The 55,206-nt window shown below is 69.1% G+C and carries 51 protein-coding genes and 1 tRNA gene (2 of these 52 cut by a window edge); 26 read left to right on the top strand and 26 right to left on the bottom strand.

The genetic code is table 11. From position 1 onward, the window contains the following. Positions 1-646, top strand: the 3' portion of a protein-coding gene (locus tag AC2YG9_RS20900; RefSeq protein WP_487299931.1) for a DUF3089 domain-containing protein. 500 nt of this gene lie to the left of the window's left edge; the window shows 646 of its 1,146 coding nt (coding positions 501-1,146); the start codon falls outside the window, past its left edge; its stop codon occupies positions 644-646. A 5-nt stretch (positions 647-651) separates the two neighbouring features. Then, positions 652-1,800 carry a DUF3089 domain-containing protein gene (locus tag AC2YG9_RS20895; RefSeq protein WP_487299930.1) on the top strand — a complete coding sequence of 383 codons (1,149 nt, stop codon included), beginning with the start codon at positions 652-654 and terminating at the stop codon, positions 1,798-1,800. Between the two features lie 287 nt (positions 1,801-2,087). On the opposite strand, the gene AC2YG9_RS20890 is transcribed toward AC2YG9_RS20895, so the two are convergent. Beyond that, positions 2,088-2,306, bottom strand: coding sequence for a flagellar basal body rod C-terminal domain-containing protein (locus AC2YG9_RS20890; RefSeq protein ID WP_487299929.1), 219 nt, complete (start codon positions 2,304-2,306; stop codon positions 2,088-2,090). A gap of 102 nt (positions 2,307-2,408) precedes the next feature. On the opposite strand from AC2YG9_RS20890, the gene cobT reads away from it, so the two are divergent. From cobT to AC2YG9_RS20875, 3 genes are read left to right on the top strand one after another with little or no spacing between them, the layout of a single operon-like run. Then, positions 2,409-4,340 carry a cobaltochelatase subunit CobT gene (cobT, locus tag AC2YG9_RS20885; protein ID WP_487299928.1) on the top strand — a complete coding sequence of 644 codons (1,932 nt, stop codon included), beginning with the start codon at positions 2,409-2,411 and terminating at the stop codon, positions 4,338-4,340. Continuing rightward, complete coding sequence (locus AC2YG9_RS20880; RefSeq protein WP_487299927.1) at positions 4,337-5,320, top strand: esterase-like activity of phytase family protein; 984 nt, start codon at positions 4,337-4,339, stop codon at positions 5,318-5,320. The genes cobT and AC2YG9_RS20880 overlap by 4 nt, the downstream gene beginning before the upstream one ends. Further along, complete coding sequence (locus tag AC2YG9_RS20875; RefSeq protein WP_487299926.1) at positions 5,317-6,459, top strand: L-lactate dehydrogenase; 1,143 nt, start codon at positions 5,317-5,319, stop codon at positions 6,457-6,459. Before AC2YG9_RS20880 ends, AC2YG9_RS20875 begins: the two co-directional genes overlap by 4 nt. 56 nt (positions 6,460-6,515) lie before the next feature. Here AC2YG9_RS20875 and rpmB read toward each other — a convergent pair whose 3' ends face one another. Continuing rightward, entirely contained in the window at positions 6,516-6,812 is a 297-nt protein-coding gene (gene rpmB, locus AC2YG9_RS20870) for a 50S ribosomal protein L28 (protein WP_487299925.1), read from the bottom strand. Between the two features lie 231 nt (positions 6,813-7,043). Between rpmB and AC2YG9_RS20865 the strand changes: the two genes are divergently transcribed. The 5 genes from AC2YG9_RS20865 to fdxA all read left to right on the top strand — a co-directional run bounded on the left by AC2YG9_RS20865 (position 7,044) and on the right by fdxA (position 12,785). After that, the gene (locus tag AC2YG9_RS20865; protein ID WP_487299924.1) at positions 7,044-7,505 is read left to right on the top strand and encodes a DUF3617 domain-containing protein; all 462 of its coding nucleotides are present in this window, start codon (positions 7,044-7,046) and stop codon (positions 7,503-7,505) included. A gap of 211 nt (positions 7,506-7,716) precedes the next feature. Continuing rightward, entirely contained in the window at positions 7,717-9,414 is a 1,698-nt protein-coding gene (locus AC2YG9_RS20860) for an amidohydrolase (protein WP_487299923.1), read from the top strand. A 117-nt stretch (positions 9,415-9,531) separates the two neighbouring features. Further along, positions 9,532-12,048, top strand: a complete 2,517-nt coding sequence (locus AC2YG9_RS20855) for a helicase-related protein (RefSeq protein WP_487299922.1) — start codon at positions 9,532-9,534, stop codon at positions 12,046-12,048. Beyond that, positions 12,045-12,332, top strand: a complete 288-nt coding sequence (locus AC2YG9_RS20850; RefSeq protein WP_487299921.1) for an RNA-binding S4 domain-containing protein — start codon at positions 12,045-12,047, stop codon at positions 12,330-12,332. Before AC2YG9_RS20855 ends, AC2YG9_RS20850 begins: the two co-directional genes overlap by 4 nt. Positions 12,333-12,443: 111 nt before the next feature. After that, positions 12,444-12,785, top strand: coding sequence for a ferredoxin FdxA (gene fdxA, locus AC2YG9_RS20845; RefSeq protein ID WP_487299920.1), 342 nt, complete (start codon positions 12,444-12,446; stop codon positions 12,783-12,785). Here the strand turns inward: fdxA and AC2YG9_RS20840 are convergent. Then, positions 12,782-13,339, bottom strand: coding sequence for a hypothetical protein (locus AC2YG9_RS20840; protein ID WP_487299919.1), 558 nt, complete (start codon positions 13,337-13,339; stop codon positions 12,782-12,784). The genes fdxA and AC2YG9_RS20840 overlap by 4 nt on opposite strands. A gap of 80 nt (positions 13,340-13,419) precedes the next feature. Further along, positions 13,420-14,004 (bottom strand): hypothetical protein, encoded by a 585-nt coding sequence (locus AC2YG9_RS20835; protein ID WP_487299918.1) that lies wholly within the window; start codon positions 14,002-14,004, stop codon positions 13,420-13,422. 363 nt (positions 14,005-14,367) lie between these two features. On the opposite strand from AC2YG9_RS20835, the gene AC2YG9_RS20830 reads away from it, so the two are divergent. Continuing rightward, entirely contained in the window at positions 14,368-14,871 is a 504-nt protein-coding gene (locus AC2YG9_RS20830) for a CarD family transcriptional regulator (RefSeq protein ID WP_271065969.1), read from the top strand. A 104-nt stretch (positions 14,872-14,975) separates the two neighbouring features. Further along, positions 14,976-15,860, top strand: coding sequence for an RNA polymerase factor sigma-32 (locus AC2YG9_RS20825; protein WP_487299917.1), 885 nt, complete (start codon positions 14,976-14,978; stop codon positions 15,858-15,860). A gap of 2 nt (positions 15,861-15,862) precedes the next feature. Here the strand turns inward: AC2YG9_RS20825 and AC2YG9_RS20820 are convergent, their stop codons facing one another. From AC2YG9_RS20820 to AC2YG9_RS20810, 3 genes are all read right to left on the bottom strand, one after another. Then, positions 15,863-16,618 carry a thermonuclease family protein gene (locus AC2YG9_RS20820; protein ID WP_487299916.1) on the bottom strand — a complete coding sequence of 252 codons (756 nt, stop codon included), beginning with the start codon at positions 16,616-16,618 and terminating at the stop codon, positions 15,863-15,865. Beyond that, a complete protein-coding gene (locus AC2YG9_RS20815; protein WP_487299915.1) occupies positions 16,615-17,922 on the bottom strand; it encodes a dicarboxylate/amino acid:cation symporter in 1,308 nt (435 codons plus the stop codon). The genes AC2YG9_RS20820 and AC2YG9_RS20815 overlap by 4 nt, the downstream gene beginning before the upstream one ends. Before the next feature lie 350 nt (positions 17,923-18,272). Beyond that, the gene (locus AC2YG9_RS20810; RefSeq protein WP_487299914.1) at positions 18,273-18,662 is read right to left on the bottom strand and encodes a response regulator; all 390 of its coding nucleotides are present in this window, start codon (positions 18,660-18,662) and stop codon (positions 18,273-18,275) included. A 164-nt stretch (positions 18,663-18,826) separates the two neighbouring features. Here AC2YG9_RS20810 and AC2YG9_RS20805 point away from each other — a divergent pair. Both AC2YG9_RS20805 and AC2YG9_RS20800 read left to right on the top strand, forming a co-directional pair. Next, positions 18,827-18,903: transfer RNA gene (locus tag AC2YG9_RS20805), tRNA-Arg, on the top strand. A 21-nt stretch (positions 18,904-18,924) separates the two neighbouring features. Then, positions 18,925-19,299 (top strand): hypothetical protein, encoded by a 375-nt coding sequence (locus tag AC2YG9_RS20800; protein ID WP_487299913.1) that lies wholly within the window; start codon positions 18,925-18,927, stop codon positions 19,297-19,299. Here the strand turns inward: AC2YG9_RS20800 and AC2YG9_RS20795 are convergent. From AC2YG9_RS20795 to AC2YG9_RS20750, 10 genes are all read right to left on the bottom strand, one after another. Then, entirely contained in the window at positions 19,296-19,943 is a 648-nt protein-coding gene (locus AC2YG9_RS20795; RefSeq protein ID WP_487299912.1) for a TetR/AcrR family transcriptional regulator, read from the bottom strand. The two genes, AC2YG9_RS20800 and AC2YG9_RS20795, sit on opposite strands and share 4 nt — an antisense overlap. Positions 19,944-20,356: 413 nt before the next feature. Further along, on the bottom strand, positions 20,357-20,956 hold the full coding sequence (locus AC2YG9_RS20790; protein WP_487299911.1) for a pyridoxamine 5'-phosphate oxidase family protein: 600 nt from the start codon (positions 20,954-20,956) through the stop codon (positions 20,357-20,359). Positions 20,957-21,025: 69 nt separating this feature from the next. Next, positions 21,026-22,207: an outer membrane beta-barrel protein gene (locus tag AC2YG9_RS20785; RefSeq protein ID WP_487299910.1), complete on the bottom strand. Its 1,182-nt coding sequence runs from the start codon at positions 22,205-22,207 to the stop codon at positions 21,026-21,028. 27 nt (positions 22,208-22,234) lie between these two features. After that, on the bottom strand, positions 22,235-23,041 hold the full coding sequence (gene cobA / locus AC2YG9_RS20780; RefSeq protein WP_487299909.1) for a uroporphyrinogen-III C-methyltransferase: 807 nt from the start codon (positions 23,039-23,041) through the stop codon (positions 22,235-22,237). After that, positions 23,031-25,706, bottom strand: a complete 2,676-nt coding sequence (locus AC2YG9_RS20775) for a nitrate reductase (protein WP_487299908.1) — start codon at positions 25,704-25,706, stop codon at positions 23,031-23,033. The genes cobA and AC2YG9_RS20775 overlap by 11 nt, the downstream gene beginning before the upstream one ends. Continuing rightward, positions 25,699-26,058, bottom strand: coding sequence for a nitrite reductase (NAD(P)H) small subunit (locus AC2YG9_RS20770; protein WP_487299907.1), 360 nt, complete (start codon positions 26,056-26,058; stop codon positions 25,699-25,701). Before AC2YG9_RS20770 ends, AC2YG9_RS20775 begins: the two co-directional genes overlap by 8 nt. Next, entirely contained in the window at positions 26,055-28,511 is a 2,457-nt protein-coding gene (gene nirB, locus AC2YG9_RS20765; RefSeq protein WP_487299906.1) for a nitrite reductase large subunit NirB, read from the bottom strand. Before nirB ends, AC2YG9_RS20770 begins: the two co-directional genes overlap by 4 nt. Before the next feature lie 25 nt (positions 28,512-28,536). Then, entirely contained in the window at positions 28,537-29,760 is a 1,224-nt protein-coding gene (locus AC2YG9_RS20760) for a nitrate/nitrite transporter (protein WP_487299905.1), read from the bottom strand. A gap of 242 nt (positions 29,761-30,002) precedes the next feature. Next, on the bottom strand, positions 30,003-30,962 hold the full coding sequence (locus AC2YG9_RS20755; RefSeq protein WP_487299904.1) for a CmpA/NrtA family ABC transporter substrate-binding protein: 960 nt from the start codon (positions 30,960-30,962) through the stop codon (positions 30,003-30,005). Further along, positions 30,959-31,537 carry an ANTAR domain-containing response regulator gene (locus tag AC2YG9_RS20750; RefSeq protein WP_487299903.1) on the bottom strand — a complete coding sequence of 193 codons (579 nt, stop codon included), beginning with the start codon at positions 31,535-31,537 and terminating at the stop codon, positions 30,959-30,961. Before AC2YG9_RS20750 ends, AC2YG9_RS20755 begins: the two co-directional genes overlap by 4 nt. 179 nt (positions 31,538-31,716) lie before the next feature. On the opposite strand from AC2YG9_RS20750, the gene AC2YG9_RS20745 reads away from it, so the two are divergent. The 3 genes from AC2YG9_RS20745 (at position 31,717) to AC2YG9_RS20735 (ending at position 35,556) form a co-directional block, all read left to right on the top strand. Then, a complete protein-coding gene (locus AC2YG9_RS20745) occupies positions 31,717-33,813 on the top strand; it encodes a response regulator (RefSeq protein ID WP_487299902.1) in 2,097 nt (698 codons plus the stop codon). A gap of 83 nt (positions 33,814-33,896) precedes the next feature. Then, complete coding sequence (locus AC2YG9_RS20740) at positions 33,897-35,096, top strand: FecR domain-containing protein (RefSeq protein WP_487299901.1); 1,200 nt, start codon at positions 33,897-33,899, stop codon at positions 35,094-35,096. Between the two features lie 64 nt (positions 35,097-35,160). Continuing rightward, on the top strand, positions 35,161-35,556 hold the full coding sequence (locus AC2YG9_RS20735; protein WP_487299900.1) for a hypothetical protein: 396 nt from the start codon (positions 35,161-35,163) through the stop codon (positions 35,554-35,556). 10 nt (positions 35,557-35,566) lie between these two features. Here the strand turns inward: AC2YG9_RS20735 and AC2YG9_RS20730 are convergent, their stop codons facing one another. After that, the gene (locus tag AC2YG9_RS20730; protein WP_110118570.1) at positions 35,567-35,749 is read right to left on the bottom strand and encodes a DUF3606 domain-containing protein; all 183 of its coding nucleotides are present in this window, start codon (positions 35,747-35,749) and stop codon (positions 35,567-35,569) included. Between the two features lie 119 nt (positions 35,750-35,868). Here AC2YG9_RS20730 and AC2YG9_RS20725 point away from each other — a divergent pair, with 119 nt between their 5' ends. From AC2YG9_RS20725 to AC2YG9_RS20710, 4 genes are all read left to right on the top strand, one after another. Beyond that, on the top strand, positions 35,869-36,297 hold the full coding sequence (locus AC2YG9_RS20725; RefSeq protein ID WP_487299899.1) for a PaaI family thioesterase: 429 nt from the start codon (positions 35,869-35,871) through the stop codon (positions 36,295-36,297). 44 nt (positions 36,298-36,341) lie between these two features. Then, positions 36,342-38,132: an alpha/beta fold hydrolase gene (locus tag AC2YG9_RS20720; protein WP_487299898.1), complete on the top strand. Its 1,791-nt coding sequence runs from the start codon at positions 36,342-36,344 to the stop codon at positions 38,130-38,132. 72 nt (positions 38,133-38,204) lie between these two features. Then, complete coding sequence (locus AC2YG9_RS20715) at positions 38,205-39,902, top strand: class I adenylate-forming enzyme family protein (RefSeq protein WP_487299897.1); 1,698 nt, start codon at positions 38,205-38,207, stop codon at positions 39,900-39,902. A gap of 154 nt (positions 39,903-40,056) precedes the next feature. Further along, positions 40,057-40,590, top strand: a complete 534-nt coding sequence (locus tag AC2YG9_RS20710) for a hemerythrin domain-containing protein (RefSeq protein WP_487299896.1) — start codon at positions 40,057-40,059, stop codon at positions 40,588-40,590. A gap of 49 nt (positions 40,591-40,639) precedes the next feature. On the opposite strand, the gene AC2YG9_RS20705 is transcribed toward AC2YG9_RS20710, so the two are convergent. After that, positions 40,640-40,912: a hypothetical protein gene (locus AC2YG9_RS20705; protein WP_487299895.1), complete on the bottom strand. Its 273-nt coding sequence runs from the start codon at positions 40,910-40,912 to the stop codon at positions 40,640-40,642. Positions 40,913-41,109: 197 nt separating this feature from the next. Between AC2YG9_RS20705 and AC2YG9_RS20700 the strand changes: the two genes are divergently transcribed. Then, positions 41,110-41,301 (top strand): hypothetical protein, encoded by a 192-nt coding sequence (locus AC2YG9_RS20700; RefSeq protein ID WP_487299894.1) that lies wholly within the window; start codon positions 41,110-41,112, stop codon positions 41,299-41,301. Here AC2YG9_RS20700 and AC2YG9_RS20695 read toward each other — a convergent pair. Further along, positions 41,294-42,427, bottom strand: coding sequence for a pyridoxal phosphate-dependent aminotransferase (locus tag AC2YG9_RS20695; protein ID WP_487299893.1), 1,134 nt, complete (start codon positions 42,425-42,427; stop codon positions 41,294-41,296). The genes AC2YG9_RS20700 and AC2YG9_RS20695 overlap by 8 nt on opposite strands. A gap of 45 nt (positions 42,428-42,472) precedes the next feature. Between AC2YG9_RS20695 and AC2YG9_RS20690 the strand changes: the two genes are divergently transcribed. Then, positions 42,473-43,267: a hypothetical protein gene (locus AC2YG9_RS20690; RefSeq protein WP_487299892.1), complete on the top strand. Its 795-nt coding sequence runs from the start codon at positions 42,473-42,475 to the stop codon at positions 43,265-43,267. Positions 43,268-43,378: 111 nt separating this feature from the next. After that, positions 43,379-45,052 (top strand): ShlB/FhaC/HecB family protein, encoded by a 1,674-nt coding sequence (locus AC2YG9_RS20685; RefSeq protein WP_487299891.1) that lies wholly within the window; start codon positions 43,379-43,381, stop codon positions 45,050-45,052. Here AC2YG9_RS20685 and AC2YG9_RS20680 read toward each other — a convergent pair. The 6 genes from AC2YG9_RS20680 to AC2YG9_RS20655 form a co-directional block, all read right to left on the bottom strand. After that, positions 45,020-47,308, bottom strand: a complete 2,289-nt coding sequence (locus AC2YG9_RS20680; protein ID WP_487299890.1) for a glycosyl transferase family protein — start codon at positions 47,306-47,308, stop codon at positions 45,020-45,022. The two genes, AC2YG9_RS20685 and AC2YG9_RS20680, sit on opposite strands and share 33 nt — an antisense overlap. 26 nt (positions 47,309-47,334) lie before the next feature. Continuing rightward, positions 47,335-48,465, bottom strand: coding sequence for a non-hydrolyzing UDP-N-acetylglucosamine 2-epimerase (gene wecB / locus AC2YG9_RS20675; protein WP_487299889.1), 1,131 nt, complete (start codon positions 48,463-48,465; stop codon positions 47,335-47,337). Positions 48,466-48,591: 126 nt separating this feature from the next. After that, the gene (locus AC2YG9_RS20670) at positions 48,592-49,524 is read right to left on the bottom strand and encodes an isopenicillin N synthase family dioxygenase (protein WP_487299888.1); all 933 of its coding nucleotides are present in this window, start codon (positions 49,522-49,524) and stop codon (positions 48,592-48,594) included. Positions 49,525-49,553: 29 nt separating this feature from the next. Next, a complete protein-coding gene (locus AC2YG9_RS20665) occupies positions 49,554-50,408 on the bottom strand; it encodes a ribokinase (RefSeq protein ID WP_487299887.1) in 855 nt (284 codons plus the stop codon). After that, the gene (locus AC2YG9_RS20660) at positions 50,405-51,328 is read right to left on the bottom strand and encodes a nucleoside hydrolase (protein ID WP_487299886.1); all 924 of its coding nucleotides are present in this window, start codon (positions 51,326-51,328) and stop codon (positions 50,405-50,407) included. The genes AC2YG9_RS20665 and AC2YG9_RS20660 overlap by 4 nt, the downstream gene beginning before the upstream one ends. Positions 51,329-51,426: 98 nt before the next feature. After that, positions 51,427-51,912 carry an ArsR family transcriptional regulator gene (locus AC2YG9_RS20655; protein WP_487299885.1) on the bottom strand — a complete coding sequence of 162 codons (486 nt, stop codon included), beginning with the start codon at positions 51,910-51,912 and terminating at the stop codon, positions 51,427-51,429. 181 nt (positions 51,913-52,093) lie between these two features. Here AC2YG9_RS20655 and AC2YG9_RS20650 point away from each other — a divergent pair, with 181 nt between their 5' ends. Both AC2YG9_RS20650 and AC2YG9_RS20645 read left to right on the top strand, forming a co-directional pair. After that, entirely contained in the window at positions 52,094-54,544 is a 2,451-nt protein-coding gene (locus AC2YG9_RS20650; protein ID WP_487299884.1) for a S9 family peptidase, read from the top strand. Between the two features lie 60 nt (positions 54,545-54,604). Then, a protein-coding gene (locus tag AC2YG9_RS20645; protein ID WP_487299883.1) for a dicarboxylate/amino acid:cation symporter crosses the window boundary here: on the top strand, positions 54,605-55,206 show its beginning. 673 nt of this gene lie beyond the right edge of the window; only the first 602 of its 1,275 coding nucleotides appear in the window; the start codon lies at positions 54,605-54,607; its stop codon lies beyond the right edge, outside the window.

Here is a 55,206-nt window from a genome sequence, read left to right as displayed (position 1 = left end):
CGGCGTCGTGCTGATCGGCCACAGCCAGGGCTCGGGCGTCATCGCAGAACTGGTCAAGCGCGAGATCGACGGCAAGCCGATCCAGAAGCAGATTGTCGGGGTGATGCCGATCGGGACCAACGTGCCGGTCGACGACAAGGGCATGTTCGGCTCCATCCCCAGCTGTTCGGCCAAGGGCCAGACGGGCTGTCTGGTCGCCTACGTCAGCTTCCGCGACACCGTCCCGCCGCCGGCCACCAGCCGCTTCGGCAAGGTCGAGGGGGCCGGCCTGCACGCCGCCTGCGTCAACCCGGCGGCGCTCGGCGGTGGCAAGGGTGATCCCGTCTCCTACCACTGGAACCGCCCCCTGAGCGGCAGCGCCCCGCCGGCCAGCTGGGCCAAGGATCTGACGGTCGATACGCCTTACGTCACCACGCCAGGCCTGCTGACCACCGAATGCGTGCGCAGCGGCGAGTTCAGCTATCTGAAGGTGACGACCAACGCCGATCCGGCCGACGCCCGCACCGACACCATCCCCGGCGACGTGGTCGTGTTCGGCAAGGTGGACGCCAACTGGGGCCTGCACCTGATCGACATGAACGTGGCCATGGGCGACCTGGTCGACATCGTCCACCAGCAGGCTGTGGCCTGGAAGAAGGCTCACTAGGAACCATGGCCGTGAAGACCGCCTTCCTTGCGCTCGGCGCGGCCCTGTTCCTGACCACCGGCGTGGCCTGCGCGCAGGCGCAGAACCCGGCGACGTTTGCGCCCAACGACTATTCGAAGCCGGAGACCTGGCTCTGTCTGCCGGGCCGCGCCGATCCCTGCTCGACCCAGGACCTGAGGACGACGGTGATCGCTGCTGACGGGACCACGACGGTCGAGCCGTTCGAGGCGGCGAAGGATCCGGCCATAGACTGCTTCTACGTCTATCCGACCATCTCCACCGACCGCACGCCCAACAGCGACATGACCCCGGACGACGAGCCCCGGGTGGCGGCGGTGCACTTCGCCCGCTTCAGCAGTGTCTGCCGGACCTTCAGCCCGCTGTACCGGCAGGTGACCCTGGCCGCCCTGGCCCGGACGATGAGCGGCCAGGACAGCGGCGCCGACCGCGAGCAGCCCTACACCGACGTGAAGGCGGCCTTCGACTGGTACATGGCTCATGAAAACAAGGGCCGGGGGATCGTCCTGGTCGGCCATAGCCAGGGGGCCGGGATCGTCCAGCGGCTGATGAGCGACTACTTCGTCGGCAAGCCGCTGCAGAAGCAGCTGGTCGGGGCTATGCCGATTGGCTGGAGCGTGCCGGTCGACGCCAAGGGCATGTTCGGAACCATCCCCAGCTGTTGGAAGCCGGGCCAGACCGGTTGTCTCATTTCCTATGTCAGCTTCCGCGACACCCTCGGCCCTGTGCCCGCGACCCTGTTTGGACGGGTCGATGGGGCCGGGCTGCATGCGGCCTGTGTGAACCCCGCCGCGCTGGCGGGCGGCAAGGCCCAGGCGCACAGCTACCTGCGGACCAGGAGCGGGGCCGGCAAACAGCCCTGGGTGGAGGGCAAGACCATCGAGACCGGCTATGTCTCCGTGCCCGGCCTGCTGACCACCGAATGCGTCCGCGAGGGCGGGCACAGCTATCTGAAGGTGACCACCAACGCCGACCCGGCCGACCCGCGCACCGACAGCATCGGCGGCGACCAGAACAACAACGACCCGCTCTGGGGCCTGCACACGCTGGATATGAACATCGGCATGGGCGACCTGATCGCCGTGGCGAAGGCGCAGGCCGAGAGCTGGAAGACGGCGCGGGGCGACACCCGATGAGAGAAAAATCCTAACCGATTCAATCTCTTGTCGAATATGTCTAGACATATTCATCGTCTGGAATGGCCGAAACGTCCCATTGCCCCGTGCAGCGCTGGCCGCGTAGGCGCCGCCCCGTCACCGGCTGTCAACATTCCCCGCTCCGGCGCCTACGGCCTGTCAACGCCGGCGCCAACATTCACCGTGTCCGCCGCAACCACGATGTCACGCCAAATCAAGACCTTACCGAAAACAGCGCCTTCCCATCCCGGGAGCGCGGTATAATCGTTGGTCCGCTTCGATAGCCCCTAGGCCAGCATGTCCAGCAGCACGCCGGTCATGTCGTTGGCCGAGCGGATGACTTCGGCATTGGCCTTGAACGCCACCTTGGCCTGGACCTGTTCGACGGCTTCCTTGGCCAGGTCGACGTTGGACTCGAGGCCCCAGGACGCGGTGCGCTGGGCGCTGGCGTTGAGGCGCTGGGTGGCGGCCATGAGGCCGGCGGTGGCTGAGTTGATCGCCTGCATGGGGCCAGAGATATCGAGGCGCGGTTAAGTCCACGCTCTCAAACAAGGTAAATCCGCTTCCCGGCCTTTCCCCCGCCATCCCCCGGTGCTTAAAACGGACGTATGAGCGGCAAGACCGAAAGCCCGACCGAACCCTTCAAGCGCGCGCTGGCCCATGCCGCGCGGTCGCTGGCCGAGATGCCGGACCTGGAGGTGGTGTTTTCGGGCGATGGACCGCAGCTGTCGGGCAACCGGGCGGTCCTGCCGCATCCGCCCCGCGACCTCAGCATGGCCGAGGCCTCGCGGATTCGCGGACTGGCCGACCAGATGGCTCTGCGCCTGGCGCACCATGACGCCGTCGCCCATGCCCGGGGCCGGCCGGCCTCGCCCCAGGGCCAGGCGGTGTTCGAGGCCGTCGAGCAGGCCCGGATCGAGGCCATCGGCTCCAACAACCTGGGCGGGGTGCGCAAGAACCTGACGACGGTTCTGGAGCTGGCCGTCGAGCGCAAGGGCCTGGCCCGCATCCAGGACCGGGCCAACGCGCCGCTGGCCGACATCGTCAGCCTGATGGTGCGGGAGCGGCTGACCGGGCAAAGGCCGCCGGAACCGGTGCGGCCGCTGGTCGACATGTTCCGCGCCGAGATCGAGGCCAAGGCCGGCGCCGACCTCGACAAGCTGTTGAGCAACATCGACGACCAGGCCGCCTTCGCCAAGGTGACCCGGGCCATCCTGCGCGACCTCGACATGGGCGACGAGGGCGCCGACCCGACCGAGGGCGAAGAGGACGAGCAGGGCGAAGAACAGCAGGAACAGCAGGACGACAGCGAAGGCGACGGCGAGGGCCAGTCGCCGGAAGGCTCCTCGATGCAGGAGACCGAGACCACCGACAGCGACCAGGACGACGGCGAGGAACAGGCCGTCGAGACCGAGGACGACCAGGACGCCGAGATGAGCGACGAGGCCCCGGAGATGGGCGACGGCGCCAAGCCCGCGCGGCCCGATCCCAAGGACTCCGGCAAACCGGAGCCGGCCTACAAGGTCTTCACCACCGCCCACGACGAGATCGAGCCGGCCGAAGAGCTGTGCGATCCCGAGGAGCTGACGCGGCTTCGGGCCTATCTCGACCAGCAGCTGGCCAGCCTTTCCAGCGTCGTCTCGCGCCTGGCCAACAAGCTGCAGCGGCGGCTGCTGGCGCAACAGAACCGGTCCTGGCAGTTCGATCTGGAAGAGGGAATGCTGGACGTCGCCCGCCTGCCTCGGATCATCATCGACCCGACCGCGCCGCTGAGCTTCAAGCAGGAAAGCGACACTGACTTCCGCGACACGGTGGTGACGCTGCTGATCGACAATTCGGGCTCGATGCGCGGGCGGCCGATCATGGTGGCGGCGGTCTGCGCCGACATCCTGGCCCGGACGCTGGAGCGCTGCGCCGTCAAGGTCGAGATCCTCGGCTTCACCACCCGGGCCTGGAAGGGCGGAATCTCCAGAGACGACTGGATCAAGGCCGGAAAGCCGCCCTCGCCCGGGCGGCTGAACGATCTGCGCCACATCATCTACAAGTCGGCCGACAGCCCCTGGCGGCGGGCGCGCAAGAACCTTGGCCTGATGATGCGCGAAGGTCTGCTCAAGGAGAACATCGACGGCGAGGCGCTGATGTGGGCGCACCACCGGATGATGAGCCGGCCCGAGCAGCGCCGCATCCTGATGGTCATCAGCGACGGCGCCCCGGTCGACGATTCGACCCTGTCGGTGAACAGCGGCCACTACCTGGAGCGCCATCTGCGTCAGGTGATCGGCGAGATCGAGAACCGCAGCCCGGTCGAACTGCTGGCCATCGGCATCGGCCATGACGTGACCCGCTACTACCGCCGCGCGGTGACCATCGTCGATGTCGAACAGCTGGGCGGGGTGCTGGTCGAACAACTGGCCGCGCTGTTCGAGGAAGAACCCAAGCGGGTGGCCAAGGCGCGAGGGCTGCTGGCCGCGCCGCCGACGGTCGTGCCGCCGCCGATCAAGGCCACGACCTTCGCCGCGGTGCAGGAGGCGCTGTCGTGAAACGGCTGGCGGGCCTGGCGGCGGTCCTGGCGCTCAGCGCCTGCGCCACGCCGGCCCCGCCCCTGCCGGACAAGCCTCAGCCGGCCGGACCGGACATCCAGATCACCACCACGCCGGTGGTCATCGATCCTGCCAACCCGGCGCGCGTCAACCAGAACGGCTTTACCTACATGGGCGGGGTGGCGATCACCGATCCCGTCACCAACCGGGTGCACGGCCTGTCGGACCTGAAGATCACCCCGGACGGCCGGCTGGTGGCGATCAGCGACTTTGGCGACCTGTTCGAAGCCCGGCTTCAGTTCGACGCCGACACCCGGCTGAGCGGCCTGACCGAAGGCAAGCTCTGGCCCCTCAAACGTCCCGACGGCCAGCCCGTTCAAGGCAAGACCGAGGGCGACGCCGAAGGCCTGGCCATGCTGTCCAACGGCGACCGGCTGGTCAGCTTCGAGCAGGAGCATCGCATCTGGCGCTATCCGGCCGCGGGTGGTCCGCCGGTTCCCGCCCCCCAGCCCGGCAACCTGTTCTCCGCCAACGAGGGCATGGAGGGGCTGACGGAGTATCCTTTCGCCGGTCCGGACGCCTATCTGGTCGGCTCCGAGGAAGGCGAGGTCTGGCTCTGCAGGCTCAGCGCCGCCTGTACCGCCTTCAGTGTGCTCAACGGCCCGGACCTCGAATACGGGCTCACCGCCCTCGCTCCCTTCCAGGACGGCAGCGTCGTCGCGGTGCACCGCGCCTGGGACCCGGTCCGGGGCTCGCGCATCACCGTCTCGGTCTATGCCCTCGCCGCCCTCAAGGGCCGTCAGCCGCAGCCGATGGCGCGGCTGGTGCTCAACGCTCCGCTGACCACCGACAACATCGAGGGGGTCGCCCTGGTCGCCTCGCCGACCGGCGGGACGCGCATCCTGCTGCTCAGCGACGACAACGCCAGCCCCAGCCAGAAGACGCTGTTGCTGGTCTTTGACTGGACGGGCCGCAAATGACCCCAGCCTGCGTCACCGACTATCGGGAACTGGCCAAGCGGCGCATTCCCGGCGTGCTGTTCGACTACATCGACGGCGGCTCCTATGCCGAGGAGACGCTGCGGCGGAACACCGCCGACTTCCAGGACCTGGCCCTGCGCCAGCGGGTGCTGCGCGACGTGTCGGAGATCTCGCTCTCCACCGAGCTGTTTGGCCAGAAGCTGTCGATGCCGGTGGTGCTGTCGCCGATCGGCATGGCCGGCATGTATGCCCGCCGCGGCGAGGTCCAGGCGATGAAGGCGGCGAAGGCGGCCGGGGTGAACATGTGCCTGTCGTCGCTGTCGATCTGCGACGCGGCCGAGGTGACCCGCGATGGTGGGATGGCGCCCTGGTACCAGCTCTACATCATCAAGGACCGGGGCTACATGAAGGCCCTGCTGGAGCGGGTGGGCGAGCTGGGCTGTCCGGTGCTGGCCTTTACCGTCGACCTGCCGGTGCCGGGGGCGCGGTACCGCGACGTGCGGTCCGGCCTGTTCGGATCGACCTCGCCCTTCATGGGGCTGCAGCGGGCCTGGGACGGAATCACCCATCCCGACTGGCTGATCGACGTCATGTTGCGCGGCGGGCCGCACACCTTTGGCAACATCGCCCCGGCTATCCCTGAGGCCAAGGGGGTGATGGAGTTCTGGCCCTGGGTGACCAGGAACTTCGACCCGACCCTGACCTGGAAGGACATCGACTGGGTCCGCCAGCACTGGAAGGGGCCGCTGGTCATCAAGGGCGTGCTCGACCCGGAGGACGCAAAAGAGGCGGCGCGTTGCGGGGCCGACGGCCTGGTGGTGTCAAACCATGGCGGCCGCCAGTTGGACGGGGTGCTGAGCGGCATCCGCGCCCTGCCCCCGATCGCCGATGCGGTGGGCGACAAGCTGACCGTGCTGATGGATGGCGGGGTGCGCTCAGGCCTGGACGTGGTCAAGGCGCTGGCCAGCGGGGCCAAGGGCTGTTTCCTCGGCCGGGCCTGGGCCTATGCGGTGGCGGCGCGCGGCGAGGCGGGCGTGGCCCACGTGCTGCAAATTCTCCGCTCGGAAATGATGATGGCCATGGCCCTGACCGGCTGCACCGACGTGCGGGACGCCGACGAGAGCCTGCTGGCGCAATAGAAAAACGGCCCGCGAGTCGCCTCGGGGCCGTCTTTCAGAATCTCAGCGGGCCTGGTTTAGGCGGCGGCCTTTTCGGCCAGCTTGGCCTTCACGGCACGCTTGATCTTCAGGGCGCGGGGCGAGAGGTCCTCGTCCTTCAGCTTGACGATCACGGGATCGAGGCCGCCCTTGAAGTCCAGGGTGCGCAGCGCGGCGTTGGTGATCCGCAGCTTGAACGACTGGCCCAGCACTTCCGAGACCAGGGTGGCGGGAGCCAGGGCCGGCAGGAAGCGGCGCTTGGTCTTGATGTTCGAGTGGCTCACGTTGTGGCCGACCATGGGGCCGACACCGGTGAGTTCGCAGCGACGCGACATGTTGGAACCTTCGCAATAGAATTTCGGGCGCGCCAGGGAACCCCTGCGCACGAGAGGGGCGTCTATAGGGGTAAGGGCGGGGAAACGTCAACCCTTTGAGCCGATTCAGAAACGACTCTCTGAGCGCCTAGATCACGCCCATGACGAGAGAGGGCTTCAGCCGCCATTCATGCGCCGTCATTATACGAGAGAACCGCAAGACCTGCTGCTCTGGAGCCCCAGAAGAACTCGATGCCCGACATGATCCGCCCGGCCGCCATCATCGCCACAGTCGCCCTGCTGGCCATCCCGGCCGTCGCCTCCAGCCAGGCGACGAACACCATCCTGCCCGGCTACTGGGAGTACCGCAGCAAGGTCAGCTACGGCGTTTCCTCCTCAAGTGTCGAGAAGAAGTGCGTCCTGCCCAAGGACATCGACAAGTTCTTCAGCGGCCCCAGCAACCGCCACTACAAATGCACCTACCCGACCCGCAATGTCGCGAACGGCAGGGCGGAGTTCCAGGGCACCTGTGTCGACAAACGCGGGCGCAAGGCGTTCGTGACGGCGTCGGGGACCTACAGTCCCAAGCACTTCACCCTCAACGCCAAGATCAAGACCAGCATCATCGGCCTGCCGGTTACGCCGACCGGTTCGATCGACGCCACCTGGATCGGTCCGACCTGCCCGCCCAAGCCGCCGAAGAAGGCCAAGTAAACGCTCAGGCTTGTGGTTAATCGACGTTAAGATACAATAGCTTGTAGGGAACAAATGCCGAATCGGACGAAGTCGCTGATTCGGTCCTGATTCGTTTCGCGCCTGTTCGCGTGTCGCACCCGGCGACGTTAACCGCTCCCTCTGCCAAGTGCGTCCACGAGCCGGCCCGTGCTATCCTGCGGAAAACAACGACTCTCTTCGGGGCCACGCCTTGCACAAGTTCCTACGTCCGCTGGCCGCTATCGGCGCCCTGATCCTTGCCGGCTGTGCGGCCCAGGCGGGCAGCAATGACGGCGATGACTTCCTGATGTTTGGCGGGCCGATCTTCAGCGACGGCGGCGCGGCACAGGCCGACGGCTCGACCCAGGTGATTCCCGCCGAGGCCTTGGTCGTGCGCGACGGCAAGGTGGTCTTCGCCGGCGCCTTGGCCGCCGCCAGGGCGCAGGCCAAGGGTCTGCCCCAGATCGACCTGAAGGGCGCCGCCGCTTATCCGGGCTTCGTCGACAGCCACGCGCACCTGACCGGCGTCGGCCTGCGCGAGATGACCCTCAACCTCGACCAGGTGAAGTCGGTCGCTGAGTTGACGGCCGCGGTGAAGGCCTGGAGCGCCGACCATCCCGGGTCAGAGCCCCTGACCGGCCGGGGCTGGATCGAGACTCACTGGTCCGAGAAGCGATTCCCCACCAAAGCCGATCTCGACGCCGTGGTTTCCGACCGTCCGGTGGTGCTGGAGCGGTCGGACGGCCATGCGGTGGTGCTCAACAGCGCCGCCCTGGCCCTGGCCGGCATCACGAAAGACACCAAGGACCCGAGCGGCGGCCGTATCGAGCGCGACGCCGCCGGCGAGCCGACCGGCATGCTGATCGACAACGCCCAGAGCCTGATCGGCGCCAAGCTCCCTCCGCTGTCCTACGCGAAACGGCGCGAGGCGCTGGAGAAGGCGGTCAACCTCTATGCGGCCCGCGGCTGGACCGGCGGCGCCAACATGAGCACCGAGGCCGACGACGTGAAGGCCCTGTTCGAACTGGCCGCCGAGAAGAAGCTGCCGATCACGGTCGACGTCTTCATGACCCCCGAAGATTCGGCCGAGGTCCTGCGTCGCGGCCCCTACAGCGACCCGACCGGCATGGTCCGGGTGCGCGGGGTGAAGCTCTACATGGACGGCGCACTGGGTTCGCGCGGGGCCCTGTTGCTGGCCCCCTACAGCGACCAGCCGGCGACCAGCGGCCTGCAGATCGCCCAGCATGACGAGGCGCTGCGCATCCTGAAACAGGCCCTGAAGGTCCGCGCAGACATCGCCTTCCACGCCATCGGCGACGCCGGCAACCGCCAGGTTCTCGCCTGGATGGCCGAGGCCTTCGCCGCCGACCCCGCAGGCGCCAAGAAGGTCCACTGGCGCATCGAGCACAGCCAGATCGTCAACCCCGTCGACTACCCCCGGTTCAAGCAGCTGGGCGTCATCGCCTCGATGCAGCCCTCGCACGCCATCGGCGACCTGTTCTTCGCCCCCGACCGCCTGGGCCCCGACCGGCTGAAGGGCGCCTATGCCTGGCGCAGCCTGACCAACGCCGGCGCCCTCGTCATTGGTGGGACAGATGCTCCTGTCGAGGTCGGAGATCCGAGGATCGAGTACTACGCGGCCGCCGTGCGCAAGGACCTGAAGGGCTTCTCCGCTTCCACCTGGCATTCGGAAGAGGCGCTGAACCGCGTCCAGGCTCTGGACCTCTTTACCCTCAACCCGGCCCAGGCCGACCACCGCCCGGCCGGCTGGGGCCGGCTGGTCAAGGGCAGCCCGGCCAACATCACCGTCTTCTCCCGCGAACTGCTGACCGTCCCCGAAGATCAGATCATGCAGGCCAAGCCAGTGCTGACGGTGGTCAAGGGGCGGATCGTCCACGACGCGCGGTGACCCACGGCGGGCATCGGTCGGAACTTTTGCCTCCCGCCTGAGGTTGATCGTCGCGCAACTGCCTGGAGGACCGCGTCGATGCTTGCCCGACTCGTTGGCCGGCCCCACCTATAGGCCATGAGTGACCGCTCGACCGGCCAGGCGCCGGCCCGGCTTACGGCCGTTTTGGGCCCTACGAACACCGGCAAGACGCATCTGGCCGTCGAGCGGATGTGCGGCCACGCGAGCGGCATGATCGGCCTGCCCCTGCGCCTGCTGGCGCGGGAGATCTACGACCGGGTGGTGGCGCTGAAAGGCGTCCGCGAGGTGGCGCTGATCACCGGCGAGGAAAAGATCGTCCCGCCGCGCGCCAACTATTTCGTCTGCACCGTCGAGGCCATGCCGCTGGGCCGCGAGGTCGAGTTCATGGCCATCGACGAGATCCAGCTGTGCACCGATCCTGAGCGAGGCCATGTGTTCACCCACCGGCTTCTGCACGCCCGGGGCAAGCACGAGACCATGCTGTTGGGCTCCGGGGCGATGGTGAACCTGGTCCGCCGGCTGCTGCCCAAGGCCGAGATCGTCACCCGCGAGCGGTTCAGTTCGCTGACCTACTCCGGCTCCAAGAAGCTTACCAGGCTTCCGCGGCGCAGCGCCGTCGTCGCCTTCAGTTCCGACCAGGTCTACGGCATCGCCGAGCTGATCCGCCGCCAGCGCGGCGGCGCCGCCGTTGTCATGGGCAGCTTGAGCCCCCGCACCCGCAACGCCCAGGTCGCCCTCTACCAGTCGGGTGAGGTCGACTTCCTGGTCGCCACCGACGCTATCGGCATGGGGCTGAACATGGACGTCGACCATGTCGCCTTCGCGGGGCTTCGCAAATTTGACGGCAAGCGGACCCGCTGGCTGCACGCCACCGAGATCGCCCAGATCGCCGGCCGGGCCGGCCGCTACCGCCGCGACGGCACCTTCGGGGTGACGGGCGAGGCGGATGAGATCGACGAGGACCTGGTCGAGCGGGTCGAGAACCACCAGTTCGAGCCGATCACCACGGCCGAATGGCGCAATAGCAAACTCGACTTCACCAGCATGGCGACGCTGATCAGGACGCTGGACGAGGCCCCGCAGCGCGAGGGGCTGAAGCTGTCGGCCGAGGCGCTGGACGAGCAGACGCTGAAGCGGCTGGCCGAGGATCCGGAGATCGCCCACCGGGCCAAGGCCCGGCCGCAGCTGGAGAAGCTGTGGGAGGTCTGCCAGACACCGGACTTCCGCAAGATCGCCAGCGACGATCACCTCAACCTGCTGCGCCGCATCTTCAACGACCTGACCAGCGGCCGGCGGCGCATTCCGGACGAGTGGATGGCCGGGCAGTTCGCCAGCCTTGACCGCACTGACGGCGAGATCGACGCCCTGGCCGCGCGGCTGGCCTCGACGCGCACCCTGTCCTACGTCGCCAACCGGCCCGACTGGCTGCACGACCCCGGCTTCTGGCAGGCGACCATGCGGACGCTGGAGGACCGGCTCAGCGATACCCTGCATGAGAAGCTGATGGCCCGGTTCGTCGACCGGCGGACCAGCGTGCTGATGCGCCAACTGGGCGACCGCGAGACGATGATGGCCGGCGTTGCCGACGACGGCACGGTGACCGTCGAGGGCCACTACGTCGGCAAGCTGAGCGGGGTGGTGTTCGACCAACCCAGGGCCATCACCAGCCTTGAGGAAAAGGCCCTGCGCGGCGCCGCCCAGCGGGCCGTGGCGCCGGAGGTGGCCAAACGGCTTGGCGCCCTGGCGGCGGAGGAAGACGGGGCCTTCAACCTGACGCCGGACGGCATGGTCCTGTGGCGCGGCGCGGCGGCCGGGCGGCTGGACAGCGCCGGCAAGGTGAGGCTGCTCGGCGAGCTGGGTCCCGTGCCGGCGCGCGAGCGGGCCCAGCGCCGGCTGGAGGCCTGGCTGGCCCATGAGCGGGCCCGCAAGCTCTCGCCCCTGGCGGCGCTGGAGACGGCGATGAGCGAGGGCGGGCTGCGGGGACTGGCCCGAGGCCTGGCGCACCGGCTGCTGGAAAACGGCGGCGTCCTGCCGCGCCGCCAGGTCGAGGCGGAGATGAAGGTGCTGAGCCAGGCTGAACGGCGGGCCCTGCGCAGCCTGGGCGTCCGTATCGGCGCCTTCAGCCTCTATTTGCCCGGCCTGCTGAGCGAGGAGGCCCAGACTTTCGCCCAGTCGATCCAGGCCGACACGGCGGGACCGGCGCCGGGAAAGGTCAGCCGTCTGCAGCCCGGCGCGGTCGATGCCAAGGCGCTGTCGGCGCGCGGCCTGATGGCGGTCGGCGGGCTGGCTGTGCCAGTCGAAACACTGGAGCGGCTGGACGCCGCCCTGCGGGCCGCGCCGCAGAAGGCGGGGGGCGCGGTGGTGTCCGATGCCCTGCTGGCGAACCTCGGCTGGAGCACCAGGGAAGCGGGCGACATCCTGCGGGGCCTGGGATACGCCCCAATCAACCGTGACGCACCGATCGCCTGGCGCCGGCGCGGCGCCGCCAAAGCCGCCGTCCCGACGCCGGTCAGCCCGCCGCCGGGCTCGCCCTTCGCGGCCCTTGCGCAACTGCGGATGCCTGAGCGCAAGCCGAAGGTCCGGCGGCCCCGGCGGAAGACGGCCAAGCCGTGAGCGACGCGGCCGACAGCTGCCGGGCCGATGTCTGGCTGTGGCGGGCGCGCTTTTTCAAAAGCCGTACGATCGCCGCGAAATTCCTCGAGGACAGCCGCGTGCGCATGACCCGCGGCGGCGTCGAAACCCGCCTCGACAAGCCCAGCCGCACCCTTCACATCGGCGACGAACTGGTCTTCGCCCTCGGCGGCCGGCTCATCGCCGTGCGCCTGGAACAGACCGGCGAACGGCGCGGGCCGGCCAGCGAAGCGCGCTCGCTCTATACGACCTTGGAGAATAACTGAGCGGCCGCGAGGCCTCGCCGCATTGACAAGGCGCCCTCCCCCATCGGATGACGCGCCTCCACGATCCGATCCCGCGCGCGCGATCTCCTGTGCGCGCCTTTAGAGCGCCTGATGACCTACATCGTCACCGATCCCTGCATCAAATGTAAGTTCATGGACTGCGTCGAGGTTTGCCCCGTCGACTGCTTCTATGAGGGCGAGAACTTCCTGGTCATCAACCCGGATGAATGCATCGACTGCGGCGTCTGCGAGCCCGAATGCCCGGTCGACGCCATCAAGCCGGACACCGAGGACGATCCCGACAGCAAGTGGCTGAAGGTCAACACCGACTTCGCCAAGATCTGGCCGAACATCACCCTCAAGGGCGAGCCGCCGGCCGACGCCGAGGCCTTCGAGCGCGAGACGGGCAAGTTCGAGAAGTACTTCAGCGAAAAGCCCGGCAAGGGCAGCTAGCGGATTTCCAGGGTGATGGTCACGGCGTGGGCCATGTCCATGAGGCTGGCGTCGGGCCCGGGCGGGTTGAACTGCTCGACGATCAGCCGCTCGCCCGGGCGCCTATAGACCGTCCGGACGGCGGGCCTGGGCCCGAACATCGAAGCCAACGGATCGGCCGGAATGTCCGCCACCGCATAGGGCGGCCGCGTCGCCAACGCCCAGTCACCAACCTCTTTCGCCAGCGCCGCCGTATCGACAAGCCCGTGGTCGACCTCGATGCGGCAGGTCTGCGGCCGCTCGGCCTGCGCCCGCCACAGATGGATGCGCACCTGGCGGCCGCCCTTCTCCCAGGTGAGGGTCTCGCCGAGGATGCCGCCCTTGTCGGGGTCTCGCAGGAAACCGCCGCCCCGCGCCCGTTCGACCAGGGTCGCGACCGAGTCGCCATTGGCATGGCCCTGACAGACCAGCAGCAGGCTCGTCATGGCCTGATCCTGGGCATTCTCCTGGGCCAGGGCGGCGCCAGGGGTCAGAGGCACGAGCAGCAACAGGACGGCCAGGACGAGACGGCGCATGGAACCTCCGCAACAGTCCCGGAAGGATAGCAGGGGCGCAGGCTCGAGCTACCCTCCGAAGCGGGGGCAGACCCGCGGCCCTATTTCTCGTTGATCAGCGTAACGGTCACGACATCCTTGAACCAGAAGGGGTCGTGACGCTGTTCGGGTTGGGGCCGGTCGTCCACGAACAGCTGCTGGCCCGGACGCTCGTAGAGGCTGGTCCAGCGGTCGCCTTCCTCATCGGGCGCCGACTGGCGATCCACGATCTGGGCGAAGGCCGGCTTGGCCATCGTCGTCGCGTAGCGCTTGACCATGCCCAGCAGGCGCGGAACTTCGACATCCCCGCTCGTGACCTTCACCTGGCAGAAGCGGTTCCCCTTGGTCTTGTCCGGCCCGAAGGTGAGCTGGATGGTGTTCACCGGCCACTGGTTGCGGTCGACGGTCCAGATGTAGATGTAGCCCTTCTGGTCGTCGCCCTTGACCATGGGGTCCTCATAGAAGCCGGCGGCGACAGCCTGGCGGACCAGGCCTTCGGTCGGCTTGCCGGCTGTGTAGTCGGTGCAGATGGTCGCCATCGTGGTCATGGCCCGCACTTCGATGGGCGGAGCCTTCGGTTGCGGCGCCTGGCCGACGGCGGCGGCCGGCAGGGCAAGGAAAAACGCGGTCAGGACGAGCGGGCGCATGGAACCTCCGGGGTTGCCGCGCCAGCATAGGGAGGCCGATCCCCGCGCCACCCCCAAAACCGGGGGAGTCGGCTTGACCGGGCGTCCCATGGCCGCTGTTTGTCGCAAACCTTTCATTCGGCTGAATTTTGTGCTAATACACCCTCGACGCGGTGGGATTTTCCTGCTCGCGCCTCGGTTCAAGAACAGCCGCTCCCGAACGGCGCGCCCGGACGAAGGCGAAGGGTGTCCTAGAAGACTTTTGAGCATGACAGTTTGAGCCCGCGCCACTTCAGCGCCTGGGGCTTTTTCGCGTCGTGACCAGAGTTTTCGTGGGGAGCAGGTGCTCCGCGAATTCCGCGGAGGTGATGGAGAAGGAAGACTATGAGCAAGACCGGTCTGGCGTTTTCCGTGGGCGACCACGTTGTGTACCCCGCCCATGGCGTTGGCTCGATCCAGGCGGTCGAGACCCAGGAAGTCGCCGGCATGTCTCTGGAAGTCTATGTGATCACCTTCGACCACGAGAAGATGACCCTGCGCGTCCCGACCAAGAAGGCGGCCACCAGCGGCCTGCGTTCGCTGGCCGAGGAAGGCGTGATGAGCAAGGCGCTGACCACCCTGAAGGGCCGCGCCCGCGTCAAGCGCACCATGTGGTCGCGCCGCGCCCAGGAGTATGAAGCCAAGATCAACTCGGGCGATCTCGTCTCGATCGCCGAGGTGGTCCGCGACCTGCACCGCGCCGAGAACCAGCCGGAGCAGAGCTACTCCGAGCGCCAGCTGTACGAATCGGCCCTGGACCGCATGGCCCGGGAAGTCGCCGCCGTCGAGCGCATCGACCGCGACGCCGCCGTCAACCTGCTGACCAAGAGCCTGCAGAAGGCCGCGTAGGCGGTTCTTCTTCGGAAGACGGACAAACGCCCGGATCGAAAGGTCCGGGCGTTTTTCTTTGAACGGCTGTGATCCACACGCACACCCCCTGCGTACCTCGCCTCATGGCGAGAGAAGCAGTGACGGCCGAGACAGCAGAGCGACGGTACATCCGGCGCGCGATGCGCATGCCCATGCTCGAGGCTGATCACGAACATCGGCTGGCCGTCCGCTGGAAGGAACGCCAGGACGAGGAAGCCCTGCATGAACTGACCGGCGCCTATATGCGGCTGGTCATCGCCATGGCCGGGCGGTTCAAGGCCTATGGCCTGCCGCTCGGCGACCTGATCCAGGAGGGCAGTGTCGGCCTGATGCAGGCCGCCGCCAGGTTCGAGCCGGACCGGGCGGTGCGCTTCTCGACCTATGCCGGCTGGTGGGTGCGGGCGGCGATGCAGGACTATGTGCTGCGCAACTGGTCGATCGTGCGGACCGGCACGACGGCGGCCGGCAAGAGCCTGTTCTTCAACCTGCGCCGCCTGCGCGCCCGGCTGGGCGACATGGAAGGCCGGCTGACGGCCGAGGCGCGGGTCGCCATCGCCATCGAACTGGGGGTCGAAGAGGATGACGTCGAGGCCATGGCCTCGCGACTGTCGGCCCAGGACCGCTCGCTGAACGCCCCGATCACGGCCGGGGCCGAGGACGCCTATCAGGACTTCCTGCCCGACGAACGGCCCGATCCGGAGGAGGCCGCCGCCGAGACCCTCGACGGCGAGGCCCGGGCCGGCGCGGTGGCCAGGGCGCTGACCGTGCTGTCGCCGCGGGAGCTGACCATCGTGCGGGCCCGCCGGCTCAGCGACGAACCCCGGACGCTGGAATCGCTCGGCGAGGAGATGGGCGTCTCCAAGGAACGGATTCGGCAGGTCGAGCATGGAGCGCTGGAGAAGCTGCGCCGCGCCCTGCAGAACGAGTTCAGCCCGGCCGCCCTGGCCGCCCTGGTTGGTACATCCTGACCCTATTGGGGATTGAGGATCTCGAGCGCCTCGGGGTGATCGAGCCGTAGCTGGCCGTCGCGCAGATAGCCCCGCACCCGCACCAGCCGCCCCTCCAACGAGGCCGGCGAACGGCCGGCGCTGTCGAAATCCTGGATCGCCCGCGCGGGAATGACCGCCGACAGGCCGTGGCCGAGATTGAGCAGGCGGGAGTCCGCGCCGGTCCGCACCTGGCCGACCTGGGCCTCGACCAGGGCAAAGCCCGGGGCCGTCGCAGCCGCCTCGCGGGCGATCAGCACCCGGTAGGACGGCAGGGCCCACAGCCCCCGTTTGGCATTGCGGCCCTCGCCCTCGCGACGGAGCATCTCCCTGGCCAGGGCCCGGCTGTCGGGGAAGGTGCGCACCCGCGCCGCCCCCTCGCGCAGCATCCGGCCCTGCACCCAGCGCCGCCCCTTGGCCAGCCGCAGCTGGGCGACCTTGCGGCCGAACGGATCGCGCGCCGCTCCGGCCGACATCAGCTCGACCTCCTGGCCCAGCACCATCTGCGCCAGCCGCTCGCGAGAGGCCTCGCCATAAGGCTCGTCGAGTTTGGGCGCGGTGATACCGGCCAGCTTAAGGTCTTCGCCGTCGGACAGACGGACCATGTCGCCGGTGACGACCTCGACCACCTTGGCCTTGCCCTGGGTGGCCAGGGCGTCGAGCCGTGCGGCGTCGCCGCATCCTCCAAGGGGGGCGGTCAGGCAGAGCGCGGCGACGACGACGGCAAGGACTCGGATCAAGGGGCCGGCTCCATCAGCGGTTCCTTCACGGCCGGGATCGGGCCGCGATCAAGCTCAGCCCGCAGGTGGGCGACATCGAGATCGCCCTCCCAGCGGGCGATGACCAGGGTGGCGACGCCGTTGCCGACCAGGTTGGTCAGAGCCCGGCATTCGCTCATGAAGCGGTCGATACCGAAGATCACCGCCAGGGCGATCAACGGGATGGTCTGGACCTCGGTAATGGTCGCGGCCAGGGCGATGAAGCCGGCGCCCGTGATCCCCGCGGCGCCCTTGGAGGTCAGCACCGCCACCCCCAGCAGGCTGGCGATCTGCCAGCCGTCGAGGTGGGTGTTGGTCGCCTGGGCCAGGAACAGGATGGCCAGGGTCATGTAGATGTTGGTGCCGTCGAGGTTGAAGCTGTAGCCGGTCGGGATGACGAGGCCGGTCACCGACTTCGACGCGCCGAGCCGCTGCAGCTTTTCCATGATCTGGGGCAGCACCGATTCCGAGCTGGAGGTGCCGAGCACGATGAGCAGCTCCTCGCGGATGTAGCGCAGGAACTTGATCAGGCTGAACCCGGCCCAGGCGGCGATGCCCCCCAGCACGATGAGCACGAACAGCAGGGACGTGGCGTAGAAGGTCAGGATCAGCTTGCCCAGCTGCACCAGGCTGCCCAGACCATGCTCGCCGATGGTGTAGGCCATGGCCCCGAAGGCGCCGATGGGGGCGAAACGCACCACGATATGGATGATCGAGAAGAAGACCTTGGCGATGTCTTCCAGCACCCCGGACACCCTGGCCCCGAACTCGCCCAGCCGGGCGCAGGCGAAGCCGGTCAGGATGGCGATGACCAGCACCGGCAGGATGGCCCCGTCGGCGAAGGCGCCGACAAAGGTGTCGGGGATCAGGCGCAGCAGGTATTCCGCGAGGCCCGGCGCGTGGGCCGCCTTGTCGGCATAGCCGGCGACGGCCTTGGCCGCCTTGCTGGCCGGATCGATGGCGGCCGGGTCGATGTTCATCCCCGCCCCAGGCTGGACCACCAGCCCGACAATGAGGCCGATCAGCAGGGCGAAGGTGGAGACGACCAGGAAATAGGTCAGGGTCCGCGCGCCAACCCTGCCAAACCGCGCCATGTCGCTCATATGGCCGATGCCGGCGGCCACGGTGCAGAAGATGACCGGGGCGATCACCAGCTTGATCAGCTTGATGAAGGCGTCCGCCAGCGGCTTGAGGTCGCCGCCGAGGCCGGGCCAGATGGCGCCGACGGCGATGCCGAGCGCGATGGCCAGCAGGACCTGGACGTACAGAACGCGCAAGAAGCGCATGACCCCTCCCCGGGCTAGGTGTGGCGGTCACGATAGCCGGGCCTATCGAAGCGGACCAACATTATACAGCGGGGTCGGACCGCAAGGCGCCGCGCGGCGCCGGTTCTCCAGAAAATTCCGTGACTTGGCGTGGCGGCGGGGGCTGTGAATGTAGGCGCCGGGTAGGCGTCCGCGTTGACATGCAGGCGGGGAATGTTGACCCGTCCATGCCTACATCCGAGACGCCGGCGCCGCGGGACGCCGCCAACGCCTGAAAAGGCAGGTGAATATGTCTAGACATATTGATCCGCCGCCACGGGGCATGGTCACGGGCGGCTGCAGGAAAGGCGTCCGTCCGAAGGGGTGAACCTCTAGGCCGCCTGCGAGGCCGCGCCCAGCAGCCGCTCCGCCAGGGGCAGCAGGACGTCGCGCTTGAGCGGCTTCTGCATCACTTCGTCGGCCCCGAGGTTGGCGGCCAGCCTCAGCAGGCTCTGCATGGCCATGGTCCGGGTGCCGGCCGACATGACCACCACCGGCAGGTCCGGCCAGCGGGCCTTGATCTGACCGAGGGTTTCGACCCCGTCCATGTTGGGCATGATCATGTCGAGCAGGACCAGATCGACCGCCCCGGCCTCAAGCCTGGCGATGCCGATCCGGCCATCCTCGGCGACGTCGCAGACGTGGCCGGCCTCGGTGAGCAGTTCGACCGCCATGGCGCGCAGCAGCGGATCGTCGTCGATGATCAGGACCTTGCTCGTCATACCGCTTCCGGGGTTCCCTTACGCTATGCGATCAAATTGGGGGCATCAGGCTTAAGAAACCTGTGACGGCCGATATGAATATCGAAGTTGCGCCATTCCGCCGCAACGTCCGGCCAAGCGGGGTTGTGACGCGGGGGCCTTGGAGGCTATCAGGGCGCCAGTGCGGCTCCGTAGCTCAGCCGGATAGAGCAGGGCTTTCCTAAAGCCAAGGTCGGGGGTTCGAGTCCCTCCGGGGCCGCCACCCACTTCCGCCGAGATCGTCATGCGCATCATGATTCTGACGCTTCTGTTGGCCGGTTTGCCGATAACGGCCGCGGCTCAGGCGCCCCGCACCGTGCCCAAACAGTTTCAGGGCGAGTGGAACGCGACGCTCGAGGACTGCGGGACCGGGATGAACGACTCCCGCCTCGTCATCGGTAAGAGAGAGGTCGGCTACTACGAGAGCGGCGGGCCAGTCCTGGCAGCCGTGACCCGGGGCCGCTTCGAATTGGCGCTCGTCCTTGAGCTGTCCGGTGAAGGCGAGACGTGGATGACGACCGCGCAGTTCCGCCTGTCGCCCGACGGCAAACAGCTGACCGATGTGGACCAGGCCGCCGAGGCGCCGATGGTTCGATACCGCTGCCCCGCCAAGCCCTAGGGCTTCAGCAACGCCTGCTGACAGGCCGCCATCCGGGCCTCGATCTTCGGATGTTGCGCGGCCACCGTCGCGCCCCGCAGCGCCAGGGCATAGCCGAAGCCGGCGGTGGCTTCGAGGTCGGCGGTTTCGATGGAGCCCAGGACCCACGACAGCATGGTCGAGCCGAACACGCGCTCGAGGCCGCGCACCAGAAGGTCGGGGTCGAGGCCGGGCAGCAAGGCCCCGCTGGCGGCAGCCTCGTCGATCAGACCGCGCCAGAAGTCGTAGCGGCGCGGTGAGCCGAGCGTCATGCGCAGCTCCTTGCCGTTGGTGTCGAGGGCCTCGGTCCACAGGGGGCGATAGAAGGCCTCGTCCTCGGCATAGTAGGTCATCGAGATCGACACGGCCTGGAAGATGCGGTCGATGACGTCCAGTTCGCCCAGGCCGGCGAAGCGGTCCTGGAAAGTGCGCACGTCCTCCAGCACTGCCACGACGATGGCCCGCTTGGAGCCGAACAGGTTGTAGGGGGTGGTCAGGCTGACGCCGGCCCGGGCGGCGATGGCGCGCATCGACAGGCCCGCATCGCCGGTCTCGCGGATCAGCTCGCGGGCCGCCGTGACGATGCGGCGGCGCCGTTCGGCCTTGGCTTCCTCGCGCCTGCTCATCTTCGCCCCGCCTGGTCCTGATCCTGCCTAGCAAACTGGACGGCTTGACCGCGACCCGTAAAATTTAGAACATGTTTCAGTTAGCGGCCGTCTTGGGAGGGACGCGCATGCAGACGACCTTGCAGCCACGCAAGATCCCGCGCCCGGGCCGCTCACGGGCCAGAAGGAGGACTGGGGACTGTCGGCCCAGCTGTTCGTCCGCAACCTGACCGACGAGACCGTCATCACCGACCAGTACCTGACCGACGACACCTCGGGCCTGTTCACCAACATCTTCCTGCTCGAGCCCCGCACCTACGGCGTCTCGATCACCAAGCGGTTCTAGCTCCCAGCTTTCCTCAGGAGCCATTGGGCGGCGGACCACGGTCCGTCGCCCTTTTTCCGTTCAGCCTTTGCCCCTCAGCCTTTGCCCCTCAGCCTTTGAAGGTCGGCTGCCGGGGATGGATGTCGTCCTTGAAGATGTCGAAGCTCTTCCAGGCCGGCTCGACCGGCGCCTCGCCCGGGCGCGGGACGTAGACCGACTCCTGGGCCACCTCCAGGGCGGGGATGTAACGCGGGCAGTTTGGGAAGATGGCGTGGGCCTGCACGCGAACGATTAGCTGGGCCCCGACGGTGCTGGCCATCAGCGGATCGGCGCGGTCGATCCGGGCCACACCATTGACCCGCAGCCGCCGTGGCGGGCCGTGCAGGGCGATGAACAGCAGGGCGACCTGAGGATTGACCGTGACGTTGCCCAGGCTCTTGAACATGCCGTTGCCGTCATAGTCGGGGAAGGCCAGCTCCGATGGGCCCGTCACCTGCACGAAGCCGGCCGGCCCGCCCTTGAACGAGCAGTCCGGCTGGCCCCCGGCGTCGGCGGTGGCGAGGAAGAAGTAGATCGAGCCCTCGATGAAGGCCTGGTCGTCCGGCGTGAACTCGGTCCGTTTGAGCTGTTCCAGCTTGTTGGCGATGCGGCGACTTTCGAACGCGTCCTGCAGGGCGCGGTTGCCTGCGTGGTAGAACGGACCGGCCATGGCGGCGTCTCCCTGCTCCCGATCAGGCAAGGCTACTCCACCATGGGGCCCGGGCAAGGGCGAGGGTGCTCAAAACCGGGCAGTCAGGGATAGACTGGCGAGGCCGACCTCGAAGCCGGCCGTCCGCCGCAGCCCGTCCGAGTCCTCGGTCGACTGGCTGTAGCCGAGGGCGGCGGAGACCTTCGGCGTGACGGCGTAGGTGGCGCTGACGGTCCAGGTGGTCACCTCGTCCTGGCGGTCGATCTCGCGGTGGTCATCCCATTCGCGCGTGACTCCCAGGCTGGCGGAGAAGCGCGCGTTGATGGTGTGCGTTACGGTCGCGCCGACCAGGGTCTCGACATAGAGGGACGAGCCGGCCACCGGCGTTTCCTTGAAGCCGCGCGAGGCGGTGAGATCCAGGCGCGTGGACTTGACCGGCGTCCAGCTTGCCCGGGCATCGAGGAACAGGGTCTCGGCGTCGCTGAAGCCCGGCTGCTCGAAACTCTGGCCGATCCAGCCGATCTCGATTTCGCCGTTGAAGCTCTTGCCGGAGAAGGCGGCGCCGGCGGTGGCGATCCAGGTCTCGGAGTCGCGGTTGAGGGCGATGACCGGCGGGGCCAGGTCGTAGTCGGTGTCGGTGTGGCGCAGCTGGGCGAACCAGCCGAGGCCGCCGCCCTTGAACGAGAGCTTCAGCGACTGGCCGACAACGGTGCGGTCGCGGTTGTCCTGCAGCAGCAGGGCCCCGGTCGAGCGCAGATGGACGTTGTCGAAGTCGAGCTCGCTCCAGGTCAGCTGACCGCGCAGGACCACGTCGCCGCCGAGCGGCAGGCTGGCCCCGAGGTTGGCCTTGTCGGTGGTGAACTGGACGCGCCTGTCGGTGTCGCGGCGGGCGACGCGGGCGGTGCGGTCGATGGTCGTGAGGCCATGGCTGGCCCCGCCAAACAGGTCGAGCTTGCCGGCCTTCAGCGTCCCGGCCAGGCCCAGTTCGTGATCGTCGGCGTCCTCGCCGCCGTTCTCGTCGTAGCGGTCGAGGTCGAAGGTCGCGAAGGCTTTGAAGCTCCCCGCCTTGCTCTTGGCGAACCAGGTCGCCCCACCGCGCAGGTTGAGGACGAGGTCGTCGATCTCATTCGCGCCAGTGGCCAGGACGTTGTCGTTGGCCTGGACAGACGTGATCAGCGCGCCGCTGAGGCCGGGTTTATCGGCCGCCACGCTGGCGGCAGGCAGCAGGAGGCAAGCCGCCGCGAGGGCGGTCGCCAGGGTTACGGTCTTCATGATCCCCTCCAGTGATGTGCGAAATGGTCAGCCGACCTGCCGACCCCAGTTCTTCGCGTAAGGAATGGCCTCCCCGTCCGGCGTTTCACTCCCAACCGTCCCCGTCTGCGCGAGGCTGGTGACGTCTCCGATGAGCAACACGACAGGCCCCTCGAAACTCTCCGCCGCCAGCACGGCGGCCAGGCTCTCCAGGCTGGCGCGGCGGATGCGGGCGTTCGGCGCCCCGGCGTTCTCGATGGCGGCGGCCGGCGTGGTCGCCCGCATGCCCTCGTCGATCAGCCGGCGGGACAGGGCGGCGGCGCTGTCGCGGGCCATGTAGAGGGCCAGGGTGGTCTCGCCGTCGGCGACGCCGCGCCAGTCGGCGCCGGCCAGGGCCCCGCCCTCGGTGCGGGCGGTGGCGAAGACCACGCGGCGGGCCAGGCCCCGATGGGTCAGCGGGATATCGAACTGGGCGGCGGCGGCGCAGGCGGCGGTGACGCCGGGCACGACCTCGGTCTCGATCCCGTGGCGGCGCAGAAAGGCGACCTCCTCCCCCACCCGGCCGAACACCGACGGGTCGCCGCCCTTGAGGCGCACCACAGTCAGGCCCCTCTGGGCCAGCCGCAGCATCAGGCGGTTGATGGTCGCCTGGTCCATGCTGGTCCGCCCCGAACGCTTGCCGGTCTGGATGCGGAAGCAGGACATCGGCGCGAGAGCCAACACCTCGTCGCTGACCAGGGCGTCATAGAGCAGCGCCTGCGCGCCCTGTACCGCGCGCTGGGCCCGGACGGTCATCAGGTCGGCGGGGCCAGGGCCGGCCCCGACCAGCAGAACGCGACCGGGTTCATGCGGCATGGGCTGTCTCCTCGGGTGGCGAAAGCGCCTGGATCATGCGGGCCAGTTCGGGGCGGCAGGAGCCGCAGTTGGTCCCGGCCCCGGTGGCGGCGCCGACCGCCTCGACGCTGCGGGCGCCAGCGGCGATGGCGGTCTCGATGGCCCGCGAGCCGACCTTCAGGCAGGCGCAGATCATGGCGCCGGCGTCGACCACCGGCCCCGGCGGGCGGCCGATCAGCAGGGCGGCGCGGGCGGTGGGCGACAGCTCCGGCTCTTCGAAGAGGTCGACCAGCCATTCGCGGGTCGGCAGCTTGCCGGCGACCGTCAAGAACAGCACCCGCTTCAAGCGGCCGCTATCGACCCAGGCCAGGCGCAAGGCGCCAGCGCGGGCGTCCTCATAGGTCAGCAGTTCGCCGCGCGCGCCGCGTCCAGCCGCCTTGCGGATGGCCTCGCGCTGAGCCTCATCGCCGCGCCCGGCGAACTCGAACTGCTGGCAGGCGGTCTGCGGCAGGCGGCGCCAGACAATGTCCTTGGGAAAGGCGACATCGCCGGTCTCGAGGGTCAGCAGGAAGCCGCGCCAGGTCTCGCGATAGGGGCGCAGCTGGGCGGGGGTGTGTTTGAACTCCGGCTGGCCGGAGACGGGGTCGAGGTTGGGCGCGATCAGGCCGTTGGTTCGTCCCGACGGGGCGAAGGCGTCGGTCCAGTGCATCGGCATGAACAACCCGCCGCGCCGCTGGCGGTCCGTGAGACGGGCCACCGCGATGGCCTCGCCGCGCACGGTGCGCACCCGGGCCAGAGCGCCCTCGGCCACCCCGGCCTCGGCGGCGTCCTCGGGGTGGACTTCGACATAGGGTTCGGGGGCGTGACGGCAGAGGTCGGGGGCCAGGCCCGTGCGGGTCATGGTGTGCCACTGGTCGCGGATACGGCCGGTGTTCAGCGAGAAGGGGAAGGCGCCGTCGACAGCATCAGCCGGTGGAGCGGGCCGCACGGGCACAAGGCGTGCCCGGCCGTCGGGGGTCTGGAAGCGGCCGTCGGCGAACAGGCGCGGCGTTGGGCCGGCGGCGGTAATCGGCCATTGCACGGGGCCCAGGGCGTCGTATTCGGCCTGGTCCAGACCGACCAGACCCGAGAGGTCGAGCAGCCGGTCCTGGTTCTCATAGGCGGTCAGGCGCGTCCATTCGCGGAAGACGGCGGCCGGCGAGGTCCAGGAGAAACCGTCGGCATGGCCCATGGCGCAGGCGACATCCGCGATGATCCGCCAGTCGGCGCGGGCCTCACCGGGGGCGGCCATCAGGGGCCGCTGGCGGGAGATGCGGCGTTCCGAATTGGTCACCGTGCCGTCCTTCTCGCCCCAGGCCAGGGCAGGCAGGCGGACATGAGCCAGGTCCAGGGTGTCGGTCGTGGCCATGACATCGGAGGCGACCACGAAGGGGCAGCGCTCCAGCGCCTCGCGCACCCGCGCCGAGTTGGGCAGGCTGACGGCCGGGTTGGTGGCCATGATCCAGACCGCCTTGATGCGCCCGTCATGGATGGCCTCGAACATCTCCACCGCTTTCAGCCCTGGCGCGCGGGCGGTCTGCGGCGCGCCCCAGAAGCGGGCGACGCGGTCGCGGTCGGAGGGGGCGAAGTCCATGTGGCCGGCAAGCGTGTTGGCCATGCCGCCGGTCTCGCGCCCGCCCATGGCGTTGGGCTGGCCTGTGATCGAGAAGGGGCAGGCGCCGGGCTTGCCGATCCGGCCCGTCGCCAGGTGGGCGTTGAGAATGGCCAGGCCCTTGGCCACGCCCTGGGCTGACTGGTTGGCGCCCATGGAGAACAGGCTGACGGTCCGCTCATGCCGGGCGAAGAGGTCGTAGAAGGCCGTCAGGGCGGCCGGCTCGACCCCGCAGTCAGCGGCGACGGCGAGCGTTGACTGGTCGTCGGCCAGCAGGGCGGAGACGACCTCGTTCCAGCCGTTCACATGGGCGGCGACGTAGGCGCGATCGACAGCGCCGCGCCGCATCAGGTCGGCCAGCAGGCCGTTCCACAGCCGCACGTCGGTCTGGGGGGCGATGGCCAGGTGGACGTCGGCGCCCTCGGCGGTGTCGGTGCGGCGCGGGTCGATGACGACGTGGCGCTGGCCCCGGACGCGGGCTGCTTCCATGCGGCGGTAGAGCACCGGATGGGTCCAGGCGGCGTTGTGGCCGCTGAACACGACGAGGTCGGCGAGGTTCAGGTCCTCGTAGCAGCCGGGGACCAGATCGGCCCCGAAGGCCTGCTTGTGGGCGGCCACGGCCGAGGCCATGCAGAGCCGCGAGTTGGTGTCGATATTGCCCGAGCCGATGAAGCCCTTCATCAGCTTGTTGGCGGCGTAATAGTCCTCGGTCAGCAGTTGGCCGGACACGTAGAAGGCCACCGAGTCCGGCCCGTGACGGGCGACGGTTTCGCTGAAGCGTTTGGCGACCAGGGCCGTCGCCTGCTTCCAGGCCACCCGCCGCTCGCCGATCATCGGATGCAGCAGCCTGCCCTCGAGCCCGACCGTGGCGCCCAGCGCCGCGCCCTTGGAACAGAGCCGTCCTTCATTGGCCGGATGCAGGCTGTCGCCGGCCACCGAGAGGCTGCGCCCCTCGGCCAGCCCCGACACGCCGCAGCCCACCCCGCAGTAGGGGCAGGTGGTCCGCACCGCAGAAGGCGCGCCGCCGTCAGCCATCCCGGGGCGTTCCATAGAGGCCGACCCACAGCCGGCCCTCGCGGACCTCCAGCGGCACGGTCGGGGTGCAGTCCTTGCCCTTGTCGGCCCCGGTCGGCTCGCCGGTCGCCAGATCGATGACCCAGCTGTGCAGCGGGCAGGTGACCGAACGACCGTGGACGATGCCCTGGCTCAGGGGCCCGCCCTTGTGTGGACAGGCGTCCATCAGGGCGAAGATCTCGCCATCACCCGTCCGAAAGACGGCGATGTCGCCTTGCGGGCTGGGCAAGCGCCGCGCGCCTCGGCGGGGCACGTCGGTGACGGCGCCGACCTCGGTCCAGACCAGCTGGGGCGCAGGAGCAATCGCGTTCATACCGGGGCGAACTCCATGCGGCGGCTCAGGGGGGTGAATTCGTCGGAGTGGCGGCCGGCCACCCGCTCGGCCCAGGGGTCGATGCGGGCGGTGCGCTGGGAGACGACGAAGCGGTCGTAGAGGGCGCGGCGCTGGTCCGGGTCGGTCACCACCGCCTGGATGCTCTCAAGGCCGACGCGGGCCATCCATTTGTAGACCCGCTCCAGGTACCAGCCGTCCTCGCGGTACAGCTGCATGGCGGCGGCGATGGTCCACACCGTCTCTTCTTCGGTGGCGACGCGGGTCAGCACCTGCGTGCCCTGGATGTGAAGCCCGGCGGCGCCGCCGATGTGGATCTCGTAGCCGCTGTCGACACAGACGACCCCGAAGTCCTTGCAGGTCGCTTCGGCGCAGTTGCGCGGGCAGCCGCTGACCGCCAGCTTGACCTTGGCCGGCGTCCACGACCCCCAGAGGAACTTCTCCAGCCGGATGCCGAGGCCGGTCGAGTCCTGGGTCCCGAACCGGCACCAGTCGCTGCCGACGCAGGTCTTCACCGTGCGCAGCCCCTTGGCGTAGGCGTGGCCCGAGACCATCCCCGCCGCATTGAGGTCGGCCCAGACCGCCGGCAGGTCATCCTTCCTGACGCCCAGCAGGTCGATACGCTGGCCGCCGGTCACCTTGACCGCCGGAATAGCGAACTTGTCGGCGACGTCGGCGATGGCGCGCAGCTCATCGGGGGTGGTCATGCCGCCCCACATGCGCGGCACCACCGAATAGGTGCCGTCCTTCTGGATGTTGGCGTGGACCCGTTCGTTGATGAAGCGAGACTGCTTGTCGTCGCGGTATTCGCCGGGCCAGGCGCAGATCAGGTAATAGTTGAGCGCCGGCCGGCAGGACGCGCACCCATCCGGCGTCGTCCATTCCAGCGCCTGGAACACGGCCGGCAGGGATTTCAGCCCCTCGGCGACGATGCGCCGGCGGGTCTCGCCGTGATCGCGGTGGGTGCATTTGCAGACCGGCTTGGGTCCCGTCTGGGCCTGGAAGCCATCGCCAAGCGTCAGCTTGAGCAGCTGTTCGACCAGCGGCGTACAGCTGCCGCAGCTGGCCGAGGCCTTGGTCACCGCCTTGACGTCGTCGAGGGTGGTGAGGCCCTGCGCGGTGACCGCGCCCGTGATCTGGCTCTTGCAGACGCCGTTGCAGCCGCAGATTTCCTGCTCATCGGCCATGGCCGCAACGGCCGCGCTAGGGTCCAGGCCGGCCAGCCCTTCGGTGATGGCCTGGCCGAAGATCAGGCTCTCGCGGATGTCGCCGACATCGCGGCCCGACCGCATCAGGTCGAAGTACCAGCCGCCGTCGGCGGCGTCGCCGAACAGCACGGCGCCGGCGACCTTTCCGTCCTCGATGACCACCCGCTTGTAGACGCCCCGGGCGGCGTCGCGGAACACGATGTCCTCGCAGCCTTCGCCCCCGGCGAAGCGCCCGGCCGAAAAGACGTCGACGCCGGAGACCTTCAGCCGGGTCGACAGCACCGAGCCTTCGTAGGCGCCCTCTCCGTCGGTCATCGCCTGACCGAGCGCCCGGCACATCTCCCAGATCGGCGCGACCAGGCCGTAGCATTCGCCGCGGTGCTCGGCGCATTCGCCGACCGCGAACACCGCCGGATGGCTGGTGCGCATGGCGTCGTCGACCACCACACCCCTCCCGACCGCCAGGCCGGCGTCGCGGGCCAAAGCCGCGTTCGGGCGGATACCGACGGCCATGACCAGCAGGTCGCAGTCGAGCAACCGTCCGTCCTTCAGCTGCAGTCCGGCGACCTGGCCGTCCCGGCCGACGATCTCCTGCGACTGCGCCCCCATCACCGTCTCGACGCCGCGCTCGGCCAGGGCCTCGCGCAGCAGGAAGCCGGCCGACTCGTCGAGCTGGCGCTCCATCAAGACGTCCATCAGATGGACGACGGTGGCCTGCATGCCCCGGCGGGCCAGGCCATAGGCGGCTTCGAGGCCGAGCAGGCCGCCGCCGATGACCACGGCCTTCGCCCCCCGCTTGGCGGAGGCGGCGACCATGGCCTCGACATCGTCCAGGTCGCGAAAGGTGACCACGCCCTTCAGGTCGACGCCGGGCAGGGGCAGCCGCACCGGGTCGGACCCCGTGGCCAGGATCAGCTTGTCGAAGGCCAGTTCAAGCCCGCCCTCGGCCACGACCTTGCGGCGGGCCAGGTCGAGGCCGGTGACGGCCCTCCCCGCATGCAGGGTGATGCCGTTGTCGCGGTACCAGGCCTCGTCATTGATGACGATATCGTCGAAGGCCTTCTCCCCGGCCAGCACCGGCGAAAGCATGATGCGGTTGTAGTTGACCCTCGGTTCGGCGCCGAAGATGGCGATCTCGTAGCGACCGGGGTCGCGCTTGAGGATCTCCTCGACCGCCCGGCAGCCGGCCATGCCGTTGCCGATGACGACCAGTCTTTCCCTGGACATGCTGCTGATCCTGACGCTGTGGGGACTAGAGACGGACGGGGACGGGTTCGCCGCCCTGCAGGGTCGGCCAGACCGCCCGCCAGTGGTGCTTGAGGCCTTGCAGGGCCACGAGGGCCAGCAGGGCCAGGGCGGCGAAGGCCAGGAAGCCGGTCTGGTAGGTCCCGGTCAGCTTGCGGGCCAGGCCGAGGCTGGAGGCCAGGTAGAAGCCGCCGATGCCGCCGGTCATGCCGACCAGGCCGGTGATCACCCCGATCTCGGCCCGGAACCGCTGCGGCGCCAGCTGGAACACCGCCCCGTTGCCGGCCCCGAGCGCGCCCATGGTGAACAGCAGCACGGCCAGCGCCGCCCAATGGCTGCTCATGTGGAAGCTGGCTCCGGCCAGACCGAGGGCGGCCAGGACGTAGACGACGCTCAGGGTCCGCACCCCGCCGAGCCTGTCGGCTAGGTAGCCGCCGACCGGCCGGATGAACGAGCCGGCGAAGACGCAGGCGGCGGTGAAGAAGCCGGCCATCACCGGCTCCAGGCCATACTCGCTGTTGAAATAGATGGTCAGCGACGAGGCGAGGCCGACGAAGCCGCCGAAGGTGACCCCGTACAGCAGCATCAGCCACCAGGCGTCCGGAACCTTGAGCACGTCGAGATAGGCCGACAGCTTCTTCGGCGCCGGTTGCTCGGGCGCGTCCTTGGCCAGGAAAACGAACACCACGAAGGCGATGGCCAGCGGCAGGGCGGCGAGACCGATGACATTCTGCCAGCCGAACAGCTTGGCGAGGCCAGGCGCGAACAGGGCGGCCAGCGCGGTGCCCGAATTGCCGGCCCCGGCGATGCCGAGCGCCAGGCCTTGGTGCTCCGGCGGATACCAGCGCGAGGCCAGCGGCAGGGCGACGGCGAAGGAGGCGCCGGCGACGCCGAGCAGAACCCCGAGGATCAGCACCTGATTGTAATCGTGCACGCCAAGCAGCCAGGCCAAGGCCAGGCCGGCGAGAACGAGGAGCTGGCCGATGACGCCCGTGGTCTTGGGACCGACACGGTCGACCAGCACCCCGGCAACGAGGCGCAAGAGGGCGCCAGACAGCACCGGCACGGCGACCATGAAGCCCTTCTGGGCCGGATCGAGGTTGAGATCCCTGGCGATGGCGACGCCGAGCGGGCCCAGCAGGACCCAGACCATGAAGCTGAGGTCGAAATACAGGAACGACGCGAACAGGGTCGGCGTGTGGCCTGACCGCAGAAAGGAGCGAGTGTTCATGTGAGCGGCTTTCGGATGCGCGTGAGCGAGAACGGCGGCGTCGCCGGGGCTGGTGACCGCATCCGAGCGGTCGTCGTCTTGGCAGGCCGGACGTCGTTGCCCTTGGCCTGAGGCCGAGGAGACGGCGGGGCGGGCGTCAGGGCCAGCCCGTCCTCCGTGCGCGGTCCCAATTGGTGGCAATCCGCACGGTTTTGCGGCGCCGCAACATGGCCCTGACCGGTTTTGGGGCGCCCGTCGTGGCGTCAGGCCGGTTGGCGCATGGCCTGCTGAAGCAGGTCCGGGCGGAAGACGGCGGCGAGTCTGGCAGGATCGAGGTCCGAGGGCGCCTGGCCCCAACGCTGCATCTGCGAAAGGATCCAGGCCCCGTCGGCGTCGGTCAGCACCCCGGCGTTATCGGCCTGGAACAGCAGCTCGTGGTCGAGGGCATGGGCGATGGCCTCGGGCGGCGCCCCGACGGCCTCGGGCCGGGCCAGCAGAGCGATCAGTTCGGCCCGGTTGGCGCGGTCGTCGGCCCAGCGGCCGGCGGCGACCAGGGCGCGCAACAATGCCGACAGGGCATCCGGCCGGCGGTCCACGAGGCCCGGCGACAGGCCCAGAACCTTGTCCGGTGCACCCGGGTGCAGCCCGGCCGTGGTGGCCAACAGGCGACCGGCCCCCAGGCGGGCCGCGACGGTGTTCCAGGGCGCCCCGGCGCTGAAGCCGTCGATGCGGCCGGCAGCGAGCTCCTCGGCGGTGCGCGGCGGCGGGGTGACGACAATGCGGGCGTCGACGTCCGGGACGATCCCCTGCCCTTCCAGCCAGCCGCGCAGGGCATAGGCATGGATCGACCATGGGAAGACCACGGCGAAGGTCGCGGGCTGCGTTCGGGCGGCCAGCGCCGCTTTCAGCGATCCGAAGGCGGCGACCTGGTCGAGCAGGCGGCTCGACAGGGTGATGCCGCCGCCGTTGCGGTTCAGGGCCATGGGGGCGATCAGCGGCACGGGCTCTCCGGCCAGGCCAAGCGCGGCGGCCACCACCATGGGCGCCAGCATGTGCGCGGCGTCGAGGGTCCCGAAGGCGACCTTGTCGCGCACGGTGGCCCAGCTGGCCTCACGGCTCAGCGTAACCTCCAGCCCCTCGGCGGCGAAGAAGCCCTTGGCCCGGGCCACCAACAGCGGGGCGCAGTCGCTCAGCGGAATGAACCCGAGCGTCAGAACGGTCATGCCCCATCCCCCTTGAGGATGCCGGCGAAGGCCAGCAGGTCGGCCGCCACCGCCCCGATGGGCCGGCCCTTGTCCATCGCCAGCTTGCGCAGCAGGCCGTAGGCGGCGGCCTCGTCGAGGCCGCGCTCCTTCATCAACAGGCCCTTGGCCCGGTCGACGATCTTGCGCGATTCCAGGTCGGCCTTGGCGCGGGCCAGGTCGCCTCGCAGCTGCTGCATCAGCGAGAAGCGGCTCATCGCCACCTCCAGCACCGGGCGCACCCGGTCCGGGGCCAGGCCGTTGACGACATAGGCGGCGACCCCGGCCCGCACCGTCTGTTCCGCCAGGCCCGGCTCGCTGCGGTCGGCGAACATCACCACCGGGCGGGGATTGGACAGCGACGCCTCGCGGAGGCTCTCGAGGATGTCCCGGTCGGGGCTGTCGCAGGCGACCACGATGACGTCCGCCTCGAAGCCGCGCGCCTCGGCGGCGTCGAAGATCGGTGACTGGCGCACCTCGAGCGGATCGACGCCGGCCAGGCCCTCGGCGACGAGGGCGGCCCGGGCGGGATCGGGATCGATCAGGAGGACACGCATGGCGCCGACCTAGCGGGCCGCCCCTGCGGCCGCGAAGCCCAATCGCCCGCGATCCAGGCATTGTGACCCCGGCGCCCAAAGTTTGCACAGGCGCTCCGTGGCCCGGCCGATTCTCAATTTTCACCGGTTGGCAAACAGTTTGGTGCTCACCTACCCACAGGGGGGAACAGGTCAACGCCATGAAACTGTTCGGAATTCGCTGGCGATTCTTCCGTCAGGCCCAGCCACAGCGGGGCTGGCGCGATGCGGCCATCCTGTTCGGCGTCTACGCCGTGGCGGTGCTGAGCGCCGTCCTGTGGTTCCGCAGCGTCGAAAACTCGACCGCCTTCTGGGCCGCCAATGGCGTTCTGGCGGCCGGATTGCTGTTGCTGCGACCGAAAGTCGCGATCCCGTTCGCCGCCGCCTGTATCGCCATCAATCTGGGGCTCAACGTCATCGGCGGCCTGCCCCTGGCGCTGAACCTGTCCTTCACAGCCCTGAACCTCGGCTACACCCTGACCGTCGTCCTGCTGACCCGCACCTTCTGCGGCGCGGCGCTGGACCTCGGACGACTGCGCCGCTTCGTGCCCTTCCTCATTCTGGTCGGGATCACGGGCGTCGTCGAAGGCCTGATCGGCGGCGCGAGCACGGCCGAGACCCTGGCCAACTACGGTGTCGTCTGGCGCCGTTGGGCGGCCTGCGACGCAACCGGCATGGTGCTGGCTCTGCCGGCCACCCTGATGATGATGCGCGGCATCAACCCTCTGTACGCCGGCCCCGCCAGACTGGCCGAGCGAGTCGCTCTGCTGGCCCTGCTGGGTCTGGGAACCTGGGGTCTGTTCTACATCTCCGCGGCGCCGATCTTCCTGCTGATCTTCCCGGCCCTGCTGTTCGCCGCCTTCCGGCTGGGCGCCGCCTGGGCCTTCCCGGCCGTCTATCTTTCCGCCACCGCCGCCACGATCCAGACCCTGGCCAACAACGGGCCCATCGCCGTGTTCGACGGCAAGCCGCCGTTCATCGAGCTGGGCCTGCTGCAGGTCTTCCTGATCGCCCTGTTGCTGACCGCCTCCCTGGCCACCAGCGCCCTGGCCGAGCGCATGCGCACCGAGCAACGCCTGCGCCGCAAGGCCTCCGCCACCGCCGCCGCCCGGGCCCGGGTCGACCAGGTGACCGCCACCCGCGAGCGCTTCCTGGCCGTCGTCGGCCATGAGATCCGCACGCCGCTGAACGGTATCCTCGGCTTCGGTGAAGCGCTGGCCAAACGCGACGACCTGGCCCCCGAGGCCCGCCGGCAGGTCGAGATGATCGGCCGCTCGACCCAGGAGCTGATGACCATCATCGAGGACATTCTCGACTTCAGCCGCATCGAGACCGGCCAGCTGGAGATCCAGCCCGCTCCGGCCGATCTGGCGCCCGCCCTGGTCCGCACCGTTGAGGCCGCCGGCCCCAAGGCCGCCGCCAAGTCCCTCACCCTGAGCCTCGACTGCGAGGCGCTCGGTCACGCCCGTCACCAGGTCGACCTGCGCCGCGTGCAGCAGGTGCTGAGCCATCTGGTCGACAACGCCGTGAAGTTCACCGACGCCGGCGAGGTCACCGTCACCGTCGAGCGCACCGCCCTCGAAGACGCCGATTTCCTGGTCGTCACCGTCGCCGACACGGGCCCCGGCGTGGCGCCGGCCCAGCGCGGCGACCTGTTCAAACCCTTCGCCCAGCACGACGCCTCGCTGTCGCGCCGCCATGCCGGGGCGGGCCTTGGCCTCTCCATCTGCAGCTCGATCGTCGAGTTGATGGGCGGCGAAATCGGCTACCGGGCCGGCGAGACCGGCGGCTCCCGCTTCTGGTTCGCCCTCACCCTGCCCCGCCTTGAGGCGGCCGAAGAGGAAGACCTCGGCGAACGGGCCCCGCGCATCCTGGTGGTCGACGACCATCCGATGAACCGCGAGGTCGCCCGCCTGTTCCTCGACGCCTTCGGCTGTGAAGTCTCCGAGGCCGAGGACGGCGCCGCCGCCGTCGAGGCGGCCAAGGTCGGCGGCTTCGACCTGATCCTGATGGACCTGCGGATGCCCGGCGTCGACGGTTTGGCCGCCACCCGGATGATCCGGGCGCTGGGCGGTCCGGTAGCCCGGACGCCGATCCTGGCCGTCACCGCCGACGTCATGCGCGAAGACGTCGAACGCTGCCGCGCCGCCGGCATGAACGGCCATGTGCCCAAGCCGATCAGCCAGGAGCGGCTGCTCAATGCCCTGAGCGCCGCCCTCCAGGGCCGCGAGGCCTTCCCGGACGCGGCGGCCGCCTGACCCTCGACAAGCCCGCGCCTTGGGCGGAAGGTGATCTGGACAACCGGCGTTCAGCGTAACCTTGTCGACTGAGGAGACGGCCGATGAAGTCCCTGCGTCCGATACTCGCCGCCATCGCCCTGCTGGCCTTGGCCGGCTGTGAGCAGAAACCTGCCAAGCCCGCCGCCCCGGCCGCCGCCACCGAGACCGTCGGCCTCAATGCCGAAATCGACAACGACGTCCAGCAGAAGAGCGTCGCCGAGCCCGCCTTCCGCGGCGCGGTCCTGCAGGGCCCGGTGCGTTATGCCGACGACATCCTGACCGCCGTCGACAGCCGCCTGCTGGTCCGGCTGAAGGACAACTCTGCCCTGACCGTCGGGCCCAACGCCCGCATCAGCATCGACAAGTTCGTCATCGACACCGACGCCAGCGCCCCCGGAGCCGCCGTCTCGGTCGCCAAGGGCGCCTTCCGCTTCGCCTCCGGCGGCCAGGGCGCCAAGCCGGACAATGTACGCTTCAACACCCCGCTGGCCGCCATCGGCATTCGCGGCACCATCCTCGAAGGGGTGGTGGGTCCCGACGCTCTCAACGTCATCGGCGCAGGCCCCTGGCTCGCCATCCTGTCGCTGGACCCTGAGACGGCCACCGTCATCGTGCTGCGCGAGGGGATCATCGAAATCCGCTTCGGCGACGAAGTCATCACCCTCGACGAACCGGGCGACGCCATCGCCCTGGGCGGAACCCGCCGCTCGACGGTGTTCAAGATGCCAGGCCCGGCGTCCGCGCGCCTCGATGCTCTGTTGGCCCCGCGCGGCGTGGGCACGCGCCCTCCGGCGACGCCCGCGGCCGACACGCCGCCCACCACGCCGCCTGTCGCCGACGGTGGCGGCAAAACCCCGCCGCCGCGCAGGCCGCCACCGACCCGCCGCGATCCGGCCGGCGGCGTCTCGGACGACAACTACTCCCATGACAACGAGGCGGTCGGCGGCTCCGGCGGCGGCCGCCCGACCCTGACCCGCGGCGACGGCAGCGCCGTGCCTCCCAGCACCCGCTCTCCGCCGCCGCCTCGCACCTACGGCGCGCCCCTGCGCCCCCGCGACAGCGGCCCCGGGGCGCCCAATCTGACGATTCCCCTCCCCAGCGGCACGCCGACACGTGAGCGGGCGCCCACGACCCAGCCCAAGGCCCCGGCCCGCGAGCCCGCCCCGTCCACCCAGCTGCAATCCCAGCCGCCGGCGACCCGCGTCGCCCCGACCCCCGCCAAGGACCAGCCGCCGCCCGCGCCGCAGAAGCCCCTCAGCTAAACAACCCGTTAACGCGAACGGCCCTAGCCTCCCCTCAATCGGGACGAGCCAGGAGGCCGCCGCCATGTCCGTTACCCGCACCGGCAGTTTTCGCCGCAGCTACGACCATTTCGAGCCCGACAGCGACAGCGATCCCCACGCCCAGCGCCGCACCCGCGGCCTTCTGGACCAGATCGACTATGCCGCCTACGCCGCCAACAAGGAGCTGATCGGCCAGGCCCTCGGCCAGGGCGACATCCGCAAGTTTCAGCGGCTGGCTATCGCCGCCGCCCAGGCCCGCGCCGTCTGGGTCGCCCAAGCCCTGGCCGCCTCGGCCAGCGGCGGCAAGCTCAGCACCGCCGACCTGGCCCAGCTGACCCATCTACGCACCACCTTCGAGGAACTGACCGAGGCCTATGAGGCCATGCGGCGGATGGTCGAGCGCGGCTACATGCAGATGCCCGCGCCGCCCCCGACCTAGAGGAGGGCGGCTAACGCTTTTTCCCGAGCTCGGCGGCGATATCCTTGGTCATCTTGCCGACCTTCCGGTGCGCCGCCGTCAGCTGGTCCCGGGTCACGCCCCAGCGCTTCATCCAGTATTCGACCGCCTGACGCTCTGAGAGGTCGAGGCGCTCCTTGTCGATGAAGCCTCGCTTGTCCTTGAGGCCGGCCATGTCTGTCTCTCCGCGTGAGTCAGAAGGATCGGCCGATCCGCCGCGCCGATCAATCGCCCTGTTGCGCCGACCTTGGGTCAGCGGGCTAAGCTGAACGACAGGATTCTACCGGGGCCCCCATGACCGACGCCGTCCACGACCTCAACACCACCTTCGGCCTGGTGCGCCGCGTCGAGATGAACCCCGAGGGCCGGGCCATTCTCGAGTACGAGGCCGGCATGCATATGTGCCACTCGGGCGGGGTCGTGCAGGGCGGCTTCGTCACGGGCTGGATCGACGCGGCCATGGCCCACGCCCTGATCGCAAAGCATGGCGAGCAGATCGTGCCGATGAGCCTGGAACTGAAGGTCAGCTTCTTCGCCTCGACCCGCCCGGGCCGGGTGTTCGCCGAGGCCTGGATCGAGGGCGGCGGCAAATCGACCGTCTTTATGGAAGGCCGGCTGACGGACCCGGCCGGCAAGGTTCTGGCCAAGGCCACCTCCACCTTGCGGATCATGGACCGCACCCGGGTCGAGGGCGCCGCCCGGGCCGCCACAACCGGCGGATAGCGGACCGTTCCCATGGCCCCAGAACCGGGTCAGTTTGAGCGGCGATGAAGGATTCCCAGGCCCTTCGTGAAGGCGCGGTCCTGCTGGCCGGCGACAACTCGCCGGACGCCGGCGAGGGCGAGCTCGATTTCGGCCGGTTCGCACCACTGGTCCGAGCCGACCGGCTGTCCGCCGCCGTGCTCGGCGCGAGGGGCCAGGCCCTCTACGCCGACGGCCTGTTTGCCGAGCCCGATGTCGACCTGAGCGACATCCTCGCTGGCCTGCCGCCGGGCAGGGACGGCCGGCCCGTGGTCTTCGACTGGAGCCATCCGTCGGGCCAGGCCATGCCGGTCGCCTTCGGCCCGGTGGCGGCGACCGGCTCCTGGCGGCTGTCGCCCGCCGCCCGCGCGGCCCTCGTCGGCCCCGGCGCCCGGGGCGTGCTGCTGACCGCCGGCAGCTGGCGGGCCGAGGGGGCGCTGGAGGAAACCTGCGCCGCCTATGGCGCGACGGCGGCGCAGGCCAGGCTGCTGGCGGCCGTCGTCCGCGAGGGCGACCTGCGGGCCGCCGCGGTCAGCGTGGGGATCACCTACGCCACGGCCCGCACCCTGGCCGCCGACGCCATGACGCGCATGGGGGTGCGCAAACTCACCGCCCTGATCACACGCATCATCCACCACACCTTCGGGGTTCTGCCGACTGACCATGAGGCCGAGGATCTGCTGCAGGACCTCTGGGGCCTCAACGCCCGCCAGGCGGCCCTGGCCATGGCGGTGGCGCAAGGGTCCGGCCGGGCCGAGGCGGCGCGGTCGCTGGGCATGTCCGAAGCGTTGGCCAAGAAGGAGCTGGCCAACGTCTTCCTCTCCGCGGGGGTGGCCAACGCGGGCGCCCTGAGCCGCCGCGTGGCCGACGCCATGAGCCTGTCGACCCTGGTCAAGGCCACCCACGGCGACATCGTCGGTTCGCCCGAAACGCTGGAGCCGACCGCCTTCGCCGTCCGCCCGGACGGCGGCATGATCGCCTACAGCGACTATGGCCCCAAGGGCGCCCGCCCGGTGCTGATCGTCCACACCAACTTCTCCTCGCGCCATGCGCCGACCCGGCTGGTCGAGGCGCTGCAGGCGGCGGGGCGGCGGCCCTTCGCCATCGACCGGCCGGGCTTTGGCCTGACCGATCCACCCGGAGACATCGACGCCGCCGACCAGGCCATCGACGACCTGGCGCTGGTCATGCAGCGGCTGAAGATGGAGCGCGCCGACCTGGTCGTGCGCGGCGGCATCCGCTTCGTGAAGCGGCTGGCGCGGCAAAGGCCCGAGCTGGTCGGGCGGGTGGTGATGACCTCCGTGCCGCCGGTCAACGCCGACGCGCGGCCCCGGGCGACCTTCTACTACTTCGTCCAGTCGCTCAGCCGGCGGCGGCCGCACCTGATCCGCGACCTGGCCCGGATGAGCGGCCGATTGTTTCCGATCAGCGACATCCGCCGCCACCTCATCGACGCCCTGAAAGGCTCCGCCGCGGACATCGCCGCCATCGAGGACGCCCGCAACTTCGCCGACTACTGGCGGGGCTTGCGGACCTTCTGCGCCGGACGGGTCGAGGGGTTCATCGCCGAACAGGCGCTGCAGGCCAGAAGCCCGCCGCCCTCGCCGCTGGAGGACGCCCGGGACTGGACGGTGATGACCGGGGCGCAGGACCGGCTCTACGACCTGGACGAGGCGGATGCGGCCTGGGCCGCGCTCCTGCCGGGGGCCCGCTTCGTGCGGCTGCCGGACGCCGGCCGGCTGCTGGTCTTCTCCCATCCCGAGGCCGCGGCGAAAGCCCTCGACCAGGCGCCCAAGGGGACTGGCGCGGTACGGTGAGCCTCGTCTATCCTGATCGCTGATAACCAACGGCCGCCAAGAGCCGTCGCACCCAGGAAACGGACACCCAAGATGCACTACGCCGAGCTGAATCACGCCTGGGCCGAACTCACCGGTCCCGGCGGGGCCTTCGAGATCGTCGAGATGGACGTGAACGGCCACTGGATTCGCGGCTTCAAGAATGCGCCGCCCAGCGTGCGCGAGGTCTGGCTTGCGACCCTGCAGTTCGCCGAGCGCGACTACCTGATCTACCAGGACGAACGCATCACCTACGGCCAGGCCCACCAGCTGACCGCCTCCATCGCCGGCTGGCTGATGGCCCAGGGCGTGGCGCCCGGCGACCGCATCGCCATCGCCATGCGCAACTATCCCGAATGGATGCTGATCTACTGGGCCGCCTGCAGCATCGGCGTCGCCGTGGTCGGGATGAACGCCTGGTGGACGGCTCCGGAGATGGCGTTCGGCCTCAGCGACGCGCGGCCCAAGGTGCTGTTCGCCGACGCCGAGCGTCTGGCCCGCATCGCCGAGCAGCCCGACATGCTGGCCGGCGCCCATGTCGTGGCCGTGCGCACCGACACGCCTGACGGCGGCACGCCCTGGAGCGCGGTCATCGGCCATGGCGGCGCCATGCCGGACGTCGCCGTCGATCCCGATTCCGACGCCTGCATCTTCTACACCTCCGGCACCACGGGCTTTCCCAAGGGCGCCCAGCTGACCCACCGGGGCTGCGTCAGCAACCTGATGAACATGCTGTTCTCGGGCCAGGCGGGGGCCATGGTGCTGGCCATGACCACCGGCGTCGTCCCCGACCCCGACAACCCGCCGCCGCCCCCGGCCGTGCTGGTCACCACCCCGCTGTTCCACGTCACCGCCAACAACTGCGGGGCCTACGCGGCCACCGCCATGGGCGGCAAGATGGTGCTGATGTACCGCTGGGACGCCACCCTGGCCCTGGAGCTGATCCAGGCCGAGAAGATCAGCTCGGTCAGCGGCGTGCCGGTCATGGCCCGCGAACTGGTCACCCATCCCGACTTCGCCAAGTACGACACCTCGTCCCTGCTCAGCGTCGGCGGCGGCGGAGCCCAGATCCAGCCGGACCTGGTCGACAAGATCGACAAGACCGTGCCGACGGCCCGACCCAACACCGGCTATGGCATGACCGAGACCTGCGGGGTGATCACCTCGCTGAGCGGCGACTTCTTCGTCGACAAGCCGGCCTCTTGCGGCCGCGCCCTGCCCAACTTCGAGGCCAAGGTGGTCGACGATAACGGCAACGCCTTGCCCACCGGCGAGGTCGGCGAACTGTGGGTGCGCGGCAGCAGCGTCATCAAGGGCTACATCAACCGCCCGGAAGCCACCGCCGAGAGCATCACCGACGGCTGGCTGCACACCGGCGATGTCGCCCGCATCGACGAGGAAGGCTTCATCTTCCTGGTCGACCGCAAGAAGGACATGGTCCTGCGCGGCGGCGAGAACGTCTACTGCGCCGAGGTCGAGGCCGCCGTCTACCGCCACCCGGCGGTGGCCGAGGCGGTGGTGTTCGGCGTCCCCGATGACCGGCTGGGCGAGGAGGTGGCGGCGGCCATTCTGCTGCGCGACGGCCATGCCGCCAGCGCCGACGAGCTGCGCGGCCACGTCGCCGCTCTGATCGCCAAGCACAAGGCCCCCCGCTACATCTGGTTCCTCAGCGAGAACATCCCGCGCAACGCCAGCGGCAAGTTCCTCAAGAAGGACCTCAAGGCCTCGCTGAAGGTCGAGGAAGCCGCATAGCTCAACAGGTCCGGCCGGGCAAAGTCCGCAAAAGCAAAGGCTTAGTCGGCCCGCCGACCGAGCAGGCGCGAACGACTCTCAGTTTGTTCTCCGCCGGGAACTTCGTTCCGGCCGCCGCCGTTGAGCGGGCGAACCCTCAACCCGGAAGAGACCGATGGAAAAGAAGACCTTCACCGCCGACGACGCCCCTGACGCCATCGCCCTGCTCAAGGCCGATCACCGCAAGGTCGAGGAGCTGTTCGAGAAGTACGAGGGCGCCAAGGGCGTCGCGGCGAAGCAGAAGATCGCCGAGCAGATCTGCCTGGAGCTGAAGATCCACACGATCATCGAGGAAACGATCTTCTACCCCGCTTGCGAGGGCAAGATCGACGATGACCTGTTGAAGGAAGCCTTCGTCGAGCATGACGGGGCCAAGATCCTGATCAACGACATCGAGGCCGGCAGCCCCGAGGAGGCCTTCTACGACGCCAAGGTCAAGGTGCTGTCCGAGGAGATCGAGCACCACGTCAAGGAAGAAGAAGCGCCGAGCAAGGGCATGTTCAGCCAGGCCCGCAAGGCCGGGCTCGACATGGACGAACTGGGCCGCCAGATGTTCGCCCGCAAGGAAGAGCTGATGGCACAGGCCAAGGCCGGCGGCCTGGGCGAAGCCAAGACCACCATCGTCCAGAACGATCAGGCGCCGACCTAGGCCCGACGGGCCAGCGATGGCGGGGCGAGGGCTTGGCCCTCCTCCGCCGCTAGCGATCCTCGCGGCGGGCCCAGTGGCGCCGCCCAAGGTCCGCCCGCAGGATTGGCGTTAGCACCAGTTCCAGCGCTATGCCGACACCGGCGATCACCATCAGCAAGCCGATGATCAGGTTTCCCCGCTCAAAGATCTCGGCACGGTCAGGGCTCAGCCCGTGTACCGCCATCCAGGTCCAGACCAGGATGACCCCGACGATCGGCCCGATCGCCATCAACAGCACGAAATAGCGAAGCAATCCGAGGCCCAGGGCCCTGATGTCGAACATGCGCGCCTCCTGACGCGATCATGTTCCGCTCCCCACCGCACGCCTTGATCCTGATCAACGCGGCGCGACGCTACATCGGCGAGGTAGACGGGGCCCTGAGTCGATGGAGATGTCCGATGAGTCCCAGCGCCTGGCGCGGAAATGCGGCCCGTCAGCGGAGCCTTGACCGATCGGTTGTCCGGGCCAGATTTCCAAGCATGTCAGCCACCCGAAGCACCGCCCTCGCCCTGATCGCCCAGTACGGCGGTGACGCCGAGACGATCGCGCTGCTGCGGGCGGCGGAGTATGCGGCGCTGGGGGACGTTCAGGGTCTGGCCGACTGGGACGCGATCATCGCCGACATCCAGCGCCTCGAGCGGGAAGGCCCGGGCGCCGCCGTCCTCAACTGACGTGCTGAGCCGCGAACCAGGGGACGAGGCGGCCGATCGCATCCTCGATCTCGGGCGTCGAGACGGCGAAGCTGAAGCGCATGAAGCGGTGGCCATCGACCGGGTCGAAATCGACGCCCGGGGCGGTGGCGACGCCCGTTTCAGTCAGCAGCCGTTTGCAGAAGCCGATGCTGTCGCCCGTCAGGTGGCCGATGTCGGCCCAGATGTAGAAGGCGCCGTCCGGCGGGGCGATGGCGGTAAGGCCCAGGCGCGGCAGGGCGTCGAGCAGAAGCTCGCGGTTGCGGGCGTAGGTGGCGACGTGGCCCTCCAGTTCGGCAATGTCGTCCATGGCCGCGAGGCCCGCGTGCTGGCTGAGCGACGGCGCGGTCAGGAACAGGTTGCCGACATAGGCCCGGGCGGCCTCCTTCAGGTCGGCGGGCGCGACCAGCCAGCCCAGCCGCCAGCCGGCCATGCTGAAGTATTTCGAGAAGCTGTTGATGATCAGGGCGTTCGGATCGAACTCGAGCATCGAATGGGTCGGGCCGACGTAGGAAAGGCCGTGATAGATTTCGTCCGAGACGATGCGGATGCCCCGCGCCCTGCAGACCGCAGCGATGGCGGCCAGGTCTTCCGGCCCGATGATGGTGCCCGTTGGATTGGCCGGGCTGGCGATGATCAGGCCGGCAGGGGCCGGGTCCATGGCCTCGATCATGGCGGCGGTCAGCTGGTAGCGGCTGGCCGGACCACAGGCGAGTTCGACCGGGACCATGTTCAGGGCGGTGACCGTGCCGCGATAGGCGACGTAGCCGGGCCGGGCCATGGCGATGCGGTCGCCGGGCTGGAAGGCGCTGCTGAGGGCCAGCACCAGGGCCGGCGAGGCGCCGCAGGTCAGGATGATGCGGCCAGGCTCGATGTCGACGCCGTGCAGGGTCCGGTAGCGCTCGGCCAGGGCGGCGCAGAGCGGGGCGCTCTCCCAATAGCCCATGGCCTCGGCGTCGAGCACCTGGTGGGCGGCGGCGATGGCGCTGGTCGGCGCTCCGGTCGAGGGCTGTCCGAACTCCATGTGGATGACGCGCGTCCCCTCGGCCTTGAGGCGGTGGGCCAGACGGCTGATCTCGATGGCGCGGAACGGGTCGGGGGTAGCCATGCTTCGCCGTTAGCGAGTTTCGCCGCCCTCGGCTAGGCTCGGCGAATGAGCCTGACCCGCACCATCACCGCCTTCAACACCGCCACCGCCAGCGAGAACAAGATCCACGCCGACGACGTGGCCAGTCGGTTCGGTTTCACCGGCGGGCTGGTGCCGGGCGTGGATGTGTTCGCCTACCTGGCCCATGCGCCGGTCGCGCTCTGGGGACGGGACTGGCTGAGCGAAGGCCGGATGACGGCCCGGTTCGGCAAGCCGGTCTATGACGGCGACGAGGCGGTGCTGACCGCCGCCGAGCAGGCCGACGGATCGCTGGCGCTCAACATCGCCGCCCGGGGCGTCGACTGCGCGGCCGGGACCGCCTGGCGCACGGATGACCGGACCATCCCGCCCCTGCTGGATGAAGCCCCGCTTCCCCGCCCTGAAGACCGTCCGCCGGCCTCGCCGGACAGCCTGCCGGTCGGCCATGTGTTGGGCACTCTGAAGGAGATCTACTTCGCCGACGTCGGCCTCTCCCATCTGCAGAACACCCGCGAAGACCCGGACCTGTTCGACGGCGGCGACATCGCTAATCCCGCCTACATGCTGCGCCGGGCAAACTATGTGCTGGCCCAGTCGGTCCGGCTCGGCCCCTGGATCCATCTGGAGAGCGACGTGCGGCTGCACGGCCTGATCCGCGACGGCGAACTGATGGAGACCCGTGGCGTGGTGGTCGAGAACCTCGAGAAGAACGGCCACCGGATCGTCACCCTCGACTTCGCCGTCAGCTCGCGCGAGCGGCTGGCGATGTCGGGCCGACACTGGGCGATCTACGAGCCCCGGCAGGTCCGCGAACGCGGCTGAACGTCCGTCGGTTCATGCCCGGTTCAAGCGCCGGGCAAGAAGCTGGTTTGACTCCCTCCAATCCCTCGTGGTGAGGTTAATTTCGAGGGCGACAGGGGGCCTCCTTTTCTCATGAACCGTCTCATCGCGCTCGCCGCCGCCGCGCCGCTCGCCCTGTTCGCCGGCCAGGCCCTCGCCCAGACGCCCGCCCCGCCGCAGGCCGAAGTCCTGCGCTTCGAGGCCCCGCAGCGGCCCATTGCCGTCACCCTGCCGACACCCGGCGAATGCCGCGCCCTGCTGCCGGTCAGCAGCAGCGCCCCGTCCAAGGTTCCGGTCGATGTCACCGGCGCCACGATCCTGTCCAAGGATGACCTGCGCGAAGGCTGGCTGCATCTGGGCGACAACGACGCCGGGGCGGACACCCCCAACAAGGTCGCCGCCTGGGTCGACTGCCGCTATGCCCAGCTGGGCTATGTCGGGGCCCGCAGCAGCATCACCCGCCAGGGCACGACCTGGACCATCGCCGTGCGCGAGGGCCGCATCAACGGCCTGCAGGTCCAGGGCGCCGACGCCTCGCAGGAAGCCTTCATCCGCCGCGCCTTCTCGGACGTGAAGGTCGGCCAGCTGCTCAACGCCCGCGATCTCAAACGCGGCGCCGACGCGGCCTCCCGCTTCGGCTTCTGGGGCGTCTCGCCCTCGGTCACGCCGGATGGCGACGGCGTCGTGCTGGTGCTCAACGTTTCCCCCGGCCCGCCCGGCGTCTTCCTGAGCGCCCAGAACGCCTCGGCCGAGACGGTCGGAACCTGGAGCGGCGGGGCCAGCCTGATCTTCGGCGACCTGACCCCGCTGCACGAGCGGACCATCATCGGCGTCTTCCACGACCTCACCGGCGATGGCCAGCGCGGCGCCCAGATCTCGAGCCAGGTCCTGATGACCAACTCGGGCCTGGAGCTGAAGGGTGACCTCGCCATCTTCGAACAGTCGCCGGACGAACGCGCCCCCAACCTCGACACCGAGGGTGTGACCCGCGTCGGGCGCCTCGAACTGCGCCACCCCCTGGGCCTGGCCAGCAACAATCGCTCGACCGTCCTCTTCGCCGGCCGCGCCGGCTACGAAGCGATCGACCAGGACACCGACCTGGCCGAAGGGCCCTTCTCCGGCGCCGCCACGGTCCGCGACCGCCTGCGGGTGGCCTACGCCGGGGTCCAGGCCGACTTCCGGTCGGAAAATACGACGGCGTACGGATACTTCAGCGTCCGCAAGGGCCTCGATGGCCTGGGCGCCTCCGACGAGGGCGACGCCCTGCTCAGTCGCGTCGACGCCGATCCGGCCGCCCTAGTCGTGCGCTTCGAAGGGGCCGCCTCGATCAACTCCGGCGGCTTCCTGATCGAGCCGCGCCTGCGGGCCCAGATCTCGGACAAACCGCTCCTCCAGTACGAGGAATTCACCTACGGCGGCCTGATCGGCGGCCGGGCGCTGGACCCCGGCGCCCTGTTCGGCGACAGCGGCGTCAGCGGTTCGCTCGACGTCTATGGCCCCGCCGCGAAGCTGGGGACCCGCTTCGCGGTCCGGCCCGCGGCCTTCGTCGAGGGCGCCTGGGCGACCAACGAGGATGACCTCGGCCCCATCGTCGACCGGCTGGAAAAGCACGGCGCCTTCGCCGGGGCCGGAGTGCGGTTCAGCTTCGACGGCCGCTGGAACCTGGATGTGCTCTACGCCGCGCCGCTGGGCGACACGGTCGGGGTGCCCGACCAGTTCGTCGGCCCCAAGGTCTCAATAGGCATATCGGGCGGGTTCAGCTTCTGAGGCCTTGGCCACGGCCGTCGCCAGCCGAGCCTCGACCACCTCCGCCGACAGCTGCAGCACCAGGGCGGCATCCCGCTGTTCGCCACTGATCAGCCCGCCGGCCACCAGCTGTTCGCCCAGCCGCTGGCTCATCCCCTTGCCGCGGGCCAACGCCGCCTGCAGGTCGTTGTGGCTGATCGCCCCGCCCCGCACCAGCAGGTCGCCCAGCCGCACATAACCGCTGCGGATATCGCGCCACAGGGCCGCCTCGTCCGAGGCGCTGATCCGCCCCTGCCCCCGCACCTTGGCCAGCGCGGCCCGACCTTGCGCGAACGGATTCTGTTCCCAGGCAAAGCGGATCGCAAACGCGATGTCGCTGAGCGGCGCATAGAGATAGCGCACGGTCTTCACCCCGGCCGCCCCCAGCACCTTCTCCAGCTCGGCCCGCTTTGCTGGCGCCAGCGGCTCGGCCAGGGCGACGTCGAGGGTGCCGTTCTGCCGCCGCAGCGGCACGGCGGCGAACCAGGCGGCCTGTTCCGGCTTGAGGGTCCACAGCACGCCGCTGTCGATCTGGAAGGGATCGAACATGGAGGCATAGACCTCGCCCCGCTCGGCGAAGGCCTCGGCCAGGTGCTCGTCTTCAACAAGACCGAGATCCAGCAGCTGCAGACCGATCGGCCGGTACGACTGCTTCTGGGCGGCCAGCGCCTTCTCCAGCCCTGCCTCGTCCAAATGGTTCCAGAACCGCAGCACGTCGCCGACCCGGCCGCCCCGCTCCAGCTCCGACAGCGAGGGATAGCTGTGCTGGGTCTTGTCCCAGGCGATGGTCCGGCCGGTGATCAGATGGCTGACGTACTGCCGCAGCGACCGGAAGAAGGCCCCGAAGCCGATCAGGTTAGAGACCACGATCCGCACCGGCGTCAGCGGCACATGCTTGAGCCCATGATTGATGCCGGTGAACCAGGCCCTGTGCAGGATGCGGTTGACGAGGAACAGGAAGTTGAAGGCCACCAGCCACCAGACCCACCACCGGTCGATGATCGGCGGCAGCTTGGCCACCTGCGGCCAGATCGCCGCCACGCCCCAATAACCCAGCACCTGGATGACGATCAGATAGGCCAGCGCCCCGACCGGCGAGGTGAAAAGCGCCTTGCGATCCCGGAACAGGTAATAGCGATTGGACAGCGACCCGAACCATCCAAGCTGCTTCCATCCCAGATAGGAAATACCAAGCATCCACCGGGTCTTTTGCCGCACGGATGTCTGGAACCTGTCGGGGAAGAACTCCTTGGTGGCGACCAGCTCGCGCTTCATCACCGTCACCTCGCCCTTGCCGATCCAGCGCTTGCGCTGGCGCGGCACCCGGGCGTGATAGCGGATGAACTCGGACGGATAGCCCAGGCTGGCCAGCCGGTGGGCGACGTCATAGTCCTCGGTCAGGCTGTCGGTGTTGAACGGCTGGCCGTCCTTCTCCCGCACCAGGGCCAGCATGGCCGAGCGGGCGAAGGCTGTGGCGACCCCGGCCGAGGGGGTCATCCGGGTCAGGCCCGAACGGACCGGCAGGTCCTTGGTGTGGAACTCGGCGAACTCGTCCATGTAGTGGCAGGCGACCAGCTTGTGCCACTGGCGGTCCATGGAAAGGACCGGCATCTGGATCATGCCGTTGTCTTCGATGAACCAGTTGACGGTTTTCAGCCCGTAAGGGTGAACCACGTCCTCGGCGTCGTGCATCAGGAAGACGTCGAACTTCTCGCCCGTCCGCTGCTCGTGCAGCAGGATGTTCTGGACCAGCCAGTTGAGGCAGTCGGCCTTGCTGGTCGGGCCGTCGTGCGGCACCTCGGCCAGATAGGTGTTGGGGAAGCGCTGGCGGACCTTTTCCACCTCGCGCCGGGTGTCGGGATCGTTGGCGTAGACGCCGACGAAGATCTTGTAGCGGGCGTAGTCGAACGTCTTGTTGGTGTTGGCCACCATGTTGGCGATGACGTCGCTCTCCTGCCAGGCCGGCACCATGATGGCGATCAGCTTTTCGGGATGAGCGTCCAGCCGTGCCTGCTTGGGCGAACGGCCCCAGAAGTCCCACAGCCTTTCCCAGCGCTGCCACCAGTACATCAGGTCGATGAACAGGTCGTCGATCGAGCTGATGGTGATCAGCACGGCGGTGACGATGATCGCCACCTTCAGCACGCCCCAGTAGCCGAGGACGGCCGCGAAGGCGCTGTCGCCGGTGATGCCCGCCGACGCCAGCCAGGCCGCGATCTGCGCCAGGACGCTGTCCATCACCCCCCCCAACCCGTTGGCACGGGTTAACCGGCATTCAGCCTTTCCACGCCTTCGGCCGCAAGTCTGCTCGCGTATTGACGCATAAGGATTTCGGCGATGCGCTCGGAAGCGTAGCCATCCCCGAACGGGCTGAGCGCTTTGGACATCTTCAGCCGCTCGTCCTCGTTGGTGAGGAGCAGGCAAGCCTCGGCGACCACGCTGTGGCGGTGCACGCCGACCAGGCGGGCGACGCCGGCGGTGACCGCCTCCATCCGCTCGGTGGACTCGCGCAGGATCAGGACCGGCACGCCGAAGACGGGCGCTTCTTCCTGGACGCCGCCGCTGTCGGACAGGATGGCGACGCTGCTCTTCAGCAGGCTGAGGAAGTCCGGGTACTCGAGCGGACCGACGATGCGGATGCGCAACTGGTCGCCGAGGACCCGGAAAACCTGCTGGCGCAGGGCCGGGTTGGCGTGGGCGACGAAGACGATTTCGACGTCCGGCACGTGGTCGCGGATGTCGACGAGGGCGTGCAGCACCTGCTCCATGTTCTCGCCCCAGTTCTCGCGCCGGTGCAGGGTGACCATGATCCGGCGCAGGCCGGCGGTCGGCGGCTCGGGCGTGATGCCGGCCGCGGTGAGGCGCACGCTGTCGACGCCGGTGTTGCCGGTGACATGGACGCGGTCCTCTCGAACACCCTGACGATGCAGGTTGGCGGCGGCGACGCCGGTCGGCGCGAAATGGAGGTCCGCCAGTTGGCCCACCACGCAGCGCCAGCCCTCCTCCGGGAAGGGGCTGGCCAGGTCGAAGGTGCGCAAGCCCGCCTCGACATGCGCCACCGGGATGCGGCGGGCGAAGGCGGCCATGGCGCCGGCGGCGGTCGAGGAGGTGTCGCCCTGCACGACCACCAGGTCGGGGGCGGTGCGCTCGAAAGCCAGGTCCAGCTCGTGCATGACATGGGCAAATCGGCCGCCCAGGCTGGCGTCGTTGGCCGGGGGGTCAAGCGACAGGTCCGGCTCGATGCCGAGGGTGATCAGGGTCTGGCGGTTCAACGCCGCCTGCTGCTCGGTCGAGATCCAGACGGGGTCGAACCCGGTCTTTGCTTTCAGAGCCGCCCTGACGGGCGCCAGTTTCACCACTTCAGGCCGGGTGCCGGCCACGATCGCCACCTTCACGGTGTTAGCCCCTGTTAGGGGGGCGACCCGTCGTCGTCCCCTGGGGCGTGGTTTGGATGAACGGGATTGAACGCGTTCTGAGGTCGCCGTTGGCTGGCGTTCATATTCCAGTCGGCGAACTAGGAATTAGCTAGCCAGGCCAATGGCTTTCAGCCGCTCATGCAGGAACTCGCCGGCAGAGATGTCGGGATACTTTTTCCCTTCATCACCAACGCACTGCGGCAGGACGTCGAGTCGCGTCGCCAGGGTCGGGTGCATGAAGAAGGGCATGGAGTAGCGGCTGGCGTTCTCCGCCCCCTCCGGATTGACCACCCGGTGGGTCGTCGAGGGGATGACGCCGTTGGTCAGGCGCTGAAGCATGTCGCCCGAATCGACGATCAGGTTGCGCGGGGCCGTCTCGACCGGCAGCCAGGTCCCGTCGCGGTCCAGGAGCTGCAGCCCGGCGCCCTTGGCGGCCACCAGGATGGTGATGAAGTTAATGTCCTCATGCGCCGCCGAGCGCACGGCGCCGTCCGGGTCACCGTTGATCGGCGGGTAGTGCAGGACACGCAGCAGCGAGGTGCCGTACTTCACCCGCTCGTCGAAATAGTCCTCCGGCAGGCCGAGGTTGGGGGCCAGGGCGCGCAGCAGGATCTGGCCTGTCTCGTTCAGAGCCGCGAACAGGCGGGTGAAGGTGTCCTGGAATTCCGCGATCTCGGCGGGCCAGACGTTCTCCGGGAAGGGCTCATCGGCGGGCGCATCCGGCGAGGGATCGTGGCCGATCTGCCAGAATTCCTTGAGGTCCGGCTTGCTGCTGTCCTTGGCGTGCTCGACGCCGAAGGGGGTGTAGCCGCGCATGCCGGCGGCGTAGGCGCGCTTGGCGCTTTCCGGCAAGGCGAAGACCTTCTCGGCCAGGCCATAGGCCTTCTCGAGCAGGTCCGGCGAGACGTTGTGGTCGGCCAGGGTGAAGAAACCGAACTCCTTCAGGCCCCGGAACAGGTCGGCGGAGAACTGCGCGCGGCTGGCGGCGTCGCCGTGGGTGTAGGCCTTGAGGCTGAGTTCGGGGACGTGTCTGGTCATCTTGCTGTCTCGCCAGTTGGGCGGATGTTTTAAGCGGCCGCGAGGGCGGCGTCGACCTCGGCCCGCCAGGGCAGCGACGGTTGGGCGCCGGCGCGGGCGACGGCCAGGGCGCCGGCGGTGCAGGCGAAGCGCAGGGCTTCGGCCGGCGACTGGCCCTCGAGCAGGGCGACGGTCAGGGCGGCGACGAAGCAGTCACCGGCCCCGGTGGTGTCGACGACGGCGACCGGCGGCGGGGTGGCGGCGGCGATCTCCACCCCATCCTTGAACAGCTTGGCGCCGGCGCCGCCGAGGGTGACGGCGACCAAGCCCGGGGATTGGTGCAGGCCCTCGCCGTAGAAGGCGGCTTCGGTCTCGTTGACGATCAGCAGGTCAGCGCGGTCGAGCAGGGTCTGGGGCACGATCGCGGCAGGCGCGAGGTTAACGGCGACGAAGCCGGTGGCGCGTTCGGCGGCGGCGGCGACCGTGGCGACCGGCAGCTCCAGCTGCATGACCAGGGCGCCTTCCAGGGTGTTGGGCAGATCGCCCGGCAGGACGCCGGCGTTGGCGCCGGGGGCGACGATGATCTGGTTCTCGCCCTCGGCGGAGACGGCGATCAGGGCGACGCCGCTGGCAAGGTCAGGCTTGGTCGTCACGCCCCAGAGGTCGACCCCGTCGCGGCGCAGCAGACCCAGCGCCTCGTCGGCCATGCCGTCCTTGCCGGTGGCCCCGATCATCTGCACGGCCGCGCCGAGACGGCGGGCGGCCAGGGCCTGGTTGGCGCCCTTGCCGCCGGGGTGACGCGCGAGCGTAGCGCCGGTCACCGTCTCGCCGGGGGCCGGCAGGGTGGCGGCGCTGGCCACGAAATCCAGGTTGATCGAGCCGACGACCGTCAGGGAGACGTTCATGCCAGCCGCTCCGTGATCAGGTCGAAGACCCCCTGCCCGTTCGCCGTCGTCACCCACAGGTGGGGCGAGGCGCCGGCGTCACGGAACTCGACGGCCGTGTGGCCCAGGGTCAGGGGAGAGCCGGTCTCGACGGCGATCTCGCAAGGAACCACCTCGAACAGCTCCGGGGCGATCAGCCAGGCGATCGGACAGGGATCGTGCAGCGGGGCGTCGAGGCCGCGAACGATCTCATGCTCGATCTTGCGCGAGAAGCGGAGCAGCGAGGCGGCGGCATCGGCGCGGGGATTGGCCAGGGCCTCGATGGCGGCGATGCGCTCTTCCGTGGCCCGCACCTGGTGCGTGGCGTCGAGGCCGTGGACGATGACCTGGGCCCCACTGGCGAAGACCACGTGGGCGGCGTGCGGGTCGGCGAAGATGTTGTATTCGGCCGAGGCGGTGATGTTGCCGCCCTCCAGCCGAGCTCCGCCCATGACCACGACCCGGCGGACGCGGTCGATGATGGCCGGCTCCATGACCATAGCCATTGCCAGGTTGGTGAAGGGGCCGGTGACGACCACATCGACCGTGCCGGCCTCACGCTCCAGCAGGGTGCGGGTGATGAAGTCGACCGCGTGCGGCCCCGGCTCGTCGGCGACCGCCGGCAGGGCCATGTCGCCCAGGCCCGATTCGCCGTGGAAGTGGCCGGCCTCGACGGGCACGCGGACCATGGGCCGCTGACAGCCGGCCAGGACCGGCACATCGTCGCGGCCGGCGATCTGGCGAATGATGCGGGCGTTGCGGGCGGTCAGGGCGGCGGCAACGTTGCCGGCCACGGCGGTGACGCCCAGGATGTTCAGCTCGGGGCTGGCGAAGGCGAGCAGCAGGGCGACGCCGTCGTCCACCCCCGGATCGCAGTCGATGATCAGAGTAGAGTGTGACACCTGCCCATTGTCGGCCGGACCGGGGTCCGGCCGCAAGAAAGTCTTTGCTGGTCGCTCTTCCTGATCGGCCGGGCGAGGCCCGGCCGGGAAACGCTCCGCTAGATGACCCCGACTTCGCGCAGCTGGTCGAGGAACCGGCGGGTGTTGCTGTAGTTCTTGGCCGTCAGACCCTGGGTTTCGTAGTCGGCGAACACCGAATCGGGCACCACCACACCCTCTTCGACCCGCTCGATGCGACCCGACTTGATCAGGCGCTGCACATGGCGGCGGGCGGTCTCGTAGGAGATGCCGAGCTCGCGGGCCACGACATAGACGCTGACCGGACGGCGGACGTCGTTGGGCGGGATGTCGTTGCTGGCCTGGAAGCGGCCGTCGGGCGCGTTCAGGTGGCGGGTGTTGGCGTCGGTGATGGCCAGCAGGATCAGGCCGTCCAGAATGTCGCCGCCGCCGAAGGACTTCACGAGCGAGAGCCCCTGCAGGAACCAGCGCGAGCCCAGCCGCGCCACGATGCGCTTCTGGTCGATGGACGGTTCATCGTTCACAGCCGACGGAAGGTCGGCGGTCTTGAGTGCGGATTGAGGCATGGTGTGCGTCCCCCCGGAGCGCGCAGTTCTGGGTGAGTGGGCGAATAAGCTACTCCCGAGTAATCCTGCACCAATGTGGGCACATCTCAAGAGGCAAACCGACCCAAATCGAGGATTGGACAAGTTGTCACAAGGCAGGAGATGATCAGGCCTTCCTCGGGGTCGGACGTCACAGGTCTCAATGAACAAGTTTCGCTTCGCGCCAGCGCTGCTGGCCTCCCTCCTGCTGGCCGCGCCGGTCCAGGGCCAAACCCAATCGGCCGAGGGCTACCGGATGCCGCCCGCCCCGATCGCCCAGATCATCGACGCCGAACCGACACCGGTCATCGTGCCCTCGCGCGACCGCAAGCTGATCGCCCTGATCGGCCGCGAGAACCTGCCGTCCATCGCGGCGGTGTCGGAGCCGATCCTTCGGCTGGCCGGCACACGGGTGAATCCGCGCACCAACGGTCCGACCGAGGCCCGAACCACCTATCTGCGCTCGCTCAGCTTCATCACGGTCAGCGGCGGCGGCGAGGTGAAAGCCAGGCTGCCTGATGGCATACGATCGCTCAGCCTCGCCTGGTCGCCGGACGGCCGCTGGCTGGCGATGATGGCCGAGGCCAGGGACGGCCTCGAGTTGTGGGTGGTCAATGCCCGGACCGGCGACGCGCGCCGGGTCAGCGACGTGAAACTGAACGCCGCCTTCGGAGCCGCCTACGCCTGGTTGCCGGACAGCTCCGGCTTCCTGGCCCGCATCGTGCCGCCCGGCCGGGGCCCCGCTCCGGTTGCGCCGGCCGCCCCCACAGGGCCTCTGGTGCAGGAGAGCAAGGGCCGCGCCGCGCCCGTCCGCACGGCCCAGGACCTGCTGGCCTCGCCGCACGACGAGGCCCTGTTCGACCACTATTTCACCAGCCAGCTGGTCCGCATCGATCTGGTCGGCGGCACGGTGAAGCCGGTCGGCAAGCCCGGCCTCTACAGCGGCGCCCAGGTCTCGCCGGACGGCCGCTACATCCTGACCACCCGGGTCAAGCGGCCCTACAGCTACATCGTGCCCTCGGGCCGCTTCCCGACCGAGATCGCCGTCATCGACTGGAGCGGCGCGGTGGTGAAATTGATCGCCGACCGGCCGCTGGCTGACGATCTGCCGCCGCCGTTCGACGCCGTGGTGACCGGTCCGCGCAGCGTCGGCTGGCGCGATGACGCGCCAGCCACGCTCTACTGGGTCGAGGCCCAGGACGGCGGCGATCCGCGAACCAAGGTCGCCGTCCACGACCGCGTCTTCATGCAGGCCGCGCCGTTCACCGCCGCCCCGACCACCCTGGTTGACCTGGCCGAACGCTTCGCCGGCGTCGACTGGGGCCGGCGTGACCTGGCCGTCGTCCACAGCCAGTGGTTCGACACCCGCCACGAAACGCGGCTGGCGGTGAACCCCGCCAATCCGGGGACGCCCCGCGTGCTGGTCAGCCGCAACTACCAGGGCCGCTATGACGATCCCGGCGATGTCCTGATGACCGCCTTGCCCAACGGCCGCCAGGTGATCCGCTTCACCCCCGATGGCCGGAGCATGTTCATGAGCGGCCCGGGCGAGACGCCGGAGGGCGGCTTCCCCTTCCTGTCGGCGATGTCTCTGGAGGACGGCAAGTCGACCCGGCTGTGGACCTCCAGCGCCAGCCACTATGAGCAGGTGATTGACCTGATCGACGATACCCGCCTGGTCATGCTGACCCGACGCGAGAGCCGCACCGAGAACCCCAACTTCTTCCTGCGCTCGGTCAAGGACGGCAAGCTGGCCCAGCTGACCCGCATCCCCGATCCCGCCCCGCAGTTCGCCGGGGTGACCAAGCAGGAGGTCAAGTACAAGCGGGCCGACGGGGTGCAGCTGTCGGGCACCCTCTATCTGCCGGCCGGCTACGACAAGGACCGCGACGGGCCGCTGCCAATGCTGATGTGGGCCTATCCGGCCGAGTTCACCGACGCCGGGGTGGCGGGCCAGACGGTCGACCGTTCCAACCGCTTCACCCGGCCGGGCGGCATAAGCCACCTGTTCCTGCTGACCCAGGGCTACGCCATCTTCGACAACCCCTCGATGCCCATCGTCGGCGTCAACGGGGCCCAGCCAAACGACACCTATATCGAACAGCTGACCGCCGACGCGGAAGCCGCGGTTAAGGCGGTGGTCGACATGGGCGTGGCCGACCGCGACCGCATCGCCATCGGCGGCCACAGCTACGGGGCCTTCATGACCGCCAACCTGCTGGCCCACACCGACCTGTTCCGGACCGGCATCGCCCGCTCCGGCGCCTACAACCGCACCCTGACGCCCTTCGGCTTTCAGTCCGAGCAGCGCACCTACTGGGAGGCGACCGAGACCTACACGAAGATGAGCCCCTTCACCTACGCCACGAAGATCAACGAGCCGATCCTGCTGATCCACGGCGGGGCGGACGACAACAGCGGCACCTTCCCGGTTCAGACCGAGCGCTTCTTCGCGGCGCTCAAGGGGGCCGGGGCGACGGCGCGTTATGTAGTGCTGCCCAACGAAGCCCATTCCTACCGGGCCCGGGAATCGACCCTGCATACCCTGTGGGAGATGACCGACTGGATGGACCGCCATGTGAAGAAGGCGCCTCCCCGCAAAAGGGAGGGTTAGGACTTGCGGCGGCAGGTCGAACAGGCAACGTTTACCCCCTGACCCGCTAGGAATTGCCGCATGCTCAAGTCCCTCGCCGTCCGCGTGCTGATTGCCCTGGTGCTGGGGCTGCTGGTCGGCGCCGCGCTGCAGGTCTGGGCGCCCAAGTCCATTCAGGAAGGGATGAGCATCGTCGAGGCGCTGGGCTCGCTGTGGCTCAACGCCCTGCGGATGACCATCGTGCCGCTGGTCTTCACCCTGCTGGTGCTGGGCATCGCCTCGGTGGCCGATGCGGCCGCCACAGGCAAGCTGGCGGCCCGGGCGATCGTGCTGTTCGGTGTCTTCCTGGCGGTGTTCGCCACCTACAGCGTGCTGATGACCCAGGGCTGGCTGGCCCTGTGGCCGATAGACGAGACGGCCGGCGCCGCCCTGAGGGCCAGTGCTCATGCGCCGGACGCCGCAGCCGCCAAGGCCTCGACCATCGCCGACTTCCTCAAGGGCCTCGCTCCGGCCAACGCCCTGAAGGCCGCGGTCGAGGACGCCATCCTGCCGCTGGTGGTGTTCGGCGTCTTCTTCGGCTTCGGGGCCAGCCGGCTGCCGGACGACCTCAAGCAGCCGCTGCTGACGGTGTTCAAGGCCATCGCCGAGACCATGCTGACGGTGGTGCGCTGGGTGCTGTGGGC

The sequence above is a fragment of the Caulobacter sp. SRI_014 genome (assembly GCF_057586315.1).
Note: the sequence above shows the minus strand (reverse complement) of the source record. Positions and strands in the feature narration are given on the sequence as shown.

Excerpts from the sequence above, each read along its gene's own strand:
- AC2YG9_RS20895 (WP_487299930.1), top strand. The coding sequence starts at position 652 with ATGGCCGTGAAGACCGCCTTCCTTGCGCTCGGCGCGGCCCTGTTCCTG.
- AC2YG9_RS20890 (WP_487299929.1), bottom strand. The coding sequence starts at position 2,306 with ATGCAGGCGATCAACTCAGCCACCGCCGGCCTCATGGCCGCCACCCAG.
- cobT (WP_487299928.1), top strand. The coding sequence starts at position 2,409 with ATGAGCGGCAAGACCGAAAGCCCGACCGAACCCTTCAAGCGCGCGCTG.
- AC2YG9_RS20875 (WP_487299926.1), top strand. The coding sequence starts at position 5,317 with ATGACCCCAGCCTGCGTCACCGACTATCGGGAACTGGCCAAGCGGCGC.
- rpmB (WP_487299925.1), bottom strand. The coding sequence starts at position 6,812 with ATGTCGCGTCGCTGCGAACTCACCGGTGTCGGCCCCATGGTCGGCCAC.
- AC2YG9_RS20865 (WP_487299924.1), top strand. The coding sequence starts at position 7,044 with ATGCCCGACATGATCCGCCCGGCCGCCATCATCGCCACAGTCGCCCTG.
- AC2YG9_RS20855 (WP_487299922.1), top strand. The coding sequence starts at position 9,532 with ATGAGTGACCGCTCGACCGGCCAGGCGCCGGCCCGGCTTACGGCCGTT.
- fdxA (WP_487299920.1), top strand. The coding sequence starts at position 12,444 with ATGACCTACATCGTCACCGATCCCTGCATCAAATGTAAGTTCATGGAC.
- AC2YG9_RS20840 (WP_487299919.1), bottom strand. The coding sequence starts at position 13,339 with ATGCGCCGTCTCGTCCTGGCCGTCCTGTTGCTGCTCGTGCCTCTGACC.
- AC2YG9_RS20835 (WP_487299918.1), bottom strand. The coding sequence starts at position 14,004 with ATGCGCCCGCTCGTCCTGACCGCGTTTTTCCTTGCCCTGCCGGCCGCC.
- AC2YG9_RS20830 (WP_271065969.1), top strand. The coding sequence starts at position 14,368 with ATGAGCAAGACCGGTCTGGCGTTTTCCGTGGGCGACCACGTTGTGTAC.
- AC2YG9_RS20825 (WP_487299917.1), top strand. The coding sequence starts at position 14,976 with ATGGCGAGAGAAGCAGTGACGGCCGAGACAGCAGAGCGACGGTACATC.
- AC2YG9_RS20815 (WP_487299915.1), bottom strand. The coding sequence starts at position 17,922 with ATGCGCTTCTTGCGCGTTCTGTACGTCCAGGTCCTGCTGGCCATCGCG.
- AC2YG9_RS20810 (WP_487299914.1), bottom strand. The coding sequence starts at position 18,662 with ATGACGAGCAAGGTCCTGATCATCGACGACGATCCGCTGCTGCGCGCC.
- AC2YG9_RS20800 (WP_487299913.1), top strand. The coding sequence starts at position 18,925 with ATGCGCATCATGATTCTGACGCTTCTGTTGGCCGGTTTGCCGATAACG.
- AC2YG9_RS20795 (WP_487299912.1), bottom strand. The coding sequence starts at position 19,943 with ATGAGCAGGCGCGAGGAAGCCAAGGCCGAACGGCGCCGCCGCATCGTC.
- AC2YG9_RS20790 (WP_487299911.1), bottom strand. The coding sequence starts at position 20,956 with ATGGCCGGTCCGTTCTACCACGCAGGCAACCGCGCCCTGCAGGACGCG.
- AC2YG9_RS20785 (WP_487299910.1), bottom strand. The coding sequence starts at position 22,207 with ATGAAGACCGTAACCCTGGCGACCGCCCTCGCGGCGGCTTGCCTCCTG.
- cobA (WP_487299909.1), bottom strand. The coding sequence starts at position 23,041 with ATGCCGCATGAACCCGGTCGCGTTCTGCTGGTCGGGGCCGGCCCTGGC.
- AC2YG9_RS20775 (WP_487299908.1), bottom strand. The coding sequence starts at position 25,706 with ATGGCTGACGGCGGCGCGCCTTCTGCGGTGCGGACCACCTGCCCCTAC.
- AC2YG9_RS20770 (WP_487299907.1), bottom strand. The coding sequence starts at position 26,058 with ATGAACGCGATTGCTCCTGCGCCCCAGCTGGTCTGGACCGAGGTCGGC.
- nirB (WP_487299906.1), bottom strand. The coding sequence starts at position 28,511 with ATGTCCAGGGAAAGACTGGTCGTCATCGGCAACGGCATGGCCGGCTGC.
- AC2YG9_RS20760 (WP_487299905.1), bottom strand. The coding sequence starts at position 29,760 with ATGAACACTCGCTCCTTTCTGCGGTCAGGCCACACGCCGACCCTGTTC.
- AC2YG9_RS20755 (WP_487299904.1), bottom strand. The coding sequence starts at position 30,962 with ATGACCGTTCTGACGCTCGGGTTCATTCCGCTGAGCGACTGCGCCCCG.
- AC2YG9_RS20750 (WP_487299903.1), bottom strand. The coding sequence starts at position 31,537 with ATGCGTGTCCTCCTGATCGATCCCGATCCCGCCCGGGCCGCCCTCGTC.
- AC2YG9_RS20745 (WP_487299902.1), top strand. The coding sequence starts at position 31,717 with ATGAAACTGTTCGGAATTCGCTGGCGATTCTTCCGTCAGGCCCAGCCA.
- AC2YG9_RS20740 (WP_487299901.1), top strand. The coding sequence starts at position 33,897 with ATGAAGTCCCTGCGTCCGATACTCGCCGCCATCGCCCTGCTGGCCTTG.
- AC2YG9_RS20735 (WP_487299900.1), top strand. The coding sequence starts at position 35,161 with ATGTCCGTTACCCGCACCGGCAGTTTTCGCCGCAGCTACGACCATTTC.
- AC2YG9_RS20730 (WP_110118570.1), bottom strand. The coding sequence starts at position 35,749 with ATGGCCGGCCTCAAGGACAAGCGAGGCTTCATCGACAAGGAGCGCCTC.
- AC2YG9_RS20725 (WP_487299899.1), top strand. The coding sequence starts at position 35,869 with ATGACCGACGCCGTCCACGACCTCAACACCACCTTCGGCCTGGTGCGC.
- AC2YG9_RS20720 (WP_487299898.1), top strand. The coding sequence starts at position 36,342 with ATGAAGGATTCCCAGGCCCTTCGTGAAGGCGCGGTCCTGCTGGCCGGC.
- AC2YG9_RS20715 (WP_487299897.1), top strand. The coding sequence starts at position 38,205 with ATGCACTACGCCGAGCTGAATCACGCCTGGGCCGAACTCACCGGTCCC.
- AC2YG9_RS20710 (WP_487299896.1), top strand. The coding sequence starts at position 40,057 with ATGGAAAAGAAGACCTTCACCGCCGACGACGCCCCTGACGCCATCGCC.
- AC2YG9_RS20705 (WP_487299895.1), bottom strand. The coding sequence starts at position 40,912 with ATGTTCGACATCAGGGCCCTGGGCCTCGGATTGCTTCGCTATTTCGTG.
- AC2YG9_RS20700 (WP_487299894.1), top strand. The coding sequence starts at position 41,110 with ATGTCAGCCACCCGAAGCACCGCCCTCGCCCTGATCGCCCAGTACGGC.
- AC2YG9_RS20695 (WP_487299893.1), bottom strand. The coding sequence starts at position 42,427 with ATGGCTACCCCCGACCCGTTCCGCGCCATCGAGATCAGCCGTCTGGCC.
- AC2YG9_RS20690 (WP_487299892.1), top strand. The coding sequence starts at position 42,473 with ATGAGCCTGACCCGCACCATCACCGCCTTCAACACCGCCACCGCCAGC.
- AC2YG9_RS20685 (WP_487299891.1), top strand. The coding sequence starts at position 43,379 with ATGAACCGTCTCATCGCGCTCGCCGCCGCCGCGCCGCTCGCCCTGTTC.
- AC2YG9_RS20680 (WP_487299890.1), bottom strand. The coding sequence starts at position 47,308 with ATGGACAGCGTCCTGGCGCAGATCGCGGCCTGGCTGGCGTCGGCGGGC.
- AC2YG9_RS20670 (WP_487299888.1), bottom strand. The coding sequence starts at position 49,524 with ATGACCAGACACGTCCCCGAACTCAGCCTCAAGGCCTACACCCACGGC.
- AC2YG9_RS20665 (WP_487299887.1), bottom strand. The coding sequence starts at position 50,408 with ATGAACGTCTCCCTGACGGTCGTCGGCTCGATCAACCTGGATTTCGTG.
- AC2YG9_RS20655 (WP_487299885.1), bottom strand. The coding sequence starts at position 51,912 with ATGCCTCAATCCGCACTCAAGACCGCCGACCTTCCGTCGGCTGTGAAC.
- AC2YG9_RS20650 (WP_487299884.1), top strand. The coding sequence starts at position 52,094 with ATGAACAAGTTTCGCTTCGCGCCAGCGCTGCTGGCCTCCCTCCTGCTG.